Source organism: Streptomyces sp. NPDC002324 (assembly GCF_053593335.1).
On record NZ_JBSFCF010000011.1, the window covers coordinates 113,119 to 170,789 of the forward strand.

Annotated in this window: 45 protein-coding genes, 1 tRNA gene and 1 pseudogene (2 of these 47 only partly in view); 27 read left to right on the plus strand and 20 right to left on the minus strand. The window is 69.3% G+C overall.

All coding sequences use genetic code 11. The features are described 5' to 3' along the window. The 3 genes from ACWCRJ_RS17285 to ACWCRJ_RS17295 form a co-directional block, all read right to left on the minus strand. A protein-coding gene (locus ACWCRJ_RS17285) for a helix-turn-helix domain-containing protein (protein ID WP_450940048.1) crosses the window boundary here: on the minus strand, positions 1-43 show its start. The gene continues 809 nt to the left of window position 1, outside the view; only the first 43 of its 852 coding nucleotides appear in the window; it begins with the start codon at positions 41-43; its stop codon lies beyond the left edge, outside the window. 351 nt (positions 44-394) lie between these two features. Then, positions 395-2,128, minus strand: coding sequence for a caspase family protein (locus tag ACWCRJ_RS17290; protein WP_450940049.1), 1,734 nt, complete (start codon positions 2,126-2,128; stop codon positions 395-397). Then, a complete protein-coding gene (locus tag ACWCRJ_RS17295; RefSeq protein WP_450940050.1) occupies positions 2,125-2,595 on the minus strand; it encodes an effector-associated constant component EACC1 in 471 nt (156 codons plus the stop codon). The genes ACWCRJ_RS17290 and ACWCRJ_RS17295 overlap by 4 nt, the downstream gene beginning before the upstream one ends. 723 nt (positions 2,596-3,318) lie before the next feature. On the opposite strand from ACWCRJ_RS17295, the gene ACWCRJ_RS17300 reads away from it, so the two are divergent. The 3 genes from ACWCRJ_RS17300 (at position 3,319) to ACWCRJ_RS17310 (ending at position 7,091) form a co-directional block, all read left to right on the plus strand. Further along, positions 3,319-3,660 carry a hypothetical protein gene (locus ACWCRJ_RS17300; RefSeq protein ID WP_450940051.1) on the plus strand — a complete coding sequence of 114 codons (342 nt, stop codon included), beginning with the start codon at positions 3,319-3,321 and terminating at the stop codon, positions 3,658-3,660. 201 nt (positions 3,661-3,861) lie between these two features. Next, positions 3,862-6,321, plus strand: coding sequence for a tetratricopeptide repeat protein (locus tag ACWCRJ_RS17305; protein WP_450940052.1), 2,460 nt, complete (start codon positions 3,862-3,864; stop codon positions 6,319-6,321). 296 nt (positions 6,322-6,617) lie between these two features. Continuing rightward, complete coding sequence (locus tag ACWCRJ_RS17310) at positions 6,618-7,091, plus strand: Pycsar system effector family protein (protein WP_450940053.1); 474 nt, start codon at positions 6,618-6,620, stop codon at positions 7,089-7,091. Positions 7,092-7,533: 442 nt separating this feature from the next. On the opposite strand, the gene ACWCRJ_RS17315 is transcribed toward ACWCRJ_RS17310, so the two are convergent. Next, complete coding sequence (locus ACWCRJ_RS17315; protein WP_450940054.1) at positions 7,534-8,679, minus strand: DNA cytosine methyltransferase; 1,146 nt, start codon at positions 8,677-8,679, stop codon at positions 7,534-7,536. Between the two features lie 521 nt (positions 8,680-9,200). Here ACWCRJ_RS17315 and ACWCRJ_RS17320 point away from each other — a divergent pair. From ACWCRJ_RS17320 to ACWCRJ_RS17345, 6 genes are all read left to right on the plus strand, one after another. Further along, positions 9,201-11,033, plus strand: coding sequence for a hypothetical protein (locus ACWCRJ_RS17320; RefSeq protein ID WP_450940055.1), 1,833 nt, complete (start codon positions 9,201-9,203; stop codon positions 11,031-11,033). Next, positions 11,033-12,484 carry a hypothetical protein gene (locus tag ACWCRJ_RS17325; protein WP_450940056.1) on the plus strand — a complete coding sequence of 484 codons (1,452 nt, stop codon included), beginning with the start codon at positions 11,033-11,035 and terminating at the stop codon, positions 12,482-12,484. The genes ACWCRJ_RS17320 and ACWCRJ_RS17325 overlap by 1 nt, the downstream gene beginning before the upstream one ends. Then, complete coding sequence (locus ACWCRJ_RS17330; RefSeq protein WP_450940057.1) at positions 12,481-17,520, plus strand: FtsK/SpoIIIE domain-containing protein; 5,040 nt, start codon at positions 12,481-12,483, stop codon at positions 17,518-17,520. The genes ACWCRJ_RS17325 and ACWCRJ_RS17330 overlap by 4 nt, the downstream gene beginning before the upstream one ends. Positions 17,521-17,723: 203 nt before the next feature. Continuing rightward, entirely contained in the window at positions 17,724-18,011 is a 288-nt protein-coding gene (locus tag ACWCRJ_RS17335) for a hypothetical protein (RefSeq protein WP_450940058.1), read from the plus strand. A gap of 129 nt (positions 18,012-18,140) precedes the next feature. Further along, positions 18,141-18,218: transfer RNA gene (locus tag ACWCRJ_RS17340), tRNA-Arg, on the plus strand. A 230-nt stretch (positions 18,219-18,448) separates the two neighbouring features. Then, the gene (locus ACWCRJ_RS17345) at positions 18,449-19,198 is read left to right on the plus strand and encodes a hypothetical protein (RefSeq protein WP_450940059.1); all 750 of its coding nucleotides are present in this window, start codon (positions 18,449-18,451) and stop codon (positions 19,196-19,198) included. A 32-nt stretch (positions 19,199-19,230) separates the two neighbouring features. Here the strand turns inward: ACWCRJ_RS17345 and ACWCRJ_RS17350 are convergent, their stop codons facing one another. After that, positions 19,231-19,392 (minus strand): hypothetical protein, encoded by a 162-nt coding sequence (locus tag ACWCRJ_RS17350; RefSeq protein WP_450940060.1) that lies wholly within the window; start codon positions 19,390-19,392, stop codon positions 19,231-19,233. Between the two features lie 140 nt (positions 19,393-19,532). Beyond that, entirely contained in the window at positions 19,533-19,724 is a 192-nt protein-coding gene (locus ACWCRJ_RS17355) for a hypothetical protein (protein ID WP_450940061.1), read from the minus strand. A gap of 365 nt (positions 19,725-20,089) precedes the next feature. On the opposite strand from ACWCRJ_RS17355, the pseudogene ACWCRJ_RS17360 reads away from it, so the two are divergent. Together ACWCRJ_RS17360 and ACWCRJ_RS17365 are read left to right on the plus strand one after the other, a co-directional pair. Continuing rightward, a pseudogene (locus ACWCRJ_RS17360) lies at positions 20,090-20,838 on the plus strand (transposase family protein). A 463-nt stretch (positions 20,839-21,301) separates the two neighbouring features. Beyond that, entirely contained in the window at positions 21,302-21,907 is a 606-nt protein-coding gene (locus ACWCRJ_RS17365; protein ID WP_450940062.1) for a hypothetical protein, read from the plus strand. 106 nt (positions 21,908-22,013) lie between these two features. Here ACWCRJ_RS17365 and ACWCRJ_RS17370 read toward each other — a convergent pair whose 3' ends face one another. Together ACWCRJ_RS17370 and ACWCRJ_RS17375 are read right to left on the minus strand one after the other, a co-directional pair. Continuing rightward, entirely contained in the window at positions 22,014-22,439 is a 426-nt protein-coding gene (locus ACWCRJ_RS17370; RefSeq protein WP_450940063.1) for a DUF6959 family protein, read from the minus strand. 42 nt (positions 22,440-22,481) lie between these two features. Continuing rightward, entirely contained in the window at positions 22,482-25,454 is a 2,973-nt protein-coding gene (locus tag ACWCRJ_RS17375; protein WP_450940064.1) for a SpoIIE family protein phosphatase, read from the minus strand. Between the two features lie 408 nt (positions 25,455-25,862). On the opposite strand from ACWCRJ_RS17375, the gene ACWCRJ_RS17380 reads away from it, so the two are divergent. Further along, positions 25,863-27,038 carry a lysylphosphatidylglycerol synthase transmembrane domain-containing protein gene (locus ACWCRJ_RS17380; RefSeq protein ID WP_450940065.1) on the plus strand — a complete coding sequence of 392 codons (1,176 nt, stop codon included), beginning with the start codon at positions 25,863-25,865 and terminating at the stop codon, positions 27,036-27,038. A gap of 241 nt (positions 27,039-27,279) precedes the next feature. Here ACWCRJ_RS17380 and ku read toward each other — a convergent pair whose 3' ends face one another. Beyond that, on the minus strand, positions 27,280-28,377 hold the full coding sequence (gene ku, locus ACWCRJ_RS17385; RefSeq protein ID WP_450940066.1) for a non-homologous end joining protein Ku: 1,098 nt from the start codon (positions 28,375-28,377) through the stop codon (positions 27,280-27,282). A 358-nt stretch (positions 28,378-28,735) separates the two neighbouring features. Here ku and ACWCRJ_RS17390 point away from each other — a divergent pair, with 358 nt between their 5' ends. Both ACWCRJ_RS17390 and ligD read left to right on the plus strand, forming a co-directional pair. Next, positions 28,736-31,144 (plus strand): ATP-binding cassette domain-containing protein, encoded by a 2,409-nt coding sequence (locus tag ACWCRJ_RS17390; RefSeq protein ID WP_450940067.1) that lies wholly within the window; start codon positions 28,736-28,738, stop codon positions 31,142-31,144. A gap of 303 nt (positions 31,145-31,447) precedes the next feature. Continuing rightward, positions 31,448-32,329 (plus strand): non-homologous end-joining DNA ligase, encoded by an 882-nt coding sequence (ligD, locus tag ACWCRJ_RS17395; RefSeq protein WP_450940068.1) that lies wholly within the window; start codon positions 31,448-31,450, stop codon positions 32,327-32,329. Between the two features lie 62 nt (positions 32,330-32,391). Here ligD and ACWCRJ_RS17400 read toward each other — a convergent pair whose 3' ends face one another. Then, positions 32,392-33,195, minus strand: a complete 804-nt coding sequence (locus ACWCRJ_RS17400; protein WP_450940069.1) for a nuclease-related domain-containing protein — start codon at positions 33,193-33,195, stop codon at positions 32,392-32,394. A 104-nt stretch (positions 33,196-33,299) separates the two neighbouring features. Between ACWCRJ_RS17400 and ACWCRJ_RS17405 the strand changes: the two genes are divergently transcribed. The 7 genes from ACWCRJ_RS17405 to ACWCRJ_RS17435 all read left to right on the plus strand — a co-directional run bounded on the left by ACWCRJ_RS17405 (position 33,300) and on the right by ACWCRJ_RS17435 (position 40,094). Continuing rightward, on the plus strand, positions 33,300-33,821 hold the full coding sequence (locus tag ACWCRJ_RS17405) for a protein-tyrosine phosphatase family protein (protein WP_450940070.1): 522 nt from the start codon (positions 33,300-33,302) through the stop codon (positions 33,819-33,821). A 71-nt stretch (positions 33,822-33,892) separates the two neighbouring features. Continuing rightward, positions 33,893-34,645, plus strand: a complete 753-nt coding sequence (locus tag ACWCRJ_RS17410) for a hypothetical protein (protein WP_450940071.1) — start codon at positions 33,893-33,895, stop codon at positions 34,643-34,645. Further along, entirely contained in the window at positions 34,642-35,964 is a 1,323-nt protein-coding gene (locus ACWCRJ_RS17415; protein WP_450940072.1) for an ATP-binding protein, read from the plus strand. The genes ACWCRJ_RS17410 and ACWCRJ_RS17415 overlap by 4 nt, the downstream gene beginning before the upstream one ends. A 245-nt stretch (positions 35,965-36,209) precedes the next feature. After that, positions 36,210-36,566, plus strand: a complete 357-nt coding sequence (locus tag ACWCRJ_RS17420) for an SH3 domain-containing protein (protein WP_450940073.1) — start codon at positions 36,210-36,212, stop codon at positions 36,564-36,566. Positions 36,567-36,609: 43 nt separating this feature from the next. Continuing rightward, positions 36,610-38,025, plus strand: coding sequence for an FtsW/RodA/SpoVE family cell cycle protein (locus ACWCRJ_RS17425; RefSeq protein WP_450940074.1), 1,416 nt, complete (start codon positions 36,610-36,612; stop codon positions 38,023-38,025). Further along, positions 38,022-39,485, plus strand: coding sequence for a penicillin-binding transpeptidase domain-containing protein (locus ACWCRJ_RS17430; RefSeq protein ID WP_450940075.1), 1,464 nt, complete (start codon positions 38,022-38,024; stop codon positions 39,483-39,485). Before ACWCRJ_RS17425 ends, ACWCRJ_RS17430 begins: the two co-directional genes overlap by 4 nt. Positions 39,486-39,569: 84 nt before the next feature. After that, positions 39,570-40,094 carry a DUF3291 domain-containing protein gene (locus tag ACWCRJ_RS17435; protein ID WP_450940076.1) on the plus strand — a complete coding sequence of 175 codons (525 nt, stop codon included), beginning with the start codon at positions 39,570-39,572 and terminating at the stop codon, positions 40,092-40,094. On the opposite strand, the gene ACWCRJ_RS17440 is transcribed toward ACWCRJ_RS17435, so the two are convergent. Then, positions 40,087-40,896: a hypothetical protein gene (locus ACWCRJ_RS17440; RefSeq protein ID WP_450940148.1), complete on the minus strand. Its 810-nt coding sequence runs from the start codon at positions 40,894-40,896 to the stop codon at positions 40,087-40,089. The two genes, ACWCRJ_RS17435 and ACWCRJ_RS17440, sit on opposite strands and share 8 nt — an antisense overlap. A gap of 171 nt (positions 40,897-41,067) precedes the next feature. Between ACWCRJ_RS17440 and ACWCRJ_RS17445 the strand changes: the two genes are divergently transcribed. From ACWCRJ_RS17445 to ACWCRJ_RS17460, 4 genes are all read left to right on the plus strand, one after another. Continuing rightward, positions 41,068-42,024: an AurF N-oxygenase family protein gene (locus ACWCRJ_RS17445; RefSeq protein WP_450940077.1), complete on the plus strand. Its 957-nt coding sequence runs from the start codon at positions 41,068-41,070 to the stop codon at positions 42,022-42,024. A 395-nt stretch (positions 42,025-42,419) separates the two neighbouring features. Continuing rightward, positions 42,420-43,145: a TetR/AcrR family transcriptional regulator gene (locus ACWCRJ_RS17450; protein WP_450940078.1), complete on the plus strand. Its 726-nt coding sequence runs from the start codon at positions 42,420-42,422 to the stop codon at positions 43,143-43,145. Positions 43,146-43,155: 10 nt separating this feature from the next. Continuing rightward, the gene (locus ACWCRJ_RS17455) at positions 43,156-43,473 is read left to right on the plus strand and encodes a hypothetical protein (RefSeq protein WP_450940079.1); all 318 of its coding nucleotides are present in this window, start codon (positions 43,156-43,158) and stop codon (positions 43,471-43,473) included. Between the two features lie 102 nt (positions 43,474-43,575). Beyond that, positions 43,576-44,244: a coiled-coil domain-containing protein gene (locus tag ACWCRJ_RS17460; protein ID WP_450940080.1), complete on the plus strand. Its 669-nt coding sequence runs from the start codon at positions 43,576-43,578 to the stop codon at positions 44,242-44,244. Here ACWCRJ_RS17460 and ACWCRJ_RS17465 read toward each other — a convergent pair. The 5 genes from ACWCRJ_RS17465 to ACWCRJ_RS17485 form a co-directional block, all read right to left on the minus strand. Beyond that, entirely contained in the window at positions 44,217-45,452 is a 1,236-nt protein-coding gene (locus ACWCRJ_RS17465; protein ID WP_450940081.1) for a styrene monooxygenase/indole monooxygenase family protein, read from the minus strand. The genes ACWCRJ_RS17460 and ACWCRJ_RS17465 overlap by 28 nt on opposite strands. 57 nt (positions 45,453-45,509) lie before the next feature. After that, positions 45,510-46,085 carry a GTP-binding protein gene (locus ACWCRJ_RS17470; protein WP_450940149.1) on the minus strand — a complete coding sequence of 192 codons (576 nt, stop codon included), beginning with the start codon at positions 46,083-46,085 and terminating at the stop codon, positions 45,510-45,512. Positions 46,086-46,338: 253 nt separating this feature from the next. After that, positions 46,339-46,881, minus strand: coding sequence for a DUF742 domain-containing protein (locus tag ACWCRJ_RS17475; RefSeq protein WP_005480343.1), 543 nt, complete (start codon positions 46,879-46,881; stop codon positions 46,339-46,341). Beyond that, a complete protein-coding gene (locus tag ACWCRJ_RS17480; RefSeq protein WP_450940082.1) occupies positions 46,878-47,381 on the minus strand; it encodes a roadblock/LC7 domain-containing protein in 504 nt (167 codons plus the stop codon). The genes ACWCRJ_RS17475 and ACWCRJ_RS17480 overlap by 4 nt, the downstream gene beginning before the upstream one ends. Continuing rightward, entirely contained in the window at positions 47,378-50,251 is a 2,874-nt protein-coding gene (locus ACWCRJ_RS17485) for a sensor histidine kinase (protein ID WP_450940083.1), read from the minus strand. The genes ACWCRJ_RS17480 and ACWCRJ_RS17485 overlap by 4 nt, the downstream gene beginning before the upstream one ends. A gap of 377 nt (positions 50,252-50,628) precedes the next feature. Between ACWCRJ_RS17485 and ACWCRJ_RS17490 the strand changes: the two genes are divergently transcribed. Then, entirely contained in the window at positions 50,629-51,414 is a 786-nt protein-coding gene (locus tag ACWCRJ_RS17490) for a protein phosphatase 2C domain-containing protein (protein ID WP_450940084.1), read from the plus strand. 19 nt (positions 51,415-51,433) lie between these two features. Here the strand turns inward: ACWCRJ_RS17490 and ACWCRJ_RS17495 are convergent, their stop codons facing one another. The 4 genes from ACWCRJ_RS17495 to ACWCRJ_RS17510 all read right to left on the minus strand — a co-directional run bounded on the left by ACWCRJ_RS17495 (position 51,434) and on the right by ACWCRJ_RS17510 (position 56,605). Further along, positions 51,434-51,934: a MarR family winged helix-turn-helix transcriptional regulator gene (locus ACWCRJ_RS17495; protein ID WP_450940085.1), complete on the minus strand. Its 501-nt coding sequence runs from the start codon at positions 51,932-51,934 to the stop codon at positions 51,434-51,436. Between the two features lie 242 nt (positions 51,935-52,176). Next, positions 52,177-54,579, minus strand: a complete 2,403-nt coding sequence (gene lon, locus ACWCRJ_RS17500; protein WP_450940086.1) for an endopeptidase La — start codon at positions 54,577-54,579, stop codon at positions 52,177-52,179. A 244-nt stretch (positions 54,580-54,823) separates the two neighbouring features. Beyond that, positions 54,824-55,756, minus strand: coding sequence for a rhomboid-like protein (locus tag ACWCRJ_RS17505; protein WP_450940087.1), 933 nt, complete (start codon positions 55,754-55,756; stop codon positions 54,824-54,826). A gap of 165 nt (positions 55,757-55,921) precedes the next feature. Continuing rightward, positions 55,922-56,605, minus strand: a complete 684-nt coding sequence (locus tag ACWCRJ_RS17510) for a TetR/AcrR family transcriptional regulator (protein ID WP_450940088.1) — start codon at positions 56,603-56,605, stop codon at positions 55,922-55,924. Positions 56,606-56,804: 199 nt separating this feature from the next. On the opposite strand from ACWCRJ_RS17510, the gene ACWCRJ_RS17515 reads away from it, so the two are divergent. Continuing rightward, positions 56,805-57,671, plus strand: the 5' portion of a protein-coding gene (locus ACWCRJ_RS17515) for an MFS transporter (RefSeq protein WP_450940089.1). Its footprint extends 435 nt past the window's final position; the window shows 867 of its 1,302 coding nt (coding positions 1-867); the start codon lies at positions 56,805-56,807; its stop codon lies beyond the right edge, outside the window.

A 57,671-nucleotide genomic window follows, 5' to 3' on the forward strand; every position in this document is an offset into this window, starting at 1 on the left:
GCGCCCCAAGCGCAGCCATCCGCTCTCGCCGCTCACTCCCCATACCCAGGGTTCTACACCACGAGGGCCCAGCATCCAGCGCAGGAGCACAACCAAGATCAACAAGCCACCAGTAGCGCGTGATTCAAACTTTCTCTACTGGTTCAAGGCGGCTCGCTCCGCTCCCCGCGCACGGCCCGGCCCCCGGCCGGGCCTGCGCTCCTGTCTCCGCCCCGCTCCAGCCCGGCCGGGGGCCGGGCCGCGCTCTTAGCCACTTGTCGCCAGACTTACGGGGTCATGATCGGTCGCGCCAAGAAAACGCCCTCCCAAAGCCGCTACGCCTCACAATCATGCCCGCGGCCTATCCATACAGGCATGAACCACTCAGTGCTGTGACAGCGTGGATGCGCGTTAGTCACCAGCGCTGCACTCTACCTCGGTATTCAGTCAACGCCTCAAGGCATTTTTCGGCACGCTTGATATCACGATCAAAGGCGCCGCCCACAATGAGGGGCCACGATGGCGAAATTTCCCTTGAAATGTCTACCGCGACTCCCTTGCCCTCATACCCCCATGCCGAATCGAGAAGGAACTCTCCTGGCCACGGGTTAGCCAAGAATTCATTCTCGGAATCCATTGCGATCATGGAAACAATGAGTTCGAAGCGATGGCAGGCTAGGGCATAAGCGGAATCACTAGGCTCTAGTTGACGGAACGGCTCCCGCAGTTCGTCGCGGAGCCAATGACTCTGCACAAAAATATACTTCCCTCCGCTATTTGGATGGCAGATATCGTGAAGGAGTTCAGTTTCAATGATGCGCAAAGGGTTAAGGTAACTGGCCGGACTCTGGCGCTGGATTTTGCCGAATGGTTGATTCCAGCTTACTTGGACGAAAATGTGCGGCAGGAATTCCTCGCGATTCGCCAGAACTGCCGCCAAACCCATTGCCCAGACCGATAGGAGCGCTGGATAGTGGCGCAACTTCTCCAAGGCGTCATTATAGGACCCCGGAATCGTGTCGCGCACGCGTGAGAGTCGCTCGATTGTGCGCCGCCACAGGGCATCATAAGTGCCGTCGTCATAGTAGACGCCAGCAGCAAGCAGGTGCAGGAGGGTGTCGCAGTCTGCGCGGTAGCCGCGAATACTCTCCTCAAACACCGGTCCAACGAGTGGCTTTTGCTGAGGGTTAGCTGCCTCGATCACGCGATTGGTCGTTCCGGTGATGAGGTCGTTTAGTTCGATCCGGTGAATGGGGTTGGGTAGGTAACGCTTTAGATTCTCTACCAGCTGGTCGGCCGTGCGTGATGGAGCCACCCCGCTTGCTTCACCGGTCAGCTTTGTGGATTTCTCCTCAGTGGCTTCCGGAATCAATTTTTTGGACTTGAAGGCCTCTAGCTCAAGCTCAGCCCCTCGAACCGAGTGAGCTACCACCACGCGATACTCTATCTCTGAATAAAGTTGGGGCCGCTGCTTTGCTCCAGATTTTTGGAGTTGTTCATAAACGTATTCGTAAAGGTCCTGTACAGATACGAGCCCATCGGCATCTTTGTCAGCCTCACCCGATAGAAGACCTTCAATAAGAGCTCCAGTAAACCGGGACGGCTCCGGCTCCAGCTCGCTTAGGTGGTTACCTTCCCAAGCGTACTCGGTGCGGTTTGTCGCCGTAATAACTGCTCGCCCGTGTCCTGCCAGTTCATCACGCACGTGCACCGCAGAATCTCCCTTGGCGCCAGGAAGAAATGCACCGCTGTAACAACAGTCAAGCAGTAGCACGATCGACTTGGCTCGACAGCGTTGCATCTGCGCTTGCAGAAAGGTGGAGGAAATTGCTGTTGACGCCAGTAGCTTCTGATCGGTATTTCTGGCGGCAAAATACAGCTCTCCCCTATCGGACTTGATCCCGTGGCCCGATATGTGAATAAGGAGAAGGTCATCTCTGCGTCGGTCGTTAAAGAAGCGCTCAATCGCGCGGGTAACCTGATGCTGCTGTCGATCAATGACCGTTGTTACTTCAAAGTCCCCAATTCTCCTGTCCTGTAGAACTGCTGCGAGTCCTTCGACGTCCTTAATAGGGGAGCGCAGCTGTTGCAAGCTCTCACTATCATATGAGCCTGTCGCGATTAGCAGGGCGAATCGGTCACCGGTCATGGCTGCGACGAGCCTTGAGGTTCGATTGCATCCGTCCCGTGTTGTGAGACGAACAGTTCAATCAAACGTCTCTGTTCCTTTGATGACACGGCCTGAAGCTCGATACTGTCATCCCCAAGAGTGACGCTGACGGTTCGAACTGGGCGATGCTCAATCCACTTTTCCAATAGGCGAATGATGCTTCGTAGCGCGAAGGGAGCCGCGACTACCAGTAGAGAGCCTAGGGCTATAACTTCGCCAGGCTTAGAACCTGCTGGGGGAGTTTGAGACCTTTCCAGCTCGACCCGGTCCACCTCTAGCTCAAGAAGCCGATCACGCAACTGTTGCGTCAGCGCATCCAACTCTTCATGATCAGTGTCCGAATCTACTGTGAGTGTGACACCCATCCGGCGAGTGCCATCATTTTGCACCATGCGCTTGCCCCCTTGCACCTCGTGACACAACAGGTTACTGGCTGGATCGGACACCGAGGTGCGCTGACCAACACAACAACGCAGGGCACTCGTCTCCTCGCCGTCCGGCTGTGCCGACTACGTGCCAGATCGTGCGGGGAACTGCGGGAGGTAGGGGAGGACCAGGTCGTCAGCGTTCGCTCCGGCCCAGGTCGGCCCAGCAACCACCCGTAGGCAACACGAGCTTCCAAAGGCGTAGAGCTTTGCGGGGCCCTCTGGTGGTTTCTTACGGGCCTGCCGTTGTGACTGGCTCTGGCCGACGGCACTAATACCGTGGCTGAGGCCGGTGGGGGTGCAGCGAGGCACACGCGCGCCTGGTCGGTCGGCTGACGCGCCGTCGTGGCGGGCTTTCGTCGGCTGAGGCTGACGGACCGCGACGACGGTGCCGGCCGTCAGCCGAGCGAGGCCCCGCAGCGGCCAAAGCTGGGCCGTCCCTCGGCCGTCCAAAGCTGCTCACCAGTGGCCAAGGACGACCAACGACGACCACCAGGCGCGCGAACCCACCGCCCCTGACCAGCAAAAACCCAGCCCACCAAGATCCCCGGCAAGACCCAGGGCAAGAAGACAGATCGCGCCTTGCCCATCAGGCTCCGCCGTCTGCGGTGGCGCGGTGCGGCGTGGTGGCTGGTGAGGGATCGCGGGTTTGTGCGGTGGGGGGAATGGGCTGCGTGTCAGGATGGTCGGTCCGGATGTGCCTGACTTGTCTCGGGGTGGGTTGTGCAGGCTTTTCTTCGGTGGATGTTGGCGGTGGGGGGTTCGGCCCTGGCGTTCGCTGTGGTGGCGGTGCCGTGGGCGGTGCTGTCCGAGGGTGATGATCCGTGGGATGTGATCGCTCCGGTGGCGGGTGTGGTGGCGGCGGGTGTGCTGGCCGCGCTGGGCTGGTGGGCCTCGCAGGCCGGCGGGGCGGGGGTGCGGCGGGTGCGGCAGTCGGCACGCGGTGGAGGTCGCATCACGCAGACCGGCGGCAGTACGGGCGCAGGCGCCGCTTCTCCTGGTGCTGCGGTGCGTGAGGACGTACGGCAGAAGGCGCGTTCCGACGGCACGGGGGACATCGATCAGGTCGGCGGGAACCGCGCCTGAGACGACAGGGGGCCAAGGATGGTGGTCGAGGGTTCGGGGCAGCGCCGTGCGCGTCAGCAGGCCAGGGCACTAAGGGATGTGACTCAGGTGGCGGGGGACATGCATGTCCATCCCGCGCCGGTACAGGCGCCGCCGGTCGAATTACCGCTGTGGGTAGGGGATGTGCCCCGTCCGGCGGCAGCTTTCCAACCCCGCACGAGGGTGCGCAAGAAGGCCACGGAAGCGCGCAGTGCGGGCAGTGACGTGGTGCTGTCCGGCGCCGGCGGGGTGGGCAAGAGCCAGCTCGCGGCGTCGTTGGCGCGGGAGCTGCGGGACCAGGAACGCACCGATGAATCCGGGCTGGATGTGCTTGTCTGGGCGCGTGCCACGGGCACCGACCAGATCATCAGCGCCTATGCGGAAGCGGCCGGGCGGTTACAACTTCCCGGAGTGTCCGCGGACGATGAGGACGGGGCGGCGCGGCTGTTTCTGCGGTGGCTTGCAGTAAGCGGGCGGCGATGGCTGGTGGTGCTGGACGATGTGGCAGACCCTGCCGCCGTCCAGGAGTGGTGGCCCGACAGCGGGGCCGGCCGCGGCTGGGTCCTGGCAACCAGCCGACGCGAGGACGCTCAACTCAGCGGCCAGGGACGCACCCTACTCAGGGTCGGCCTCTACACAGATTCCGAGTCCCGCGCCTACCTCCAACGCCGACTCACCGACGCCGGTCACGCCCACCTGCACGACCCCGCCCAAGCCGGAGACATAGCCGCCGAACTGGGCCACCTCCCCCTCGCACTCGGCCACGCCGCCGCCTACCTCATCAACAAGCGGCGCACGATGGGCGGTTACCTCACCTTGCTGAGCGACACCAGCAGCCGCCTGGGCGATCTGCTCCCACCAAGCGGCGACACCGAAGGCTACGGACGCCCCGTAACCGCCTCGCTGCTGCTCTCCCTCGACGCAGCCCAAGAATCCGATCCCAGCGCTCTGGCCCGGCCCCTGCTGCACCTTGTCTCGCTCATGGACCCCCTCGGCCACCCCGCCACGACATGGAACACACCCGCCGTCCTTAGTTACCTGCGTACCGCCCGTCCGCCACAACGCCGCTGGCTGCGCCGACACCATCCGGCCGTAATGGAAACCGAGGTGCGCAGTGCGCTGGACAGCCTGCGCACCTACGCCCTGATCAACCAGGACACCACCACCGCACCCATCCGCATGCACGCCTTGACCGCCCGCGCGGTACGGGAAACCGTCCCTTCTTCCATGCTCCCGGCCATGGCCCGTACCGCAGCCGACGCAATCCTGAGCCTGTGGCCCCGCCACGACCACGAGGAACGAGAACTCGCCGCCGCGCTGCGCGCCAATGCGGTTCATCTCGATGAGCTCACCCGCCCGGCCCTGTGGCAGCCCGAAGCCCACCCCTGCATTTACCAGGTCAGCAGCAGCCTCACGGATGCGGGGCTTTACCAGCAAGCCATCGAGTACGACGAGAGAACCGCTCATCACAGCAACGACATCCACGGCCCCAACCACCCCGACACCCTCTCCGCCCGCAACAACCTCGCTGTCTCCTACAGCCATGCCGGACGACTCCAGGACGCCCTGAACCTCCGCGAGCGGGTCCTGGCCGACCGGGAGCGCATCCTGGGCGACGACCACCCCGCCACCCTCTCCGCCCGCAACAACCTCGCTGTCTCCTACAGCAATGCCGGACGACTCCAGGACGCCCTCGACCTCGCCGAGCGGGTCCTGGCCGACCGGGAGCGCATCCTGGGCGACGACCACCCCGCCACCCTCGAAGCCCGCAACAACCTCGCCAACTCCTACGGCGTTGCCGGACGTGTCCAGGACGCCCTCGACCTCGCCGAGCGGGTCCTGGCCGACCGGGAGCGGATCCTGGGCGAGAACCACCCCGACACCCTCAACGCCCGCAACAACCTCGCTGTCTCCTACAGCGATACCGGACGAGTCCGGGACGCCCTCGACCTCGGCGAGCGGGTCCTGGCCGACTACGAGCGGATCCTGGGCGAGGACCACCCCGACACCCTCTCCGCCCGCAACAACCTCGCTGTCTCCTACAGTTATGCCGGACGAGTCCAGGACGCCCTCGACCTCGGCGAGCGGGTCCTGGCCGACCGGGAGCGGATCCTGGGCGAGGACCACCCCGACACCCTCGACGCCCGCAACAACCTCGCTGTCTCCTACAGCCATGCCGGACGACTCCAGGACGCCCTGAACCTCCGCGAGCGGGTCCTGGCCGACCGGGAGCGGATCCTGGGCGAGAACCACCCCGACACCCTCAACGCCCGCAACAACCTCGCTTTCTCCTACAGCCATGCCGGACGACTCCAGGACGCCCTGAACCTCCGCGAGCGGGTCCTGGCCGACCGGGAGCGCATCCTGGGCGAGAACCACCCCGACACCCTCTCCGCCCGCAACAACCTCGCTGTCTCCTACAGCGATACCGGACGTGTCCAGGACGCCCTCGACCTCGCCGAGCGGGTCCTGGCCGACCGGGAGCGCATCCTGGGCGAGAACCACCCCGACACCTTGCGCGCCCGCAACAACCTCGCCCGCGCCCGTCATGCGACGGCGGCTGTACAGCGACCAGATACAACAAGCTCAGCAACCGCCTCTGATTACCAACCCCCCTCAGACACCCCCGAGCAACCGGTATGACCCTCCCCAACCGATCTCTGTAGTGCTACGGATCAGATGCTGCTCCTCCACATGCACCCCAGGACACATCAGCGGTGAGTGTCTAACTGCGTGACAACGCCAACGAACAGCGGCGGACAACCGCGGACGTCCGCGGACCATCGCAGCAGGTGAGGGATACATCGGCTGAAGGTCAGGCACTCACCGCAGTTGCTTCGGGACGAAGCGGTCTGCGAACCAAGGCACACCGGCCTTGATCGGCGCGGACGAACCAGCAGCCCCTCGTCAACGTCTCAGTGCCAAGGGACGGAGGCCTAATGGCACAGGGATCCAACAGAGGCGCGGACCATTCGTCCGCCAACCTGGATGAGGCGCTCAGGACGCTCACCAGCGAACTCACACGGGCTGACGCCAAAGCGAGCATCGTGCTGGCGATGACCGGCGTGGGCCTCGGTTTCGTGGTGGCACAGAGCTCCAGGCATCAGGGAGCCGCTGTGTTCGCCGTCAGTTCGGCCGGCGCTGCGTGCCTCGTGATTGCCATCGTGGTTCTGCTCCTCACTGTCCGGCCAGTCCACATCGACTCTGTGACCGCTGAGGGGTGGTCCCGTTGGGCGACCCTGGATCCCGACGCGCTGCGCGACCACATGCGCGCGGACCTGCGAGCCGAGCGGGTTTCGTTCCTTTCTCGCACAGTTGAGATCAAGTTCCGTCGGCTCCGTCTTGGAGTCAACTTCATCCTGGCCGGCGTAAGCCTGCTATGTGCTGCGACTGTGCTGAGCTTGGTCCTGTAAAGCCAAAGATCGAGCTCCGTGCCAGACTCGTGCCAGGTCGTGCGGGGAACCACGGGGAATGGCGGGGAGCACTCCTCGACCGGCCCAGCACCGCCAGCAGCTCCGCCGCTGGTCAGCCCGCGAGTCGCCCGTCAAAGCCCCGAGCTTCCCAAGCTGAGGCTCGGAGAGCCGGCCTTGACTCGATCGGTGTGCGCTGATCGGCTTGGCCCATGGTGGCGGACCCCAGCGGCGAGTACGACAAGACAATGCCGATCATGGCAGCCCACCTCGCGAAGATCGAACGGGCGGTCAGCCGGACCCGCGCCTCACATGCGGGGCAGCCGTGCGCAGCGGTCATCAGGCACTGGCCGAAGCACTGCAAAACGAGGGCGCCCAACGCGTCGTGTCTCAGCTCGTCGAGGAGTTGGTACCTCTGATCTCTGGGGGCAGGACCTCAGGAGCTTCAGCAGGCGAGGTCGACAACTGCGTCAGCAAAGTCGTCCTCAAGCAGTTGGGGAGCCTCGCCCTTCGTCTGCAGAACTTCAGCGTCGAAGAGTTTGGAGGTCAGCGCCTCGGTCAGGGGCGGAGGTACGGCGTTGCCGATGATGACCTGAATCTCGGTGCGAGTCAGCTCGTAGCGAGGCTTGACCCTCTCGTCGACGAATTTGAAATAGTCCGGAAAGCCCTGGATGCGCGCAGCCTCGTGTGCGGTCAGACATCGAGGGACACCAGGATGGACAAACCGTCCGCGCCCCATCGTCGCGAAACCGCTGGTAATGGTCTGAGACGGACGGTCCCACCACAAGCGGCCATACATTGAGGTGTAATTGTGCTCGCCCTGGTGACAATCGGGTCGCTCTTCGTTCGGCAGATTATGCTCGTCGTTCTCAAAGAGATATTTCATACGCCGCTGGTTATCCGAGTTGGGTACGGCAGCTTCATCGAAGAATGACTTCGGTCGAATGTTGAGCAGATCGCCGATGGCCCAACGCAGGTCCTGGGGTGCAGCATTGTGGTCTTCGATCTGCAGCAGGTCAGCAGCCGAAAAGCCAAAAGACAGCGCATCTTTGTGGACGGCCAGCAGTATGTGGCGCTTGCGTGTCTGGGCGACCCCGAGCTTGAGTAGGTCGATACGACTCGTGGCGACATCGTATCCGAGCTTCTTGAGGTGAACGATGGCGCGGGAGACCACCTGCTGCTTGTCATTGACAACGGCTAGTACGTTCTCAATGACGACTACACTGGGGCGCAGAACCTCTGCGGCGCGAGCCATACGCAGATACAGCCGGTTCTTGGGATCGTCGCGGCGAGTGTGGTTGTTGAGGTTACTGTGCCCCTGACACGGCGGCCCGCCGATTAGGAGCTCCACCTCACCCACCGTCGAGAGAGTCTCGGACTCCTGAGCGGTCAACGGGGCGCCAAGGTCACCGTCGAAGTAGGATTCGACGGATCCCTGTTGGACGTTGGCCTTGGGAAAGTTGGCTTTGAACACCTTCGTGGGAGCTGCCTCAAAGTCAACCGCGAGACGAACATCGAGCGAGACGTCATGCTTGCGGGCTGCCTGGGCAATACCGAGGGTGAGGCCACCGCAGCCGGCGAAGAGGTCCACGACTCGCAGGGAGCCGACACCTTCCTCAAACTTCGGCCGCCGCTTGGCCCGCAAGGGGTGCCGCTCACCCACGTGTGACCCCCTCTGTGCTTGCTTGTAGTGCCGGCGGACTCTGTGCTTGCTTGTAGTGCCAGCGGAACGAGCGGTCATCGTACTCGATCAAGGGTGAGCCCGTGCGGTAGACCGAAACCTACGCCTGAAGTCCCGATCACGACGGTTCTACGCCTCACCTTCCAGCATTACGGGCACCTCAGGCCAGCTCATCAACTGCGATCAGCTGCGGCGCTGCTGCCACGGCGTCGACCGGGCGACATCCCGCGCTTCCTCAACGCGATCGCAGTCAACGTCGAGCACCGCGGCACCAAGCGCGGTCATCACGGATACCCAAGGTCCGAGGCACAGTCACGCGCTGGCGAGCCAGTCGCACCTAGGCGCCGAGACAGGTCATTTGATCTACCGTCAGGAGCACTGGCAGCTAAAATCTTGCAGCGCCCCAGGCCCGGTCGACGAAGGACAGCAGCATGCCGCTAGAGGTCAACAAACACGTCCAACGGATACGTCGTTACCAGCCGTTCGACGCCGACACCTCTGAGATGATCTACGAGCTGCAGGCAGACTGGACGCAGTCGCTGTTCCCTGTCGTGACGCTGAAATACCTGCTGGACGCCATTGAACGGCCAACAACGAAGACCATCGTCCTCACCGGGGACGCCGGGCATGGCAAGACGAGCCTGTGTGCCAGCCTTCTGGCCGAGCTGCGAGTCGATGCCGAGCCGATCACACCAGATGTCCGGAAGGCAGTTTTCCTCGAGCTGTCCGGGGCCGGAGACGCCCGCCGCTCTATAGGCCGGACCCGTAGCGGACGCCCGCTGTACATCCTCAGCGATCTCAGCGAGCTCAGCCCGCGGGCGGGCGCTCACAAGCTCGTGGAACTTCTTGACCCTTTGGACGAGGGCATCGCGATCATCTGCGCAAACGAGGGCCAACTGCGCAAGTGCGTCGCCGAAGATGACAACCTGGGCAAGGGCGGCACCGGGCGCGCCAAGATTCTGGTGAAGACCCTCACGGAAGGCATAGTCCGGGGGCAGGTCAGCGACCCCGACGGCAGAGTCACTGTTATCAACCTCAACTACCAGTCTGTAGCTGCCGACAGGCCCGACGGCGGGCTCATCCCTTGGGTCCTGAAGCAGTGGACGACGACCCAATGGGGGCGCTGGAAGCCCTGCGAGACCTGTGATGCACGGAAGGTCTGCCCAATCCTGGCCAACCGCAACGAGCTAAGCGATCCCACCCGCGGACCTCAGCGCCGGGACGGGATCCGGGACGTGTTCGCCGCGGCCGAGCGCACTGGGGCCGTAGTCACGACCCGTCAGGCGCTGTCGGTGACAAGCTACATGCTCACCGGCGGCCTGTCCTGCGAGAACGTCCATGCCAAGTACCAGCGGTCGCACTCCAACAGGTTGTGGCAGGCTCCCCACTTGTACCACCAGGCGCTCTTCGGTGACCGGCTGACCCAGCAACAGCGCCACCTGGTTCCTGCCTTCTTCGCGCTACGAAAACTGGACCCGGGCAAGATCTCCCGTCGCCAGGTCGACGACCGACTGGACCCAGACACGGCTGGCGACTTTCCTCCCGCAGACGCCAGTAGCTACCTGCAGAAGGTCCGCACAAATCGGGACGTCCAGAAGCAGGCCGAACAGTTGCGGGGCTTGTACACGTTCCTGCGACGAGCTGACTTCTTCAACAGCGACGACGACACGGATCGGTTCGCCCGCATGGGCCTGCAGGCCGGCGACGACTTCGTCCGTGTCCAGGACAAGAACCGGGACCTGGCAGACACCAGAGTGCGAGACCGCTTCCTCAAGGGCCTGGAAGCCGTCCAGGGCATCCACCGGGCGGGGAGCAACCCTGACTTCTTCATACTCGACCCCGCCTTCTTCACCCACCGTGCCCGCGCGGCCGTAGTCTCCCGGCGAGTGCCCAGCAAGGGCGTCGAGGTCGTCGACCAGGTCACCCAGTGGCAAAGGGAAGCCGGCGCGGGCGCAGACCCCGAGATGCAGAACGCCGTCGAGTGGCTCAACCGAGCCATCTACATTCGTATCCCGGCCGTCGCACCTGACCAGGACGCAGTCTCGGTGGAGGCGGACCTTCTGCGCTTCGAGTTGCTGACGCGGTGGGCCGCGGGCCTGCGTAGCGAGGTCCAGCACGAAGCAGAGATCCGCGGCCTGAGTGGATCCCTGGCAGAGCTGGCTGACTCGTCGAACAAGGAGGACGAGATCCAGGTACTGGTGGGCAACGTCATGAGGAAGCTCATGATCGACGTCGGCGACAAGATCAGGTCGGTGCGTGCGTGATGGCTGATCGTTCCAAGGCCGAGGTTGTCCTTCGCCTCTTCGGGGTGAATCTGGAACACCAGGGCCGCGGTTTCTACGTCCCGCTTGAGATGCTCGCGATCGCCCGTGGCGTCTACCTGGCACATCAGGAAGACCCGGAGATGTTCGCAGGGCTCCTGGACAACGGAGCCGACACGGCTTACAAGAGGACCTCTCACGACCTGGCCCGGCGGATCGCGACCAAGGCCCGCATCGTCGAGGGCGACGAGGAACTCGGCAAGGCCGTCGAGCTGGATTCTCTTGAGACGATGGAAACGCTCCACGCCCTGTTCTCGTCCCTGTTGGTCGAGATCCCCGGACGTCGTAGCCAGCCCAGTTGGTTCAGTGCGCACATCTATCCGTTCGTCGGTGAGCTCATCCACTACGACGCAGTCGAACGACGAATCAAGCAAATCGATGCCTCCCCCAAGAAGAGCGCCAAGAAGCGCAAGCAGGCCAGCAAGGTCGCTGCAGGCATCAATGCTCCGAGTATCGAGCGCTACCTCTTCCGCGATGGTGGGAGCTGGGCCTACAAAGTCCTGCGCACCGACCCTGATCCTGACCGCAAGGAAGCAACTCGACAGGGCCTGCGCGACCTTGTGCAGGACAGCGGCACCCCGCTGGGCAACCTTGCCAAGGCCCTCAGCGCGCACGACTTCGACTACGACGAAGCGCCCGTGGAAGGCTCAGACGCAGGAATCAAGCTGCACGAGGATCTCAGCCCATGGCCTGATCTGCTGAGGGAAGGGACCCACAACATCGTCAATCGGATTGCGACGGTTCCCAGGGCCAAGCGAACCGAGAGCCTCATGCACTGGGTCCCCTACTGCTTGGCACGCCACCAGCTGCACCTCGCACGCACGAAGCTCGGCACTACCGATCGAGAGTCCATCCTGTTGGACTTCGGCAACGAGGCGACCCCGCTACGCAGGGAGTCGCAGAAGAACCTCACCGGCTTCCGCAATGACATCGTCAACGCGATCAACGTCCAGGCTCGGGAAATGATCGACGAAATCGGATCCGAAGGCGACGAGGTCAGGAAGCACCGCTACGAAAGATTCACCAAGGAAGCCGGCAACGCGGTCACCTCGCCCCGGGCGTTCTTCACCGAGACCCTCGCCGCAGTGGGAGCCCTGAACGCGACGGTCGGACGCCGGCACTTCACCATGAAGCCCCCGATGCTTGAGGGGCTGGTATCCGCCACCGTCCCGCAGGGCACGGAGATGGAGTTCGACCAGTTCTGCGCTCTGCTGTACGAAAAGTACGGGGTCGTCGTGGAGAACAAGGTCGCAGCTGCGAGCCCATTGGCCCACGAGGTCGACCCATCCATCCTTGATCACAATGGCAAGGCGTTCCGGGAGAAGCTGGCCGCTATCGGTCTGCTCACTCAATATTCAGATGCAACCAGCATGGTTCGAGGGGAGCCCCGGTGACCGACAGCAGCATCCGAGCGCTCGGTCGGTTCGTCGCCGACGAAGCACTCCGCAAGGTCACTGAGATCAGCGGAGCCCGTGCCGTCCTGCGAGTCAGCGGGTTCGACCGGCCGACCGTGGCCGAGGCTCTCCGTCGCACGGCCCAGAGGCTGTTGGAGTCGCCGGACCGTCAGGTTGTCGTCAAGGTCGGAACCTCAGAGCCCATTGAAGGCGTACCTGCTGACTACCTGCTGGAACCGCAGGACCAGCTGACCAAGTGGCGAAATTCGGGACAGGGAAAGGCGGTGTTGCTCTTCGAGTGGGGGCAGTCTCCGGACGCACAGGGGCTGGCGGCCATGAACGCCCTTGACGATGCCACGATCCTGGGCGACCACCATGACGCCTCCGGCGAGCGCGGGTTCGACAGGTTCATGGCAGAAGCATGGCGGGAGGCGGATGGCACCGGCACCGTTCCGGCCCTGATGGGCGACTTTCTGCCAGAGATCTGGCGTGCCGTCACCGATGAGGAGCCCCGGTCCTTGCACCGCTGGGCGGCCTTCCTGGTCGAGACCGCGCAGAAGGTCGCAGCAACTCAGGTCCACACCCCTGACGTGGTCTACCCCGAAATCTCTGCAGCCCTGCCCGCTCTTGACCTCTTCCCGGACCGAGGGCTCTTCATCAAGCCTGCCGCGCTGCCCGCCCGGATCAAAAAGAACGTCTCGGTCAGTACCTTCAAGCACCCCACAGGCAAAGAGATCACCGAGGACGAGCTGATAGACCGCATCACCACGACCGAGTTCAGCGAGGAGTCTCTGGACCACATCGGTACGGACTCCGAGACTGCCAAGACGCGCATGCGCAGCCTCGTACGTAACCTCAATCGCAGTGGCTCTACCCCGCAGGATTCTCGTCAGCTGCGCCGCGAGCAGGACCTGACCCTCTGGCTTGAAGTCTTCGAGCAGAAGTCCAAGAAGATCGGCCTCGGCCAGCAGGTCCGGCAGGAGATCGAGAGGACCGGCGCAGATCGGGTCGACGAGTTCGACGCGATGATGATCGAAGATGCGCTCGACCGCGGAGACCAGGAAGCCGCACAGCGATTCCTTGACGAGGCTCCCGGTGGTGGGGCCGAGCCGCTTGCCGACCTGCTATCCAAGCGGTCGCGCCGCAAAGTCGAGAAGCTCGCCTTCCCGGACTCTCAGTTCGTCCAGGACCCGCTGCGTGCCCTGCTGCGCGAGCTGACCTACTTCTCCGACGAAGAGGAAGGCTCCGTCGTCGTCGGGCTAGAAGGCAACCAGGAAGCCGGGCGGTGGAGCCGCTGGCTGTTCGCTTTCCTGTACGCACGCACCCTGCGTGATGTCCAGGACTCCACCGGTCTTCGCCTGACCCTGGAGGTCAAAGACTGCCTCCTAAAACTGACCAAGCCGCCCCTGCCGGAGGAGGACGAGCCGTTTGACCCGAACACCGAGTGGGCCCCGCTGCGCATCCTGGTCGAGATGGACGGAGCCGCCCAGCGACGCTTTCGCTGGGACCCCCTGGGCATCCCGGGACAGATCGCACTGGCGGCCCTCATCCACGGCTGGCGAAACCCCCCTGGCTATGCCAGCAATCTGACCTTCGACGCCTTCCTTGAGCAGTTCAATGATCCCCGGCATTGGCAGGTCGACGAGCCTGTACCTGTTCCCACATCACATTTCGCCAGTCAGCTGGAGCGCCTCAAACTGGAACACTTCGAGCGTTTCTGCGACGGGCTCGACGCCGAGGAGATCAACGATTATGTACGTGAGTGGGAAGCCGTACTCCGCGAAGCTCGCACCACTCTGGTTCCCGACAACGCTCCGAACGCAGACCTTGAGGCCGTCGTCCTGACCGATGTCATCGGGCTGGCCGATCACCGCATGATGATGCTGGCCAGCCACCCGCTGAAGCTGCGCTGGCTGGCAAAGAACTACGCGGAGGTCGCCGGCAGCATCGCGACGGCCCTGAACAAGGAGGGAGGTCTGAGTCTCAACCAGGAGAACGAGGACCTCTTCTTCGACGCCATCGACCGTATCTCCCCACATGGGACACCGGCAGTCCTCGTCGGGCCGGGCGGCACGATCGCCATTCCGATGCGAGAATCGGCCGGGCACGAGGAGTACGCACCGGTCCGCTACGGCGGAAACGAGTCCAAGGACTGGCTCTCCAGCGTCGACGAGACCGCGATCGACGAGATGGTCCGCGTCATCACCGACTACCTGACGACCTACCCCCACAAACTCGACGGCCTACGTGTGCTGCTTCTGGACCGCAACGGCGACCCTGTCCTACCGATGCGCGTGGCCAAGCAGATGCGGGCCAAGAACCCTCGTCTGAAGGTTGATCTGGTTGTACTGGCTCCCCAGGCCACCCACCACGAGATCATCCAGGGTTTCGACCTGCATTTCTCCGGTGCGGAGATGTCCGAGGACAGCTTCCTGCCCGATGTCCAACTGATCCTGCAGGCATGGGAGCCCGACCAGGAAGCGGACCTCTCAGGGCTAGAAGACACCATCGACCTCGCACTGGCTCCGGCACTGTTCGGTACCCAGACCAGCATCAAGGAGAGTACCAAGAAGGTGTCCTTGTCGGGCTCCTTCAACCCCTGGAAGCACCCAGCGTCACACAACCTGGCTCAGACCAGCGAGAACGTCGTGAGAGCACTGTTGCCTGAGACCGCCGACGAGACTCTTGAGTCCTGGTCTACCTTGTGCGTGCGCTACGACCGCCGTTCCCCGGTCTCCCGGGAGAGTGTCGACGGCATCGACTACTTCGAGATGCAGGTGCAGTTCGATCAGCACCAGGACTTGTTCGCCACTCTGCACCGCGTGGCTCACTGGGTCGTCACTCTCGACAGCTTCATCGGCCGTGAGCAGATCGATGCCCTGCGCAACCGCCCTGACGTCATCCTCGTCAAGCCCAGTGTTGGCAAGAACGAGTCCTACACCCTCATTGTCAGCTCGCAGACCGGCCGGCAGTTCGTCGTCCAGCGACTGCAGCGCCGCCTGGAGCAGATCGGCGTCGTCACCCCGCAGGACTCCGAAGGCACCGCTAAGCGAATTTACGAGGTCGGCCGCAACGTGGCCCCGGGCGCCGTGCTGCGCTCCCTCGGTATCGGCACCACGGTCAACGAAGTCGTCGGCTTGGTCGCCACGCGGTTTGTCATCGACCAGCAGTTTCCCGTCTCTCGGCAGGGCACGAGCCTGGTCACCTGGATCAGCTTCGACGAGCACCACCGCTGGTTCGGCCGCGGACACAAAACCCGTGCCGATCTGGGCCGGTTCGTGCTCACCGTCCAAGACGACGGCACCGTTCGCCTGGATGTCCTGGTCGCCGAGTCCAAGTTCCGCCAGACCTTCGATGTCGGTTCAGCTGAGGAACAGCTCAACCGCACCACCGACCTGTGTGAGGATGCCTTCCGTTCGGACGGCAAGGCTCGCCACGACCGTCCCTTCTGGCTGGACGAGCTTGCCGCCGCGATCGCTCAGACCAGTGGAAATGCCCTGCAGGCCGCAGACCTTCCAGCTCGCACCTTGATCGGTAATGACGACCACCGTCAGGTCGAGGCGAAGGTCCTTGACGCCCTACGCTCCGAGGATGTGCAGCTCGGTCGAGTCACCGGCGTTGCCGTGGCCATCTCAGCTGAGGACGACCAGCCGGCACCCGCGGTCGGAAGCCTCGGCAAGCACACCCTGGTGAGGCTGAATAAGCCGGAACTGCTGAACCTCATCGGTGCTCTGCGCGCCAATCAGGACCCCACCAATGCCGACTCCCTTGTTGTCTCTGGGCACCTCAGTGGGACCGTTCAGGTCCCCGACGATGTCGTCAAGACCTGCTCAGTAGGTATTCCCGCCGAACTGCCTACTCCGGAAGAATTGACGGCACCTGTCGAGGTTGTCCGGGTGGCGGAGCCAACGTCTATTCCGGGAGCAGTAGTTGGGCGTCCCTCTGTCGCAGAGGTAGGTCCTGTCCCTCTGAAGGTTCACCGCGGTGGGCTCTCCGAGGAGGAGCTGAGGCTTCGATACAACAAGGTCGTTGACGTCTTCGCCCGCCACAAGGTCGCGGTCACCGCCCCGGAAGTCGGCAAGTGGCAGGAAGGACCTGGCTTCTACATCTTCCGGTTCGTCCCCAGTCCTGGGGTCACCGTGGATAAGTTGACCAACCGACGCGACGAGATCTTCCTGGCCCTGGCACTGCCCTCCGGGTTCAGCATTCGCACCCGCAGCGACCGCGGCTCCGTGCTGTTCGAAATCCCCAAGATCGACGACGAGAAATACGGGGTCGACGCCAAGGCGCTGTGGCAGCGGTGCCCGGCCGATCCCGAGAGCCTCATCGCCCCGCTGGGTGCCGACATCGAAGGCAACCCCGTCACCGTTGACCTGTCCTCCGCAGACTCACCGCACCTGCTGGTGGCCGGCACCACCGGATCAGGAAAATCCGTCGCCCTGGACACGATCCTCAAGGGCCTGGTCCGGTACGACAAGAGCACCCTGCGCCTCCGCCTCGTGGATCCCAAGGGCACCGAGCTTGTCGACTTCGAGGACGACCCTCACCTTGACGGCATGATCGGTATGGACGCCACCGACGCCATCGAGATTCTTGAGGAAACCGTCGACGAGATGGCCGTGCGGTACAAGGACATGAAGGCGATCCGCACACGCAAGCTCGTCGAGTACAACGCCAAGGTCGACAAAGCAGACCGAAAGCCCTGGATCGTCATTGTGCTGGACGAGTACGCCGACCTCACCAGCGATCCCGAAGAGAAGAAGCAAATCGAAGCGCTGCTCAAGCGCCTGACGCAGAAGGCCCGCGCTGCGGGCATCCACGTCATCGCAGCCACGCAGCGACCGAGTGCGGACGTCATCTCGACGACTATCCGCTCCAACTTCCCTGCCCAACTCGCCCTGCGGGTCAAGACGGCGACCGACAGCCGCATCATTCTGGACGAGACTGGAGCCGAAGCTCTGGCCGGACAGGGCGACGCCTTTCTGCACACAGCCAAGGGCACCATACGGGTGCAGGTTGCCTATGACGGGGGCTGACCAGGCCCCGCCATGTTTCATGCAACGAATGCGCACTCACCGTGCCAGTCCACGAACGGCAACGCGCTTAATGTCGCAGACCTAAACGACTGAGTCCGGTACCCGGGCCTATCGAAAGCGGCCGACACCGGAGAACACCGCCTCCGGCCAACCCAGCACCCGAACGGAAACCGCAGGACACCGATGCCCCTGCCGCTCCCGTCTTGGCCAGGACCGACCCGGCAGGCAGTGCTACCAACACCGAGGAGTCCGATACCCAAGCACTCGAACGGCTGCGGCGTGAGTTCGAGCGCCACATCCTCATGCTCTCCGACGGAGTCGGGGAGCTCCCCGAGCAGCTGGAAGAGATGTCCGAGCGTGCCAAGGCCGCTGGCCTGGACCACGCAATCGGCGTTCAACCAGCCAACGAGTGGACTCTACCCCTCACTCGGACGCTCGCCGCGCTTCGCAAAATCCCGGAGAGCGTCATGTCCATCAGCAGTCCTGAGTAACAAGTCAATGAGATCGCGAGCCGCTCTATGGCCCCACCCGGCGCTGAGGCACAGAGTACGCCCAAGCCAAACCCGGCTCCTGCTCGTGGACTATTTGTGGACGGGGAACCTTGCTGAGGGCAACCGTAGGCCCCTGACCTGCTGGAAGCATCAGCAGTGAAGGGGCCTCCGGAGCCGTGTGCGCAGGTTCGAATCCTGCCGGGGGCACCTTGTATGAGGTGCCCAAAGACCCCGCCATCAGCGCTTTCGCTGAGAACGGGGTCTTCGCGTATGTGCAGGCGTATGCAGCCCGGAGCGGCCGCATGTCGGCCTCTGTGGACGAGGTGTGGACGGGATCTTGGAGCATCGCCGCAGGTCGCCGACTGCTTCCGACGACAGAGCGACTAGCACGCCCCCAGCCGTGAAGTCTGCGGCGCCCGACTGCTTAGATCGCTGACATGACGGACTGGTCGCAGCTCAACCACGCCTACGGCACGGCAGAAGACGTTCCCGGTCTGCTCGACAGGGTGAGCAAAGCCCCGAACGACTCAGACTGGACCGAGCTCTGGTCCCGCTTGTGCCACCAGGGCACCGTCTACTCGGCAAGCCATGCCGCCTTGCCGGCCCTACGAGACATGGCGCGCCAGTGGTCGCCTGCGGACAGGCAGCAACCACTCTTGCTGGCCGGCGCCATCGCGGCCAGTACTGACCAGCCGTACGGCGAGCAGGATCCCCACGTGGCCTACGCCTCGGAGATGTCCGACCTGCTGCAACTGACTGAGGAAGCTCTTCGGGATCCGAGCCTCAGCGATGCCCCCGGAACTTACGTCTACTTGCTCGCCGCACTCCTCGGCTTCGAAGATGTCCCGGTTTGGGGCGAGCAACTCGACGGCCTGAACGACGACGAGTACGAAGTACCCTGCCCCGCGTGCAGCGCCGAGAACTTCATAGCCTTCGGTGAGTACGGCTTCTTCTCGACTACAGACAGCATGTACATGAACGAGACCGCGGCAAAGAAGATCCCTCTGCAGCCCGCAGACTCCTCAGCGCTGAAGGGGCTTGCCCAAAGACTGCGCAGTCGCGCGCTCGCCGACAACCAGGCTGATGTTGCGGGCAAGTTGACCTATCTTTTCGGTAGAGCGCAGTGCGCCGAATGTGACGCTGTCTTCAGCGTCGCGGATGCCGTTGCGACCCGCTGGGACGGGTGAACCGCTTTCGGCAGGGATGACTGGCCCCTCGCTCAGACGGGCTGGCTCCACGCCTGTTGATGGCGAGCGACGCTGTACACCTGCTCGACCTGCTCGGCCGTCAGCACCCCGGAAAGCGGCGCCAGTGCCGCCACCTGACGCTCCTGGTACACGCGCACGCTGAGCTGAGTGGCAACTGCCTTCAGATCGGTCACGCCGACTAAGAGACGAGCACGGGCTCCACAGGTACGGGAAAGCCGCAATAGTGCTCGAGCACATTGAGCCTTTTCAGCGTGACCACCGATCAGGTGACGGCTTCGACGCCCCTGGCAATAAGCACTCGCCGAGGAGACAGTCAGTTGAAAGCGTCAGTCATGCAGTCCACCCAACAGTCGGCGGCATCAAAGCGCTGGCGGAGGGCGGCAGCTGCCTCTTCGTGCTCCACGAAGTGCCCGTAGTGCTGGCACGCCACCCTGGTCACGTCCCCGACCGTGATGATGGCCGGTTCGCCGCGTGCGGCCCGGCGGCGTGCTTCGGCGATGGCCATGTCCGCAGAATGCAGCAGGCTTCTGGAACGGTCCCGGATCACGGCCGCCTGGGCCCGTTTCGCCGAGAGGGGGCGCAGGACACGTCCCCTCCAGACGTAGCCGGCGGCGACAAGGATGAGACCGAGCGCTACGAACAGGAGTCCGCCGGGGGCGTGAGGTCGCATCTATCCAGTCTTCACCACTCGCGTGGTGATCGTCATGCCCGCGCCGGCGTGACGCTGCCGATTTTCGGGGCGACTTGGTGTCAGTGATCCTTTCAGCACGGCCACTGATCGGGTGGCGCAGTCGGGATGCACAACGCACGAGGCTCCCATGCCGTTGGGGGAGGTGTTCGAAGTCTCAACTCACAGGCACGGGAGCCGCGTTGGTTCCGTCCTCTGCCGCACTCCACCTGCCCCACGCCCTGGTCGAGTGGGTCACCATGCTCATCGTCACCCGCGAGGGTGACCGACGATGCAAACTCCCGCCGCACCAGCGTGCGCTCGTCGCCGTGACGTACTTGCGTAAGCACGACACGCTTGCCCAGATCGCCGTCGGCTTCGGTATCTCGGTGGGCACCGCTCACGCTTGCACCACCTCGGTGATCAGCCCGCTCGCCGACCGTGCACCGGGCCTGCTGAAGGTGGTGCGCGAGACCGATCCCGACTACGTCCGCTCGACGGCACTCTCGCGGAGTGCGACCGCCTGGGCGACGGCCGGGCCGACTACTCTGCCAAGCACCGCCGACATGGTGTGAACGTGCAGTTGGTGACCGATCCGGATGGCCGGCTGCTGTGGATCTCGCCCGCATTGCCCGGCCGCGCGCACGAGGTAACCGCGGCCCGTACCCACCAGATCATCCGGATCTGCGAACGCCAGGGCGTCCGGGTCCTCGCCGACCGCGCCTACATGGGAGCTGGCCCGTGGGTGACAACGCCCCTCAGACGACCTCCGGGCCGTGACCTCACGCCAACCCAGCAAACCGTCAACCGAGCGCTGTCCGCGGCACGGGCACCGGTCGAGCACGGCGTCGCACGGCTCAAGTCGTAGCGGATCTTCCGCAGGGCACGATGCAGCCCAAATCGAATGTCGTCAATCTCCGCCGCTGTCCTCACCCTGGAGCGGCAGCGCTGAAAAGGCTCATTGAGGCTTTGCAGTTCCTACAGTAACTGCGTGACAGCGCCGACGAACACCGGTGGACGACCGCGAACGTCAGCGGGCCACCAGTACACGTGAGAGGCACACCAGCCCAAAGCGGCGCCCCTACCCAAGTTGCGTCGAAACGAAGAAGTCGTGGCGCCAGCTTCCCCACCGCCCGAGGGCAGGGAGCACTCGTGTGTGGCGGTCGCTACGAGGCAGACCCGTAGAAGGCGACTCAGGGAATACCTTCTCCCGGCGCCTGCGCTGCGCGGCGGCCAGTCCGCCCCCGTCCGGGTACCGCATCCTTCCGGGCTACCAGCGTTATTTCTTAATTGGTCATTGCCGGGTCAGCACATTCCCCACGTCGGCTTTTTCACTCGTTCCCGGAGCCTGACCGCAGTAGACCGTCACGGATTGGAAGAAGCCGTAGAGGACGAGACACTGGCTGAGGCGGCGGATGGCTGCGCTCGGTACGGTGATGGGGCTGGGCGTCGCGCTGCCGTTTGCCCTGTCGGCCACGCCCGCCCATGCTCAACCGATCTTGAGCGTCAACAAGAGCCATCAAGGGAACTTCGCACGAGGAGGGCAGGGCGTCTACACCATCACGCTGGTCAACAGCGGCGATGAGACGGCCACGCCGCTCGACCTCACGGACAATCTTCCCACCGGTCTCACGGTCGCGAACGTCCAAGGCGACCTCGCGTTCATCTGTGACGTCACCAACAGCGGTACGACGGTCCACTGCGATGGTGGCTTCGGTCTCGGCGCGGGCGCCTCCACCACATTCGAGGTCACCGTCAACGTCGCCGACGACGCACCATGTTCCGTCACCAACACCGTCACGGTCACCCAAGGGGGAGGGCCCACGGTCTCGGACAGCGACCCGACAACGATCACCGGGGGCGACTGCGACGGCGGCAACGGTGGCGGTGGGGGCTCGATCCTGCCGATCAACCTCAACGGCGTCATCCCGATGTTCAACAACATCTCCATCAACGACAACATCAACAGCCCCGGTGCCAGCAACGACAGCCGCCAGACCTTCCGGCTGGACGCTCCCTGAGCTGTGGCGAGATCTGACATCAACGGCTGGGATCAACAAGGGCACACGGCCAGGGATGTCATCGGTCGCCTGGACCAGTGTGATCAACCGCTGACCTGCAGAAGTGTCAGACTTGAAGAGCCGGACCCAGTCTCACTGGGTCCGGCTCTTTGTCGTGGCTTCTGCATTGATCGCGAACGCCCGCCAAGGGGAGGCCGACAGAGTCCCGTGCTTCGGCCACGTCTCCGCGTTCACGCTTCTCCACCACCGCGGCCAGATCGCTACGAAGGATGGGGAGGGAGTCGCCCTGCATCAGCACCCCCGGGAATCTTCGACCGGGCAGGCGGACCACGGCGTCGTTCCCGCCATCAGTGGACAACGATCTACAGCATTGATCAGCCCTCCGCGGAGCGGCCGGCCATGTTCGCGGAGGAGCTGCGCCGCCTGGCCGTCCCGTACCGCCGCGGACGCGGCCGGGCCGAACTCTCTGTGTGGAAGGGCGAACACGACACCTCCCACCGGAAGGCCGCGTCCGCGTCGAGCACGCCGTCACCTGTATGTACGCAATGTACGCAGGGCCATTTCGCCATGCGGATCATGGGCTCGGCGTGGTGGGCCGGGGCAGCGGCTGTTCTGTCCAGATCGTTTTGCCGTGGAGGGTGTAGCGGGTGCCCCAGCGTTCGGTGAGGCGGGCCACCAGGTAGAGGCCGCGGCCGTTCTCGTCCTCGGTGTGGGCGCGGCGGAGGTGGGGTGAGGTGTTGCTGCCGTCGTGGACCTCGCAGATCAGGGCGCGGTCGCGCAGGAGGCGGAGTCGGACGGGGCCGGTGGCGTGGCGGATGGCGTTGGTGACCAGTTCGCTGGCCACCAGTTCCGTGGTGACGGCCAGGTCGTCCAGGCCCCAGGCGGCCAGTTGGCCGGTGACGGCGCGCCGGGCGAGGGAGACGACGGCCGGGTCGGCGGGCAGGTCCCACTGGGCGACCCGGTCCGGGCCCAGGACGTGGGTACGGGCTACGAGAAGTGCCACGTCGTCGGCCGGCCGGGCCGGGAGCAGGGCGGCGAGGACCGCCTCGCAGGTGGCCTCGGGGGCGCGGTCGGTGCGGGCCAGGACGGTACGGAGCTTGTCGAGGCCGGTGTCGATGTCGCGGTGCCGGTCCTCGACGAGGCCGTCGGTGTAGAGGACCAGCCGGCTGCCCTCGGCCAGTTCGAGTTCGGCGGTCTCGAACGGCATGCCGCCCAGGCCCAGCGGGGGTCCCGGGGGCAGGTCGACGTAGTCCACCGTTCCGTCCGGGGCGACGACCGCCGGCAGCGGGTGTCCGGCGCGGGTGAGGACGCAGCGCCGGGACACCGGGTCGTAGACGGCGTACAGACAGGTCGCGCCGACGATGCCGGAGTCCTGGTGGGTGTTCTCCACCGCCCAGCCCTCGCCCCGGTCGAGGCGGCCGACCAGGTCGTCGAGCTGGGTGAGCAGTTCGTCCGGGGGCAGGTCGAGGGCGCAGAAGTTGTGCACGGCGGTGCGCAGCCGTCCCATGGTCGCGGCGGCGTGCAGGCCGTGGCCGACCACGTCGCCGACGACCAGTGCGACACGGGCGCCGGAGAGCGGGATGACGTCGAACCAGTCGCCGCCGACGCCCGCCTGCGCGGGGAGGTAGCGGTAGGCGACCTCGACCGCGCTCTGTTCGGACCGGCCGCGCGGCAGCAGGCTGCGTTGCAGGGCGAGGGCGGTGTTGTGCTCGCGGGTGTAGCGGCGGGCGTTGTCGATGCAGATCGCCGCGCGGCCGACCAGTTCCTGGGCCAGGGCGAGGTCGTCGTCCTCGAACGGTTCGGGGCGTTCGGCTCGGTAGAAGCTGACGACGCCGAGGGTCGCGCCGCGTGCCCGCAGCGGCACGGTGATCAGGGAGTGGATGCCCGCGGCGAGGGCGCGTCGCAGCCGGGCCGGGTCCTGCGCGAGCCAGCCGCCCGCCTCCGCCAGCACCGGTTCGAGCACCGGACGCCCGCTCTCCCAGCTGCGCGCCTGCGGGGTGGAGGGGACATAGCGCACCGGGTCCCCCACCTCGTACAGATGCGACTGCTCGTGTACGGCGCCCAGTGCGACGCGGCTCAGTGCCATGCCGGGGCCGAGGGGTTCCGGTTCCTCGCCGAGGAGGACGGGGACCGGCAGGTCCACGGCCGCGAAGTCGGCGAAGCGGGGGACGGCCACGTCCGTCAGTTCCTCGGCGGTGCGGGTGACGTCCAGGGTGGTACCGATGCGGGTTCCGGCGTCGTGCAGCAGTTCCAGGCGACGGCGGGCGAGCACGGCGAGCCGGCCGACGCCGGGTTCGCCGACGAGGAGCAGCCACGCGTCGGCGGCGGAGTCGGACGGCTCGTCCGTGGCGAGCGGCCCCTTGCCTTTCGGCTGGGGCGGGGACGCGGGTACGACCGTGCGGAGGACGACGGTCGGGGGTGGTGCGGGTCGCGATGGGGTGCCGGGCGCAGGCGGTACGGTCGTCGGCTGCCGCGTGGTTCGGGGCGTGGGGTGGGTGGTCGGTCGGGTGTGGTGGAGACGGGGGCCGCCGAGGAGGCGGGCCTCGATGACCACCCCGGTCTCGCCGGACTCGCCCATGATCGGGCGACGGAGCAGGGTGGCGACGCGGCCGGCGGAGAGGGTGACCTCGTCGAGGGTGCGGTGGGGCGAGGCGATGAGTTCCTCGGCCTTCTCGCGGAGGACGGCCAGGTCGACGCGGCCGAGGTCGGCGCCGTACCGGCCGTCGTCGCCCTGTGCCCAGGCCTGGCGCTCGGACTGGCGCTCGGACTGTCGTTCGGGCTGCCGGGGCCAGGTGTCGGAGGCTGTGTCGGCGGCTGTGTCGGCGGTGAGGGCGGCTCGGCGGTACGCGGCGAGGAGGGCCCGTTCCCGTTCCGTGGCCTGTTCCAGGAGGCCCGCCTCGATGTCGTGGGCGGCATCGCGGACCAGCCGCAGCATCGTGGGGTCGGCGTCGTCGCGCAGGCAGGTCAGGTCGAGTACGGCCTCGACGCGGCCGCTGAGCGGGTTGCGGACGGGGGCGCCGGCGCAGGCGAACGGGGAGAGGCAGTCGGCGAAGTGTTCGCGGCCGAGGACGTGGACGGGCCGGCGCTCGGCGAGGGCGGTGCCGACGCCGTTGGTGCCCGCGGCGGCCTCGGAGGCGCAGAAGCCGGGGGCGAAGTTGACCTCGTCGAGGCGGGTGAGGAGGTGCCGGTCGCCGCCGTGCCGCTGGACCATGCGGGCCTGTCCGTCGCAGAGCACGATGCTCATGCTCACGTTCGCCAGGGAGGAGGTGAGCCGTGCGAGCACGGGGTCGGCGGCGCGCAGGAAGGGTTCCTCCAGGGCGAGGTCGGGGGCGTAGGGGCTCACCAGCCGGTGGGGTTCGAGTCCGGCGGAACGGCACCGCTTCCAGGAGTCGAGCACCGGGTGCCGGACATCCGAGTCGACCCGCGCGCCGGCGAGAAAGCGCTCGTGGGCATCGACGAGACCGCCGAGGTCGTCCCAGGAGACGGACAACGGGATCACTTCCCTCGCCTGCGGACGGCCCCGCCGCGCACCGCCACCCGGACGCACTGCCGGGGTCTCCTGCCAGGCGATACAACCGTAGACCTGGGGTGACGCACATCACAACAGTGAGGCAGGGGCGCGCACGGGGGCACGCGCGGGGGGCGCGGGAAGAAGCGGGTCAGGGGGCAAGTGGTGAGGGCGACGTGTGATCTTGGTGGAAATCGGGTGCCGGGGGTGGCGGCGAAGTGACTTGTGTCTCACGAGGGGCGGAGGGGTCCACACCGGCGTAGGCGGCAGAGTCGCTGCTGGGAAGCGGTGTCGTCGTTCTGGCGGTGGCAGGAGTTCGGGCGGTGCATACCGGGGAGTCATTTGGGGTGGGAACGGTCCTGGGGTTCCCTTCGTTCTTGACTTGCCCTGCCTCCGTCGGAGCGGTCCCCCGCCGTACCGACGCGACGCGGAAGGACGACGTGCCCTTTGTTCCCGCTCCCGCTCGACGCGCCGCCCCCCTCGCGGCCCACCCCGTCCCCGGTCACCGACCCCCTCCCCCTGATACCGAGCCCGGCCCGGCCCCCGGATCTCACCCACGCTCCGGCCCGCCCCACGGCCACCGGCCCTGACACCGAGCCCGAGCCGCTCGCGGAGCCTTTCTGCGCCGCCGGTCCCGGGGGGTTCCCGCCCGCCAGGCTGCGGGCGCTGCTCCCCGCCCGGTCGGCCGTCAACGCCCGGCGGCTGCGATTCGCGCTGACGCTGCTGCCGCTCGTGCTGCTCGCGGGCTGGGCGGCCTTCGACTGGCGGACGGTCCAAGAAGGGGCCGTCCGACTGGCCTCGGCCAACCCCTGGTGGCTGCTGGCCGGTGCTTTCTTCACGGCCCTGTGCTCGGTGGCCTCCGCCTGCGTACGGCAGGGGGCCGTGCCGGAGCGGCTGCCACCGGGGCAGTTGCTGGCGACGCAGTTCGCCGCCGGTGCCGCCGGGCACGCCCTGCCGGGCAACATCGGCGCCCACGCGGTCGTTCTGCGCTTCCTGCGGCGCCGGGGCATCCCCCTGTCCCGGGCGACCTCCTCGCTCGCCCTGTACTCGGCGGTCAAGCCGGTGGCCAAGACGCTGGTGATCGTCGCCTTCGTCATCGCGTTCCCGGGCACGCTCCGCCTGACCGAACTCCTCCCCGAGGGCGAGACCCTCGCCCTGGCCGGTGCGATCACCGGCGTCAGCCTCGCCGCCGTGGTCACGCTGATCACGACCGTACGGCCGTTGCGGCGCCCCCTGATCGGAGGGTTGCGGTCCGCCCTCACCGACACACGGCGGGTGCACAGCCGTCCCGTCCGCGCGCTCTCCCTGTGGGGCGGGGCCGCCGCCTTCCCCCTGTGCCAGGGGGCCGTGGTCGCCTCGGTCGGCACCTCGCTCGGGCTGCCGGTGTCCTGGACGCAGATGCTCTTCGCGTACCTCGTCGCCAGCACCGCCGCCGGGGCGGTGCCCGCGCCGGGCGGCCTCGGCCCCGTGGACGCGGCGCTCGTCTTCGCCCTCGTCGCCTTCGGGGCGCCGGCGAGCCTCGCCACCACCACCGTCATCGGCTACCGGGTCCTCACCGTCTGGATCCCCCTCCTCCCGGGCACGCTCGTCCTGTCGGCACTGGTGCGCGCGAAGGTGCTCTGAGCGTGGGCCGCCGGCAGCCGTAGGGGCTACGCCCCCGTCGAACCCCGGCCGCCCCCGGCTCCCGGGCGCCCGGCTCCCGGCGGCGGGTCCCGGCCGCCGGTCCGGTGGGGGCTCGTCGCGCGGTTCCCCGCGCCCCTGAAAAGCAGGGGCGCGCCCCAGGCGCACACACCTGGGCGTCTGGCTCGGGGAGCCGTGCCCGTGCTCGAACGGTGTGCGGGGCGGTCAGGCGGAACGGCACCCGTCAGGCGGAGCGTTTGCGGGCCGTCGTCTTCTTCGCCGGGGTCTTCTTCGCGGTGCTCTTCGCCGTCGTGGCCTTGGCCGTCGTGGCCTTGACCGAGGTGGACTTCGCCGCGGTGGACTTCGTCGCCGCCGTCCTGGTCGCCGTCGTCGTCTTCTTGGCCGTCGACTTCTTCGCGGCCGTCTTCTTCGCGGGCTCGGCGGACCTGGTCGTGGACTTCTTCGGCGAGGCGGCCGTCTTGCGGGTCGTCGTGGTGGACTTCTTGCCCGGGGGCTGCTTCGGGGTGGGGCGGGACGCGAGGTGGGTGATGTCGGCGACGTCCTCGCCCCGGGACTCCTTGGCCTCGCGGACGCTCTTCTCCAGCGCGGCCATGAGGTCGAGGACCTTGCCGCCCGGGGCCGGGGCGGGGGCGCTGGGCGGTTCCTCGCCGGAGGCCTTCGCGGCGATGAGTTCCTCCACGGCCTCGCGGTAGTCGTCGTGCAGGGACCCGAAGTCGACCTCGCCGAGGGTGTCCATGAGGGCGTCCGCGAGGTCGAGCTCCTTGTCACGCACGGTGACACTCGCGTCGGGGGCCACCCCGTCCGTCGTACGGATCTCGTCGGGCCAGAGCAGCCCGTGCATGGCGAGGACGTCGTCCACGACCCGCAGCATGCCCAGCCGCTCGCGCCCACGCAGCGCGAACTTGCAGATGGCGACCTTTCCGCTGCGCTTGAGCGCCTCGCGGAGGAGGGTGTACGGCTTGGCGGCGGGGACACCGTTCGCCGCGAGGTAGTACGCGGCGTCCACCTGGAGCGGGTCGACGCTCTCGGCCGGGACGAAGCCCTCGATCTCGATGGTCTTGGCCGTCGGGATGGGCAGCGACGCGAGGTCCTCGTCCGTGATCGGGATCATCGTGCCGTCCGCGTCCTCGTACGCCTTGCCGATCTCCCCCTGCGTCACCTCGCGGTCCTCCAGCTCGCAGACCTTGCGGTAGCGGATCCGGCCGCCGTCCTCCAGGTGGACCTGACGGAAGGAGACGGAGTGGCTCTCGGTCGCGTTCACCAGCTTGATCGGGATGCTGACCAGGCCGAAGGAGATGGCGCCGTTCCAGATGGATCGCACGGGCAGCACGCACCTTTCGGGTCCCTGCTTCCGGTTTGTCCACACCGTAACGCGGACGGATGTGGGCTGCGCGTCGGCTGCCGGGCGCCTTGTCGGTGAGCCCGTGCACGCCCGTCGGCGGGTCGGTCAGGATTCGAGAAGCGCGGGTGGGCGGGGCGCGCCTAGCGTGGGCCCTAGCCCCCTGACACCGGCCGGGTGAGCCGTGGCCCCCGGCCGGGTGAGCGCCCGCTTCGTCATGGCCCCGCGGAAATACATCCGGAACACACAGCACCGCACGTACCCTTCCCAGCGGATCGGACCCGGTCGGGCGACGCCGGCGGAGCCGCGGGCGCGGCTCCGCACGACAGATGGAGGAACGATGACCAAGGCCACGAGGGCGGGGACGCAGGCGCAGTCCCCCGGGCCGCACGCCGCCGACAGCCATGATCTGATCCGGGTGCACGGGGCGCGGGAGAACAATCTCAAAGACGTCAGCATCGAGATTCCGAAGCGCCGGCTGACGGTGTTCACGGGAGTCTCCGGCTCGGGGAAGAGCTCGCTGGTGTTCGACACGATCGCCGCGGAGTCGCAGCGGCTGATCAACGAGACGTACAGCGCCTTCCTGCAGGGCTTCATGGCGAACCTGGCGCGGCCCGAGGTGGACGTGCTCGACGGGCTGACCACCGCGATCACCGTCGACCAGCAGCGGATGGGGTCCGACCCGCGCTCCACCGTCGGTACCGCCACCGACGCCAACGCGATGCTGCGCATCCTCTTCAGCCGGCTGGGCAAGCCGCACATCGGGCCGCCCGGCGCGTTCTCCTTCAACGTCGCCTCTGTCTCGGCGAGCGGCGGGTTCACGGTCGACCGCGGTGCCGACAAGACCAAGACGGAGAAGGTCAGCTTCAGCCGCACCGGCGGTATGTGCACGCACTGCGAGGGCCGGGGAAAGGTCTCCGACATCGACCTCACCCAGTTGTTCGACGACTCCAAGTCGCTCTCCGAGGACCCGTTCACCATCCCCACGTACACCGGGGACGGCTGGGTGGTGCGGGTCATCGCGGAGTCGGGCTTCTTCGACAAGGAGAAGCCGATCCGCCAGTACACCAAGAAGGAGCGGCACGACTTCCTGTACCGCGAGCCGACCAAGGTGAAGATCAACGGTGTCAACCTCACCTACGAGGGGCTGATCCCGAAGCTGCAGAAGTCCTTCCTCGCCAAGGACCGCGAGTCGATGCAGCCGCACATCCGGGCCTTCGTGGACCGGGCGGTCACCTTCACCGAGTGCCCCGACTGCGACGGCACCCGGCTCAGCGAGCCGGCCCGCTCCTCGCGGATCGGCAAGGTCAACATCGCCGACGCCTGTGCGATGGAGATCCGGGACCTGGCGGAATGGGCCCGGGGGATCGAGGACGCGTCGGTGGCGCCGCTGCTCGCGAAGCTCCACTACACCCTCGACTCGTTCGTGGAGATCGGCCTCGGCTATCTCTCCCTCGACCGGGCCTCGGGCACGCTCTCCGGTGGCGAGGCGCAGCGGACCAAGATGATCCGTCACCTCGGCTCCTCGCTCACCGATGTCACGTACGTCTTCGACGAGCCGACCATCGGGCTGCACCCGCATGACATCGAGCGGATGAACAACCTGCTGCTGCGGCTGCGCGACAAGGGCAACACCGTGCTCGTCGTGGAGCACAAGCCGGAGACGATCGCGATCGCCGACCATGTGGTGGACCTCGGCCCCGGCGCCGGTACGGCGGGCGGCACCGTCTGCTTCGAGGGGACGCTGGAGGGGCTGCGGGCGAGCGACACCGTCACCGGCCGTCATCTCGGGGACCGGGCCGCCCTGAAGGAGTCGGTGCGCGAGCCCACCGGTGCGCTGGAGATCCGGGGGGCGAAAGCGAACAACCTCCAGGACGTCGACGTGGACATCCCGCTGGGCGTCCTCACCGTCATCACCGGGGTGGCCGGCTCCGGCAAGAGCTCGCTCGTGCACGGCTCGATGGCCCGCCAGGCAGGCGCCGAGGGTGTGGTCTCGATCGACCAGACCGCGATCCGCGGGTCCCGGCGCAGCAACCCGGCGACGTACACCGGGCTGGCCGACCCGATCCGCAAGGCCTTCGCCAAGGCCAACGGGGTGAAGCCGGCGCTGTTCAGCGCCAACTCCGAAGGGGCCTGCCCGACCTGCAACGGCGCCGGCGTCATCTACACCGACCTGGCGATCATGCAGAGCGTCGCCACCACGTGCGAGGAGTGCGAGGGGAAGCGGTTCGAGGCGTCGGTGCTGGAGTACCGCTTCGGCGGGCGGGACATCAGCGAGGTGCTCGCGATGTCGGTGGCCGAGGCGGAGGAGTTCTTCGGCGCCGGTGAGGCGCGTACACCGGCGGCCCACCGGATCATCGAGCGGATGGCGGACGTGGGGCTCGGCTATCTCACCCTCGGCCAGCCGCTCACCACGCTCTCCGGCGGCGAGCGGCAGCGGCTGAAGCTGGCCACGCACATGGGCGAGAAGGGCGGGGTCTACGTTCTCGACGAGCCGACCACGGGTCTCCACCTCGCCGACGTGGAGCAGCTGCTGGGGCTGCTCGACCGGCTCGTCGACGCGGGCAAGTCGGTGATCGTCATCGAGCACCACCAGGCGGTCATGGCCCACGCCGACTGGATCGTCGACCTCGGCCCGGGCGCAGGCCACGACGGCGGTCGCGTCGTCTTCGAGGGCACCCCGGCGGACCTCGTCGCGGCCCGCTCGACCGTCACCGGCGAACACCTGGCGGCGTACGTGGGGGCCTGAGCGCGCGGACGCGGGGCTGCCTGCGTACGGGGGCCCGGCCGCGCACGCGAGCGCCCGGTGCCGTGTCACGCGGGACCGGGCCCAAGGCGCGCACGGACATCGGCCGTGCGCGCCGATGGCAGACGTACGCGGGGGCTCGCGTACGTCGACGGGGCGTACGCCCCCGTGTACGGGCGCCCCACCGCGTACGCGAACGCCCCGCACACGGGCCCCCTCCCACGCACAGGCGCCCGGCGCGTCCTCATCGCCGACCGCCCAGGCACCGTGACCGCTTTGCCCGCGAATCATGGGATTCTTGCTGCCATGACACCGATCACCGAAGTGGAGGGCCGCAGGGTCGTCCTCTCCAATCTGGAGAAGGTTCTCCACCCGGCGACGGGGTTCACCAAGGGCGAGTTGCTGCACTACTACGCCACGACCGCCGACGTCCTGCTGCCGCATCTGCGTGACCGGCCGGTCTCGTTCCTCCGATACCCGGACGGGCCGGGGGGACAGGTCTTCTTCACCAAGAACGTGCCGCCCGGCACGCCCGACTGGGTCACCACCGCCGAGGTGCGGCGGATGGAGGGCCCGGCCCGGATGGTGCTGGTGCAGGACCTGGCGAGCCTGATGTGGGCGGCGAACCAGGTCGCCGAGTTCCACACACCGCAGTGGACCGTCGACTCCGCCGACGAGGCGGACCGGCTGGTCTTCGACCTGGACCCGGGGGCGCCCGCGACGATCGTCGAGTGCTGCGAGGTCGCCCGCTGGCTGCGGGAGCGGCTCGCGGCGGACGGGATCGAGGCGTACGCGAAGACGTCCGGGTCGAAGGGGCTGCATCTGCTGGCGGCGGTGCGTGGGGCGTCCTCGGAGCGGGTGTCGGAGTACGCGAGGGAACTCGCCGTCGAGGCCGAGACGGCGCTGCCCCGTCAGGTCGTCCACCGGATGAACCGCAGCCTGCGCCCCGGCAAGGTCTTCGTCGACTGGAGCCAGAACGCCGCCCGCAAGACCACGGCCGCGCCCTACACGCTGCGCGCCCGCGCCGAGCCGACCGTCTCCGCCCCGGTGACCTGGGCCGAGGTCGAGGAGTGCGCCTCGCCCGCGCAGCTGGTGTTCCGCGCCCCGGACCTCGCCTCCCGCCTCCGGGACCACGGCGACCTGCTGGCGCCACTCCTCGACCCGGAGGCCGCGCACGCCCTGCCGTGACGGTCCACCCTGGCGGTCCCCACTGTGACGGTCCGCTCCATGACGGTCCGCTCCATGACGGTCTACACGCGGGTCCAGGTCCGCCGGTCCCGGGCCATCGCGTGCAGGCCCTCCACGTCGGCCGGCTTGAGCAGCCCGCCCGTGCGCGCGAGTTCGGCGAGGTCCGTGTCGCACAGGACGCGGACCTCGCGCGGGGGTGTGGTGATGTCGAGACCGGCGGGTTCGACGAGGGCGAGAACGGGACGGACCTCTGCGGTGAGGGCGTAGGAGGCGCGGTCGGCGTCGGCGCGGAGCGCGCGCAGCAGCGCGCGGGGCTCGTGGCGGCCGACGGCGACCATCGGGTCGGTGACGACGACGCGCTGCCTGCGGGCGGGCAGGGACCTGACGCAGAACAGGCCCCCGGGGCCGATCAGGAGATGGTGGATGCGCTCGCCGCCGGGCAGCGGCACGGAGTGCAGGGTGTGCCAGCCCGCACCCTCCAGCCGGTCCAGGGCGTCACCGACCGTCCGCTCGGCGGCCAGGGCGCGGCGGCGCGGGTCCGGGCGCAGCCGACGTGGGGGTCCGGGGGCGCGATCGAGGGCGATCAGCAGCGCCTCGCCGGGGCGGTTGGGGGCGAGGTCGTCGTCCGGGTGGAGGCTCAGCCGGGCCAGTTCGGCGGGGGTGGGGACGGGCGGCGGGCCCACGGCGACCGGGCCGGTGACGAAGGGGGCGAGCACGGCCAGCACGTCCTGCCTCAGCTCCTCGCTGAGGAGGTTCACCCGGCCCGTCTCACGGTCGTACCAGGCGACGTTCCTCCCGTCGGTCCGGCACACGTACAGGCGTCGCTGTCCGTGCCGCCAGGTCGGTACGACGCGCAGTCCGCTCATGCACCATCACCCCACGACCATGGGAACAGGCGGGGTGCTCCATCGGCAAGAACCCGGTTACCTTTGGGGTGACGACCTGTCGTCAGGGGCTTGGGGAGGCGCCGTTGCGGACGCGCAGGAAGCAACCCGACGTACCGGCTCCGGGCGAACCGTGGAGCGAGATCGTGCCCGGTCTGTGGATGGGCGGGCACGAGTTCGCGGGGCGGACCGGCACCGGGGACATCGAGTTCGCGGTCGTACGCGACGAGTTCGATCTGGTACTGACCCTGCTGCGGCTGCCGGGGTACGGGCCGGACGACGGCGTCGAGCACCATGTGTGGCCGATCCCGGACGGGCCGCTGGACGGTACGCAGCTGGCGGGTGTGATGCGGCTGGGGCAGGCGGCGTGCGACGCGCTGGAGGACGGCAAGCGGGTCCTCGTCCGCTGCTACAGCGGGTACAACCGGTCGGGTCTGGTGGTGGCGCACGCGCTGATCCGCGACGGGCACTCCGCCGAGGAGGCGATCCAACTGATCCGCACCCGCCGTTCACCGTGGGCGCTGCACAACGAGCTGTTCGTGGAGTATCTGCGCACGGGGCTGGCGACCGTCCGGTTCCTGGAGGAGCTGGAGGAACTGGCCGAGTAGCGGGGCGGGCGGGTGCGGTACTTCCGCATGAATAGGGTGTACTGGACCGAATCGACGCCCTCAGGAGTCCCGTGTTCCCCAGCCGCCCCGTGCGTGCGGTCGCCGGCGCCTCGCTCGCCCTGGCCGCCGGCCTGCTGCTGGGCGCCTGTGGCGACTCCGGTGGCCTGGTGAGCGCGGGCGCGACGGCCACCGCGAGCGGGCCGACCCGGCTGTGGCCCGGGGAACCGCCCGCATCCTCCCCCGCCTACGACTACGGCGAGGCCGAGACTGAGGTCGTCAAGGGTGTCAGGGTTCCCGGCGGGAACATCCGCGAGGTGGACCCGGTGGCGGTCGTGCGCGCCGAGATCGCCGCGCATCCGGAGATGTACTCCGGGTCCGACGCGGTCTACGCCGGCACGACCGCGCGCATGGCGGACTGCGGCGGGGGCGCGGAGCGCTCCCGGTGTCCGGTGCTCGACGCCTACTACCGGGACCTCACCGGCGACGGGCGCGAGGACATGGTGCTCGGCTTCCGGCTGCTGCCCGGCAACCAGACGGCGGTACGGATGTACACGTTCCGGGCGGACCGGCTGGTACAGGTGCTGGCCAGCGACGACGCGGTGCTCGCGGTGGAGCTGGCGGGCCGGACCGTGATCATCCGCTCGCCCGCGGCGATCGTCGGCTACGAGTACCGCACCCAGTGGACCTGGGACGAGGACCAGCGGGCGATGCTCCTCACCCGCGACGAGATCCTGCGCGTGGGCGGATCGGCGCGCTCGTCCCCCGGCGGCGGGACGACGCCGGCCACCACGCCCCGGCCCTCGCCCTCCGGCGGCCCGCGATGAGCACGGCGAAGCGCGAGAGCGCGGCGAAGACCGCGGCCGAGAGCGCGACGAAGACCGCGCGGAAACGGTTCGGCCTGCGCCGCTGGACGTCCTCGCTCACCTGGAAGGCGCTGGCCTTCATCACCGTCATGTGCTGCGGGCTGGCCGCGCTGCTCGGCGCCCTGGTGCATGTCTCCGTCACCGACCGGACCGTGAGCGACGCCCGCTCCCGGGCGCTCGACCGGCTCGACGAGGCGGTGCGGGCGTACGAGGCCGGGAACCGGCTGCCGCCGGAGGCCGGCATCGACGCGCCGGAGCTGCCGGGGTCGCTGCGCGCGCTGGCGGTGAGCGGGCGGCGCGGCACGATGGTCGGGGTCGCGGGCGGATACCCCGCGATGTGGGCGGCCGCTCCCGCCGACGGCCGCGCCCTCGCCGTGCGGATCGACTACGCGCAGAGCGCGGCCACGATCGAGAACCTCGACCGGGCCATCCTGGGCTCCTCGGCGCTGGCGATCGGGGCGACGCTGATCGTGGGCGCGTTCGGCGTCACCGGGGTGACCCGGCGGCTGCGGACGACCTCGCAGGTGGCCCGGCGGATCAGCGCGGGCGACCTCGACGCACGGGTCGGCGACCCCCGCACGACGGACCCGGCGCGGTACCGCGACGAGGTGGCCGCGGTGGCCGCCGCGCTCGACACGATGGCGTCCACGCTGCAGCGCAAGCTGATCGGCGAGCAGCGGTTCACCGCGGACGTCGCGCACGAGCTGCGGACACCGCTGACCGGGCTGCACGCGGCGGCCGAACTGCTGCCGCCGGGGCGGCCGACGGAACTGGTGCGGGACCGGGTCGCCGCGTTGCGGACGCTGACCGAGGATCTGCTGGAGATCTCACGGCTGGACGCGGGCGGCGAGCGGCTGGACCCCGACGCGATCCGGCTCGGGGTGCTGGCGGAGCGGGTGGCCGCGCACGCGAGCGGCGAGACGGTGGTGCGGGTCGTCGAGGACGCGTGCGTGGAGACGGACCGGCGGCGTTTGGAGCGGGTGCTCGGGAACCTGGTGGCCAACGCGCACAAGCACGGGCGGCCTCCGGTGGTGCTGACCGTGGAGGCGACGGCCGAGGAGGCGGTGGTGACCGTGCGGGACCACGGCGACGGGTTTCCGGAGTACCTGATGGCGGAGGGGCCGCAGCGGTTCCGTACGGAGGGTTCCCGCAAGGGACATGGGCTGGGGCTGACGATCGCGGTGGGGCAGGCGGAGGTGCTGGGGGCACGGCTGGTGTTCGAGAACGCGGAGGACGGGGGCGCGTCGGCCGTTCTGCGCCTGCCGGTCGGCGGGGACTGATCGCGCCCGCGCGACGAAGCCACCCGGGTCCGCACGCAAGGGCGTTCGGTGTCGGCCGCGGGTCGGTGGGAGCTGGTGGGGGCTGGTGGGGGCTGGTCGCACAGTTCCCCCGTGCCCCTGACGGCGGGGCTGCGCCCCCGAAGCCGGGCCTGCCCTGATGGACCATCGCAGAAGGCGCCCCGCCCTCCCTCCTCCTAACGTGGCGAATAGTCAGCTTCGCCCCCTTTTTTCTGGAGGAGCATCAGATGTCCCTGCGGATTCTGCTCATGCGGTTCGGTATAGCGGCTGCCGGTGGCGCCCTCGTGGCGTTCGCGGCCACGACCCCCGCGGCGGGCGCCGGACAGGAGGACCCCCGGAAGAGCAAGCAGATCGTCAACGGCGAGGTCGTCGCCCGTAACGGTCTGATCCTGCGCAGCGCGCCGACCCGCGGCGGCGCGGTCGTCCGGGTCGCGCCCTACGGGGAGATCGTCAAGATCTACTGCCGGGCCGACGGACAGACCGTCAACGGCAACAGGCAGTGGTACCTGCTCGTCGACGGCACCTGGGCCTGGGGTTCGGCCCGCTACATCGACGCCTTCAAAACGCCACGCACGTGCGCCTGAGCGACAAGACCCGCAAGGCATCCCATTTGGGTAAGTTCCGGGCATGACCACCAAGGCCGGAACGACCCTGGCGGCGGGTCCCTCGGACCCGTCCCCGCCCGCCGTACGCCCGCTCCGGCGCCGAGGCGTCGAGTTCACCCTCACCGTCGTGGCCGTCCTGCTCTCCGTGTACGGCTACTGCGCTGTCGGTCTGGCGAAGAACGGCACCCTCCCGCCCGGCGCCACGGACTACGGCGCCGGGCTCGGCGTGCTCGCCCTGCTGGCCCATCTGGTGGTCCGGCTGCGGGCGCCGTACGCCGATCCGCTGCTGTTGCCGATCGCGGTGCTCCTCAACGGCCTGGGCCTGGTGCTGATCCACCGGCTCGACCTGGAGACCCCGGCCGACCACGCGGCGCCCGCGCAGCTGAACTGGTCGACGCTCGGGGTGGCACTGTTCCTCACGGTCGTGACCCTGCTGCGCGACCACCGGGTGCTGCAGCGGTACGCGTACGTCTCGGTGGTGGCCGCGCTGGCGCTGCTGGTGCTGCCGATCCTGTTCCCGCCGGTCAACGGGGCCCGGATCTGGGTGCGGATCGCCGGGTTCTCCCTCCAGCCGGGCGAGTTCGCGAAGGTGCTGCTCGCGCTGTTCTTCGCGAGCTATCTCGCGGCGAACCGCAACGCGCTGGCGTACGCCGGGCGTCAGATCTGGCGGTTCAAGCGCCTCCAACTGCCCACCGGGCGCGTGCTCGGCCCGATCGTCACCATCTGGCTGCTGAGCGTCGGCGTGCTGGTCCTCGAACGGGACCTGGGCACCTCGCTGCTGTTCTTCGGGCTGTTCGTGATCATGCTGTACGTCGCCACGGGCCGCACCGGCTGGATCGCGGTGGGGCTGCTGCTGGCGTGTGTGGGCGCGGTGGCCGTCGGCTGGCTCGAACCGCATGTACACAGCCGCGTCGAGGACTGGCTGCACCCCTTCGCCTCGATCGAGGCGGGCCAGGGCGCCAACCAACTCGCCCAGTCCCTCTTCTCGTTCGCCGCCGGCGGCCTGCTCGGCACCGGCCTCGGACTCGGCCACTCCGTCCTGATCGGCTTCGCCGTCAAGTCGGACTTCATCCTGGCCACGGCGGGCGAGGAGCTGGGCCTGGCCGGCCTCACCGCGATCTTCCTGCTCTACGCCCTGCTGGTGGAGCGCGGCTTCCGCACCGGCCTCGCCCTGCGCGATCCCTTCGGCCGCCTCCTGGCCACCGGCCTCGCCTCGATCATCGCCCTCCAGGTCTTCGTGATCGCGGGCGGTGTCACCGGCCTCATCCCCCTGACCGGTATGCCGATGCCCTTCCTCGCCCAGGGCGGCTCCTCCGTCGTCACCAACTGGATCATCGTGGCCCTGCTGATCCGGCTGAGCGACTCGGCCAGGAGGCAGGACGGCCCCGGGACCCTTCCCCAGAACCCCTGCGCCGGCCCGGAGGTCCGGGGCACATGACCACGTACATCCGCCGCGCCGCCGCCCTCTGCGCCCTGTTGCTGGTCGCGCTCCTCGTCAACGCCACCCGCGTCCAGGTCCTGCAGTCCCGGGCCTACGACGACAGTCCCGCCAACCGCCGCCCGGTGATCGCCCGTTGGGGCCAGCCGCGCGGGGACATCGTGGTCGAGGGGCGCCCGGTCACCGGCTCGACGGACACCGGTGAACAGCTCCGCTTCGAACGGACGTACAGGGACGGCCCGTTGTACGCGCCGGTCACGGGCTTCGCCTCGCAGGTGTACGGCACGACCTTCCTGGAGAACGCGGAGGACTCCCTCCTCGACGGCAGCGACCCGCTGCTGTCCTTCCTCCCCCTGTGGAACGACCTCACCCGCGACCGGAACGCCGGCGGCGAGGTCGTCACCACCCTCCAGGACGGGGCACAGCGGGCGGCGTACCTCGGGCTCGGCGCCCGCCGGGGCGCGGTCGCCGCGCTCGAACCGGCCACCGGGCGCGTCCTGGCGCTGGTCTCACGCCCGTCGTACGACCCCGGGGTGCTCTCCGGCAACGGTCCCGAGGTGACCGAGGCGTGGGCCCGGCTGAACGGGGACGCGAGCAGACCGATGCTCAACCGGGCGGTGCGGCAGACCTATCCGCCGGGTTCGACGTTCAAGGTGGTGACGGCCGCCGCCGCGCTGGACGCCGGGGTGATCGGGGACGTCGACGCCCCCACCCGCTCCCCCGCCCCGTACACCCTGCCGGGCACCACGACGTCCCTGTCCAACGAGGTCGAGGGGTGCGAGAACGCCTCCCTGCGCTATGCCTTCGAGTGGTCCTGCAACACGGTCTTCGCGAAGCTGGGCGTGGACGTCGGCCTCGGCGCCATGACGGACACGGCGCGCGCCTTCGGCTTCGACGGCGCGGGCCTGCGCATCCCGTTCCGGGTGGCGCCCAGCACCTTCGACACCGACATGGACCGGGCGCAGCTCGCGCTCTCCTCCATCGGCCAGTACGACACCCGGGCCACGCCCCTGCAGATGGCGCTCGTCACGGCGGCCGTCGCCAACGGGGGCTCGGTGCGGGCGCCGTACCTCGTCGAGCGCACCACCACCGCCGACGGCCGCACGGTCGCCGGCTCGGGCACGCGCTCCCTCCGCCGGGCCATGGACCCGGCCACCGCGCGGCAGTTGCGCGACCTCATGCGGGGCGTCGTCGAGGACGGCACCGGCGCCAACGCCGCCCTGCGCCACGCCACCGTCGGGGGCAAGACCGGCACCGCCCAGCACGGCATCGGCAACTCCGGCACCCCCTTCGCCTGGTTCATCGGCTGGGCCCAGTCCGACGACGCGCTCGAACCCGAGGTGGCCGTGGCGGTGGTGGTGGAGGACGCGGAGGCGGTACGGGGGGAGATCAGCGGGGGCGGGGACGCGGCGCCGATCGCGCGGGAGGTGATGCGGGCGGTGCTCGGGGCCTCCGGCTGACGAGGGCTCACGGCGGCCTCCCCACACGACCACCAGATGAGATAAGGGGGTGATCCCCGAGCGGCCCCGACCTATCGTGCGGCCATGACGACCGCCCCGTACGAACTCGCCCAGGTCAACATCGCCCGCCTCAAGGCCCCGCTGGACTCACCGCTGTTGAAGGACTTCGTGGACGGGCTCGATCCCGTGAACGCGGTCGCAGACTCCTTTGCCGGCTTCGTCTGGCGCCTGCAGAGCGACTCCGGCAACGCCACGGACGTGCCCGTCCTCGGCGACGAGTGGCTGATCATCAACATGTCGGTGTGGCGGGACACCGACGCCCTGACCGCCTTCATGTACCAGGGGCAGCACCGGGAACTGCTGTCCCGCAGGCGGGAGTTCTTCGAGCGGGTGGCCGAGGCGATGGCCACCCTGTGGTGGGTACCGGCCGGCCACCGCCCCACCGTGGCCGAGGCGGAGGAACGGCTCCTCCACCTGCGCGCCCACGGTCCTACGCCCTACGCCTTCACGCTGCGCACGTCGTTCCCGGCGGGACCGGCGGGACCGGCCGGACCGGCGGTGCCGGACGTGGCGGACGTGGCGGACGTGGCGGACGCCGCCGTCAGCTGATCCGCTGCCGGATCTCGGAGCGGACCTCCAGGGTCCGCTCCGCGAAGGCCTTCACGTCCACCTTCGAGGGGTCCTGCCCCACGCTCGACGCGCCGAGTTCCGCGATGGACGCCCCGGTGTTGCCGTCGGCCCAGGCGCACATCGGGTACGTGATCTCGCTGCCGGCCTGCTTCTGGGTGACGACCTGACAGCTGATGGTGAGGTCACCGTCACCGGGGGTGTAGTCCTTCGGCGGTACGACGACCGTGATCGAGTCGACCTCGGCCGCGCCCTTCAGCATGTTGTCGCGGGCGGCGTCGGTGTTCTTGAACCTGCCGTACATGCCCGAGACGATCAGGGCGCCCTGGGCCCCGTCCGCCGAGGTGTACTGCCCGACGGCGGCCTTGACGTCCCGGGCGTCCCAGGCGCCCTCCGCCTCCTCGGCCACCTGCTGCCCCGAGGTGTCGGAGAGGTCCTGGGCCAGCTTGTACTCGTCGTCCAGCACGGTGTCGGGCAGCGTCAGCCTGTACTCGGCCTCCGGGAATCCGCTCGTGCTCTGCGTCCCGACGACCCACAGCCCCACCGCGGCGACCACCACGAGCGCGACGACCCCGCCGACGATCCCGAGGATCAGACCCACACGGCTCTTGGGCGGCGGCGGGGGCTGCCAGCCGCCGGGGGGCGGCGGGCCGGGCTGCTGCGGCGGGTACGGCTGCTGACCGTACGGCTGCGGCTGGGGCGGGTACGGCTGCTGACCGTACGGGCCCGGCTGCGGCTGCCGGCCGTACGGCTGGGGCTGGGGCTGGGGCTGCGGTGGAGGCATGGACACGCCAGCACGCTACTGCACGGGCCGTCACGGCGGGGAACCGGCCGATCGGTCCGTCGGTCGTCGACAAGTGGCGCGCAAAGGATTGACGGCCTTGCTGACAAGTAGTCTCATAAGCGATGACCGCCGGTAACGGTACGAACTTCCGTACGAGGAGCTGCGACAGCCATGACCACGGTGCCCTCGGTGAACTCGACGAACCCGGTGTCGGAGGCGGAGGTGCTGCGCGACGCGCTCGGGCTCCTCAAGGACCGGGAACAGGTGGCCGAGCGGCTGCTCGTGTCCTCCGCGAAGCACTCCTTCGACCCGGACAAGGAGCTGGACTGGGACGCCCCCTTCGAGGAGGGGAAGTGGTTCTGGCCACCGGAGCTGGTGTCCCTGTACGGGACGCCGATGTGGCGGAAGATGTCGCAGGAGCAGCGGATCGCGCTGTCCCAGCACGAGGCGGCGGCGCTCGCCTCCCTCGGCATCTGGTTCGAGATCATCCTCATGCAGCTGCTCGTGCGGCACATCTACGACAAGGCCGCGACGAGCGCGCACGTCCGCTACGCGCTGACGGAGATCGAGGACGAGTGCCGGCACTCGAAGATGTTCGCCCGGCTCATCAGCAAGGGGGACACCCCGTACTACCCGGTGAGCCGGCTGCACCACAATCTGGGCCGCCTCTTCAAGACGATCTCGACGACCCCCGGGTCCTTCACCTCCACCCTCCTCGGTGAGGAGATCCTCGACTGGATGCAGCGGCTGACCTTCCCGGACGAGCGGGTCCAGCCGCTCGTCCGGGGCGTCACCCGGATCCATGTCGTCGAGGAGGCCCGGCACGTGCGGTACGCCCGCGAGGAGCTGCGGCGCCAGATGGTGACCGCTCCGCGGCTGTCCCGGAGCTTCACGCGGGTCACCTCCGGGGAGTTCGCCCGCGTCTTCGCGGTGGCGTTCATCAATCCCGAGGTCTACACGAACGTCGGCCTCGACCGGCGGGTGGCCGTCGCGCAGGTGCGGGCGAGTGCGCATCGGCGGGACATCATGCAGACCGGGGCGAAGCGGTTGACGGACTTCCTGGACGACATCGGGGTTCTGCAGGGGGTGGGGCGGCGGATGTGGAGGTCGTCGGGACTGCTGGCGTAGCGGTTCGGCTCCGGTCGCGACGGGTGATGGGGTTCGGTACCCGTGCGTGTGCAGGCCCGCTGGGGCTCCTCGCGCAGTTCCCCGCGCCCCTCAAAACGACAGGGGGTAGGAAGCTCGGTGCCAGGGCATGTGCAGGCCCGCTCGGGCTCCTCGCGCAGTTCCCCGCGCCCCTGCAAAGCCGGGGCTGCGCCCCGTGCTTTTCGGCCGAACTCGCTGTCCCGTCGCCTTCGGACCCCCGGGCGCCTCGGCCTCCAGGCGCGCAGGGCCTGATCCTTCAGGGGCGCGGGGAACTGCGCGAGAAGCCCCACCCGGCCCGCACCCGCCGGCGCGGCCGGGGGCCCACCCCCTGACGCGAAGAGGGCGGCGTGCACCGCGGCGCGACTACTCTGCGAGGTATGACGTCCGAGGCCCCCACCCGCGCGTACCGCCGGCTCAGCGTGGAAGAGCGGCGCAGTCAGCTGCTGGACGCCGCACTGGAGCTGTTCGCGCACAACGCGCCGGAGGACGTCTCCCTCGACGACGTGGCGGAGGCGGCCGGCGTCTCCCGCCCCCTCGTCTACCGCTACTTCCCCGGCGGCAAGCAGCAGCTCTACGAGGCGGCCCTGCGCTCGGCCGCCGAGGAGCTGGAGCACTGCTTCGACGAGCCCGCCGAGGGCCCCCTCACCAGCCGCCTGGCCCGCGCCCTCGACCGCTATCTGACCTTCGTGGACGAGCACGGCACCGGTTTCAGCGCCCTCCTCCAGGGCGGCAGCGTCGTGGAGACCTCCCGGGCCACGGCCATCGTGGACGGGGTCCGGCGGGCCGCCGCCGACCACATCCTGCGGCACCTGGACGTGGCCGAACCGGGCCTGCGGCTGCGCATGACCGTCCGGATGTGGATCACCTCCGTGGAGGCCGCCTCCCTCATCTGGCTCGACGAGGGCAAGCAGCCGGACGTCGGCGAACTCCGCGACTGGCTCGTCGAGCAGTTCGTCGCCTGTCTGACCGCCACCGCCGGCCGCGACCCCCAGACCGCCGCCGCCGTACGTCAGGCCCTGACCGTCGAGACCCCCGCCGGCGCCGTCGGAACGCTGGCCCGCCGCGTCCTGCCCGTCGTCGCCGACGCCGGGCACCTGCTGTGACACTGGTCCGGTGAAGAGCCAAGACACCCCCTTCGTGGGCGGCCCCCTCGACGGGCGCGTCCTGCCCGTGCTGCTCGGCATCACCGGGCACCCCCCGAAGACGTACCGGGTCCCGGTGCCCGACGCGGCCGGCGGCCCGCCGACCGTCCTCGTCTACCGCCGGGTCGACGCCGGCCGGGGCGGCTTCATGCACCAGCTGTGGAAGTACGAGTACGCCCCGGACGCGGAGCCGAGCCGCCGCCCGAGGTGGCCCTGGTCCAAGCCGGGCTCCTCGGCTGCGGGGCGATCCGCCACGCCGCCCGCGCGACCGCGCCCCACCGACGAGTGACACCCGCGCGCCGAACGGTCCACCCGGCGCGCGCCCTCCCCCGGCTCCTCCCATCCTGCCGGTGCGAGGTGGAGGGCCCACCTGCGCACCGGAGGTGATGACATGTCAGGAAGGCTGCTGCGCCTGTTCGGTACGGCGACGGTGACGGTGCTCACGGCCGGCGCCCTCCTCACCGCGGCCCCCGCACCACTCGTGGCGGCGGCGGAGCCCCCCGGCGAACGCCCGGTCGCCGACCTCCTCACCGATCTCCGGCGTCTGCACCACGAGACCGTAAGGGCCACCGAGGCGTACACCGCGACCGACCGCGAGCTGACGAAACAGCGGGCCGTGGTGGCGGACCTCGACCGGCGGCTCGTGACGGCCCGCCTCTCCCTGCACGACAGCCGGGGCGCCGCCGGCCGGCTGGCCCGGCAGCAGTACCAGAACAGCAGCACCGCGCTCTCCCCGTACGTACGGCTGCTGATGACCGATGACCCGCACCGGGCCCTGGAGCAGAGCCATGTGATCGGACAGGTCGCCCGAGACCGCGCCGACACGGTCGAGCGGCTGGTCGGCGACGAACAGGACACCGACGCCCTCGCCCGCAGGGCCCGGGTGGCCCTGGACCGCCAGCTCACGCTCGCCGAGCGCCATCGGCGTGAACACGACACCGCCCGCGACCGCCTGTCCGAGATCGAGCGGCTCCTCGCCTCGCTGACCCCGGAACAGCTGGCGGGCATCAGGAAGTCGGAGGGGAACCGCGCCTACGCTCCGGCGACCTCCGCGAGGTAGGCCCGCGTCTTCTCCGCCTCGTAGAAGTACCCCTCGAAGTCCGCCGGATCGTCGAACCCGTTGGCAAAACGATCCGCCACCACCGGCAGCCCCTCGGCCGCGTCCAGCAGCCCCGGCACATGCTCGGCCGGCGGGGCCAGCATCGTGTTGGTCCACTTGGTGACGGGTCCCGCGACCTGCCAGAACCGTGCGAACGTCCGCCGCATCCACGCCTCGTCGAACTCCGCGTCCCCGTGGTCGAGGATCGCCGCGAGGTAGACGGCCGCGCACTTGGTCGCCGAGTTCGCCCCCTGCCCGGTCAACGGATCGTTGGCCACGACGACGTCCCCGGCGCCCAGGACCAGACCGCCGCCGGGGAGTTCCGCGACGGGGTGCCGGACGACGGGGGTGTAGCGGCCGGTCAGCGCCGCTCCCGCGTCGGTGACCTCGGCCTCGGCGGCGCGCGCGTACTCCCAGGGGACGTACCGCTTCATGAGGTCCAGGGTCAGGGCGAGCTGCTCCCCGGCGCCGCGGACGCCGTCGAAGACGTCGAGCGGGCCGCCGGGCAGGCCCAGCCAGAACAGGGCGTCCGCGCGGCCGGAGGTGGTGAGGACCGGCTGGACGATGAGTTCACCGAGGCCGGGCACCAGGTTGCAGCGGGCCGCGTCGAACTCCGGGTGCTCGGGACGGGGCCCGAGGCCGTGCACGTAGACGGCGGCGAGCGCGCGCTGCGGCTCGGTGTAGGGCGAGCGGGCGGCGTCACGGGGGAACATGCGCACCAGTTCGCCCTTGCCCGCGGTGACGAGTACGAGGTCGTAGGCGCGGGAGAACCAGTCGAGGTCGGAGACCGCGGCGCCGTGGACGACCAGCTGACCGCCGCGCCGGGCGAACGTCTCCAGCCAGCCGGCCATCTTGACCCGCTGGTCGACGGCCTGCGCGTATCCGCGCAGCCGGCCGACCCAGTCGACGGCGCGCTCCCCGTCCGGTCCGGCGACGGAGACGCCGACGCCCTCGATCCTCGGGGCCTGGGACTCCCAGAAGTTCAGGTCGAGGTCGCGCTCGTGCCGCAGTGCCGAGTCGAACATGCACTGGGTGGACATGATCCGGCCGGCGCGTATCTCGTCGGGGGTCCGATTGGACATCAGTGTGACCTCGTACCCGTGCGACTGGAGTCCGAGGGCCAGGTGCAGCCCGGACTGGCCGGCTCCGACGACGAGAATCTTCCGCATCCGGACAGGTCTCCTGGTTCGTCCGTGGCGTCCCGTGTGCCTCCCGCGGGGGAGGGACTACTCGGGGCTGAGGGATATCGCGTGCCCGCAGAGCGCCAGCAGGGTCTCCATCGCCGAGGCCCGCTTGCGTGCGTCCATGATCATGACAGGTACGTGCGCGGGTACGGTCAACGCGTCCCGGACGTCCTCGGGTTCGTAGCGCACGCTGCCGTCGAACGCGTTGACCGCGACGACGTACGGCAGTCCGCAGCTCTCGAAGTAGTCGAGCGCGGGGAAGCAGTCGTCGAGGCGGCGGGTGTCGGCGAGGACGACGGCGCCGATCGCGCCGCGCACCATGTCGTCCCACATGAACCAGAACCGCTCCTGGCCGGGCGTGCCGAACAGGTAGAGGACGAGGTCGTCGTCGAGGGTGATGCGGCCGTAGTCCATGGCCACGGTGGTGGTGAGCTTGTCCGGGGTCGCGGAGAGGTCGTCCGTACCGGCGCTGGCCTCGGTCATGAGCGCCTCGGTCCGCAACGGGGTGATCTCGGAGACCGCGCCGACGAAGGTGGTCTTGCCGACGCCGAAGCCTCCCGCCACCACGACCTTCGTGGCGATCGGGGCGCGGCTGAGGTCGGACTGCCAGGCTTTCAGTTCCTCCTCGGGCTCCGCCCCGGGCCCGGCCGCCGCGGTGTCGGCGAGCCGGTCCGGTCCGCGGGAGGCGGCGCGGGCGTAGCCCCCGGGCGGGGACACGTCCACGTCGACGCCGGGTGCGCCGAGCCCGGCGCGCACGGTGTCCGCGTCGAGGCGGGGAGCGTTCGCGTCGACCTCGACGCGGGGGGCGTCGTCGTCGACGCCCGGGGTGACGCCGGCCGGGGCGTCGGGGGTGACGCCGGCCGAGGCGGCGTCAGAGACGGCGGAGTCCACTCAGCACCCTTTCCAGCAGAGCGCGGTCCGGCTGTCCCGGTCCGTGACCTGTTCCGTACACACGGATCTTTCCCTGGTCCGCGAGATCGCTGAGGAGAACGCGGACCACACCGAGCGGCATCTTCAGCAGCGCGGAGATCTCCGCCACCGTCCGCATACGGCGGCAGAGTTCGACGATGGCCCGCATCTCGGGCATCACCTTGGAGTTGAGTGAACCTCCCCCACTACTCAACATGTGGGCGGTGCCCCCGGGCAACTCCCGTCGCTCGGCCGGGGCTTCGAGAACCGCGACGAACGTCTCCACGAGCAGGACGTGCCCGAAGCGGGTACGGCCGCCGGTGAGCGAGTAGGGGCGTACGCGGGCGGGTTTACGGTCACCGCCGCGCACCGGGAGTTTTACGGACTGCCTCGTCGCGCCGGCCTTCGGCAGAACCGGCCGCTTCGCCTGGCCGGGCTCATGGGCGCGTGCCTTGTTCTTCCGCTTCCGCCCGTGCCCCGGGCTCTGGCTCTGGCCGCTGTTCATCGGGGGCTCCCGGCCGCCTCGACCTCCAGGGACTTGCGGAGTTCGCTGCGGAGTTCCGGGGTGAGGACGTGTCCGGCGCGGCCGACGAAGAGCGCCATGTGGTACGCCACCACGCTCATGTCGCAGTCGGGGGCGCCGTGCACGCCGAGCAGCGAGCCGTCGCTGATCGACATCACGAAGAGGCTGCCCGCCTCCATCGCGACCATCGTCTGCTTGACCCCGCCGGACTCCATCAGCTTGGCGGCGCCGATGGTGAGGCTGCCGATGCCGGAGACGATGGTGGCCAGGTCGGCGGCGGAGCCCCGAGGACCCTGGAGTGGCTCCTCCCGGACCTGGCGGGCCTCGGCGTTTCTGCCGGGGTCGGAGGAGAGGAGCAGCAGGCCGTCGGAGGAGACCACCGCGACCGACAGCAGTCCCGGCACCTCCTCGACGAGGTTGGTCAGGAGCCAGTGCAGGTTGCGGGCTTCACTGCTCAGTCCGAAGGTCATGGGCGCGGTCAACTGCTTTCCTCCTCGGAAGTGCCCCCCGTGGTGTCAACTGCCTCTGTCCGGTACTCGTGCGCCACGGGCATCCGCGTCTCGCCCGACTGCTCGGCGATCTCCGCCTCGACGTCGCGGCGCCCCTCCTTGGCCCCCTGGTGGAACCCGCCCAGCCGGCGGCGCAGTTCCTCGGCGTTCACGCCCCCGGCGCGGGGCCGGGGCGCCGTCGGGGTGGGCGCGGTGATCCGGGGCGTGCGCTTGGGCAGCCCCTTGTCGGTGAGGCGCGGGGTCTCCTCGTCCCGTGGCCCCTCCGTCCCGGCCCGTGACACCTCCGCCGTGCGCGCCGTGTTCCCTTCGTCGGCGGCACGCTCGTGGGTGTCGGGTTCGATCGTGTCCGGATCGTCGGTGTCGGTGTCGGTGTCGTCGACGGCGACGGGCGCGTCGCTCTCCTCGCCGGTGCCCTTCCCCGGGGCCACCGGAGCGAAGAGCTCCATCGTCGTCTCGGACACGGACTCGGCCCCGCTCGCGGGGCCGGCCCCGGGTTCGTCGTCTTCCGGTACGACGTTCCCGGTGGCCTCGGCGGCGTCGGCGGCCGTCCCCACGGCCTCCCTCGCCAGCAGTGCCCGCTCGGCCGCCTCGATGAGCGGGTCTCCGTCGCCTTCCGGTTCACGGACGGCGACGGAACGGCCGGGCAGGACGTTGGAGTTGGCCTCGGCGTCGGCGCCCGGCAGGGAGAGCGAGGGCGTGATCGAGACCGGGCTTCCCACGGGCACGGCGGGCGTGGGGGCCAGCAGTGCCTTGGGCAGGACGACGACCGCGGCGGTGCCGCCCGAGCCGTGCGGCTGGAGCCGCACGGGGGTGCCGAGCCGGTGGGCGAGGCGGGCGACGACGTACAGGCCGAGGCCGAGGCCCTGGCCGTCCTCCTGCTCGTAGGGCGCCTCGGGGTCGAAGTCGGTGAGGCGGGCGTTGAGCCGGTCGAGCCGGTCGGGGGCGACGCCGATGCCGCCGTCCTGGACGGAGAGGGCGATCTCGCCACTGTCCAGCAGCCGGCCCGAGACCTCGACGGACATCTCCGGCGGCGAGAACGAGGTGCCGTTCTCCAGGAGTTCGGCGAGGAGGTGGCTGAGGTCGTCGGCGGCGAACCCGGCGACGTGCGCGCCGGGCGGCAGCGCGGCGATGCGGACGCGTTCGTAGCGCTCGATCTCGCTGACCGCGGCCCGGACGACGTCGACGAGCGGGACGGGTCCGGCGTGGTGCTGGATGTGCTCGTGGCCGGCCAGGACGAGGAGGTTCTCGCTGTGGCGGCGCATGACGGTCGCGAAGTGGTCGAGCCGGAACAGTGTGGCGAGCCGGTCGGGGTCCTGCTCGCGCTCCTCCAGCGACTCGATGACGGCCAGCTGCCGCTCGACCAGGCCGAGGGTGCGCAGCGCGAGGTTCACGAAGGTCGCGTGCACGCTGTGCTGGACCTTCGTCAGATACGCGGTGGCGTCGGCGAGTTCGGCGCGCAGCCGGTCGCGGTCGTCGGCCATGGTCTGGCGCTGGCCGATGAGGTGCTTGCGGTCGCCCTCCAGGGGCGCGAGGCGCTCGTGCAGGGCGAGGGCGTGCGCGTGGAGCGCGTTGACGGAGCGTACGACCTGGGCGAACTCGTCGTTGCGGCCCGTGAACTTGACCGGTTCCTCGGTGGCCGGGTCGCCGGCGACGCGGGCGGAGCCGATGCGCAGCACCGCGAGCGGGCGGGTGAGGGAACGGGCCATGCCGGTGGCGACGCCGACGGCGAGGAGCATCAGGGCGCCGAGCACGGCGACCCGGATCTCCAGCGCGGTGACGTCCTCGTCGCGCAGCCGGGCGAGGTCCTTGGTGCGCCGGTCGTACAGGGAGGACTCGGCGCCGCGCATCAGGTCCACGCGGGCGGAGAGCGCCGCGTCGACCTTCTTGGCGCTGGTGCCGGCCTCGCTGTCGGAGAGCGTGGGCTGGTCGGTGAGGTCGGCCAGGTACGTGTCGGCGGTGCCGGCCTCGGGGCCGGTGACCGTGGCGTCGTACGAGGAGCGGCCGGTGGCGGGCGCGGTCTCGCGGAAGTCGGCGAGGGCGGCGTCGGAGCGCACGCGGGCCTGCTGGGCGGCGGCGGTGAGGGCGTCGCGCTTCTTGGCGTCGGCGTCCGAGGTGCCGGTCGTGGTGGTGGGCAGCCCGGTGACGGGGTCGACGACGGTCCGGGTGGTCGTCGGGACGCTGAGCGCGGCGACGAGCAGCCCACGGGCGGCGGCGGCCTGCTGGACGGCGGTGTCGAGTTCGGCGAGCGCGTGGGCGCCGCCGCCGGCGCGGGGCGGCAGCCGCTCGGCCAGCTCCTCGGCGAGGGCGTGGAGTTCGGTGACGACGGCGGTGTACGCCGTGTGCGCTTCGAGAGCGCTGCTCTTCCCGGTGAGCGCCGCCTGCCGTACGCCGGCGATGGACTCGGCGGTCTCGACGGTCCTCCGCATCGCGGCGGAGGTGCCGGAGTCCGCGCTCAGTTCCGCGACCTGGGTGTCGACGCGGTCGCTGCGCTGCTTGCTGGGCGCGGCCGAACCGGGCCGCCCGGCGGCGATGTACGCGGTGACCTCGTCCCGCTCGTCGGCTAGCGCGTGCGCGAGGGTGAGCGTCTCCTGGGTCTGCCCGGCGAGCGTGACCAGGCTCTGGGTGTCGCGCAGTTGCTCCGAGGCGGCGAGGATCGACGGCGCCCCGGCACCCGCTATGGCGGCGGCCACGACTGCCACGGCGACGATGAGCCGGTTGCGTACGTGCGCCTTCCGCCCGGTGCCGACGGCCGGGGCCTGCGCCGTCCCCTGCTGGTCCGGGGAGGCCGCGGAGGCCTTCGAGGCTGCCTGCTTGTCTGCGCGCCGAGGCCGCGTCTTCTGCACCGGTGCTCGCATTCCTGACTCGTGTACCCATGGGCCCGGGTGACGATCCGTCAACTCGTCAAATACGGCCGTCCCCCCGGTACGGCTCCCGACCCTCCCAGTGCCGGTGGGCAGCGGTCCCGCATCATCAGTCCCGCCACCCGAAGGAGTGAACATCCCCGGGGAGTTGGCGGGCAAGTTCCTCCGGCTCGCGGGAAGGCCCCGCACGTCGGGCCGGTTGGACGTCGGCGACGCGCTTTGACAGTATTCGCCGCCGCGCTTCACCGCTCACGATCATTCCATGCCAAACCCGGCGGCCCCGCAGGAGGGTCGGGACCGTACGGCGACCGTTGTCGGCCTTTCGGGGATCTTGTGGCGGGCTCGTGCAGACTGGCCGAATGCGCACCGAACTGGTCTCGGAGCCCGGCGACCCGCTCCGCCCCAACGAGGACTTCGCGTCGGTGGCCCTGCCCGCGGGGGGACAGGGCGGCGCCCTCGTCGTCCTCGACGGCGTGACTCCGCCGCCCGACGGCTACGGCTGTCGACATTCGGTCGCATGGTTCACTTCCCGCCTCGGCGGCATCCTGACCGAACTGTCCGTTTCGGAACGGGATTCGCCCTTGCCCGACGTACTCTCACAGGCCATTTCCCGTACCGCCCGGGCCCACGTCCAAACCTGTGACCTTTCTCACCCACGAACCCCACAGGCCACGGTGGCCCTCGCCCGCTGGTCGCCGACGACCGTGGAGTACCTGGTGCTGTCGGACTCCGCTCTGCTGCTCGAACGGCCGGACGGCACGGCGACGGCCGTCCTGGACGACCGCCTGTCCCGACTGCCCCGGGCCTCCCTGGCCTCGGCCGCGATCGTCGACTCGACCGTGCGCAACAGGGAGGGCGGCTTCTGGACGGCGGCCGCCGACCCGGCCGTGGCGGCACGGGCGGTGACGGGAACCCTGCCGCGCGAGGAGGTCCGTTCGCTCCTGGGTTTGACGGACGGCGCGAGCCGGTGGGTGGAGACGTTCCGCGAGGGCGACTGGACGGCCTGCCTCACCCTCGTCCGCAAGACCGGGGCGCACGGCCTGGTGCGGCGGGTGCGGGAGCTGGAAACCACCGATGTGGAACGCGAGTTCCTGGGCCGGGGCAAGCGGCACGACGACGCGAGCGTGGTGTTCGTGCGGGAGTGAGGGGGCGGCGGCGCGCCGCTCAGCTCTCCACTCCGCGGTTCAACTGGTGCAGCAGATGCGCCAGTTGGGCCACCTCGTCCCGGTCCCAGCCCGCGAGCTGCCGCACGTACGCGACCCGGCGGGCGTCCCGGACCGCGCGGAAGCGGGCCCGGCCCTCCTCCGTGAGGTGGACGAGCCAGGCGCGGCCGTCGGCGGGGTCGGGCTCGCGGGCGATGAGGCCGAGGTGCTCCAGGGCTCGGAGCTGACGGGACATGGTGGCCTTGCCGACGCCGATGTAGGCGGCGAGTTCGGTGGCGCGCAGGCGGCCGGCCTCGTCGAGGCGGGCGAGGAGGCCGTAGGCGGCGGACTCCAGGTCGGGGTGGACGGCACGGGCCATCTCCCCGGACTTGGCGCGGGCGCGCCGCAGCAGGACCGTCAGCTCCCGTTCCAGCGCCAGGAACGCCTGGTCCATACCGCCCGCCGGCAGGTCGGCACCGACACCGCCGTCGCCGCCGTCGCCGTTTCCGCCTTCGTCGTGCACGTGGGTGCTCCTGATTCCGATTCCGGGTACCTGCGAGGGCCGCCTCTGGGCAGCACCGGTCAGTATTTCGCAGGTAGGGAGTGGACACCGTCCAGGTCGCCCGCGGGTCCGGTGGGGGCTGGTCGCGCCCCGGTTCCCCGCGCCCCTGCCTTTCGGCCCGAAGGGGCCGTAGGCCCTTCAGGGGCGCGGGGAACGGCGCGAGAAGTCCCACCGGACCCGCACCCGACGACGCACCCCACCCGTCACGCCGCCAGCGGCACCTCCACCCCCGCCGGGGTGAGCGCCAGCTCCAGCACCTGGCGGACGTCCGTGACCGCGTGGACGTCGAGCTTGTCGAGCACCTCGGCAGGCACGTCGTCGAGGTCGGCCTCGTTCCGCTTCGGGATGATGACGGTCGTCACGCCCGCCCGGTGCGCGGCGAGCAGCTTCTGCTTGACGCCGCCGATGGGCAGCACCCGCCCGGTCAGCGAGACCTCCCCGGTCATCGCCACGTCCGTGCGGACGAGCCGCCCGGACAGGAGCGAGGCGAGGGCCGTCGTCATGGTGATGCCGGCGCTCGGCCCGTCCTTGGGCACCGCCCCCGCCGGGAAGTGGATGTGCACGCCCCGGTCCTTGAGGTCGGCGACGGGCAGCTCCAGCTCCGCGCCGTGCGAGCGCAGGAAGGAGAGCGCGATCTGCGCCGACTCCTTCATCACGTCCCCCAGCTGGCCCGTGAGGGTCAGCCCCGCCGCGCCCGTCTCCGGGTCGGCGAGGGACGCCTCGACGTAGAGCACGTCGCCGCCCGCGCCGGTGACCGCGAGCCCGGTCGCGACACCCGGCACCGCCGTACGCCGCTCCGCCGGGTCCTGGGCCGACTCGGGCACGTGGTGCGGGCGCCCGATGAGCCCGCGCAGATCCTCGTCGGTGACGGTGAAGGGCAGCTCGCGCTGCCCCAGTTCGTGCTGGGCCGCGACCTTGCGCAGCAGCCGCGCCACGGACCGCTCCAGGTTGCGGACGCCCGCCTCGCGCGTGTACTCACCGGCCAGCCTGCGCAGCGCGCTCTCGTCGAGGACGACCTCGTCGGAGCCGAGGCCGGCCCGCTCCAGCTGACGGGGCAGCAGGTGGTCCCGGGCGATGACGACCTTCTCGTCCTCCGTGTACCCGTCCAGCCGGACCAGCTCCATGCGGTCGAGCAGCGCCTCGGGGATCGACTCCAGCACGTTGGCCGTGGCCAGGAAGACGACGTCGCTCAGGTCCAGCTCGACCTCCAGGTAGTGGTCCCGGAAGGTGTGGTTCTGCGCGGGGTCGAGGACTTCGAGCAGGGCCGCGGCCGGGTCGCCCCGGAAGTCGGAGCCCACCTTGTCGATCTCGTCGAGCAGGACGACGGGGTTCATGGACCCGGCTTCCTTGATGGCCCGCACGATCCGTCCGGGCAGCGCCCCGACGTACGTACGCCGGTGCCCGCGGATCTCCGCCTCGTCCCGGACGCCGCCGAGCGCGACGCGGACGAACTTGCGCCCCATCGCGTGGGCCACGGACTCGCCGAGGCTGGTCTTGCCGACACCGGGCGGTCCGACGAGCGCGAGCACTGCACCACCGCGCCGCCCGCCGACGACGCCCAGCCCCCGGTCCGCACGCCGCTTGCGCACGGCGAGGTACTCGGTGATGCGCTCCTTCACGTCCTGCAGACCGGCGTGCTCGGCGTCGAGCACCCGCTGGGCGCCCCGGATGTCGTACGCGTCCTCGGTGCGCTCGTTCCAGGGCAGTTCGAGCACGGTGTCGAGCCAGGTCCGGATCCAGCCGCCCTCGGGCGACTGGTCGCTGGACCGCTCCAGCTTGTCGACCTCCTTGAGCGCGGCCTCCCGTACCGTCTCCGGCAGGTCGGCGGCCTCGACACGCGCGCGGTAGTCGTCGGACTCCTCGCCGTCCTGTTCGCCGTTCAGCTCGCGCAGTTCCTTGCGCACGGCTTCGAGCTGGCGCCGCAGCAGGAACTCGCGCTGCTGCTTCTCGACGCCCTCCTGGACGTCCTTCGCGATGGTCTCGGCGACGTCCTGCTCGGCGAGGTGGTCCCGCAGCTGCTGGGTGGCGAGCTTCAGCCGGGCGACGGGGTCGCCGGTCTCCAGGAGCTGGATCTTCTGCTCGACGGTGAGGAAGGGCGAGTAACCGGAGTTGTCGGCGAGCGCGGAGACGTCGTCGATGGCCTGCACCCGGTCCACGACCTGCCAGGCGCCGCGCTTGCGGAGCCAGCTGGTGGCAAGTGCCTTGTACTCCTTGGCGAGTTCGGCGACCTGGCCGGGCAGCGGCTCCGGCACGCTCTCGTCGATGCTCGTCCCCTCGACCCACAGGGCGGCGCCGGGCCCGGTGGTGCCGGCCCCGATCCGGACCCGGCGGACCGCGCGGATGAGCGCGCCGGGGTCCCCGTCGGCCAGCCGTCCGACCTGCTCGACGGTCCCGAGCACACCGGTGGCCGCGTACGACCCGTCGATCCGCGGCACCAGCAGCACCTTCGGCTTCCCGGGCTCCGCCCGCGCCGCCGCCTGCGCGGCCTCCACCGCGGCCCGTACATCCGTGTCATTGAGGTCCAGCGGCACCACCATTCCCGGCAGCACGACCTCCCCGTCGAGCGGCAACACGGGCAGGGTGAGCGGTGCGGACGTCGAAGCCATGATCTCTCCCTCGGCAGTCAAGTTGAGCTATGCCGACTCAATGCACATGAGCCGAGGAATGTTCCCCGAGAGGCGGGGCGTTCGCTGTGGGCGATCAGCGCGGCGCCGGCGGCGGTCGGACCACGGGAACGCGTCGATGCCGGGCGGGGCCACGCACGACGCGACCGACCCGGGCTACGCGCCGCCGACCGTCGTGACCCCGGACCGCCCCGCACCGGCCTCCGGCAGACCCCGGCGACCCCGGTCAGTCGCCCCGGTCCGCCGCCCGCCTCCACCGCCGCACGACCGGCCACGTCGCCACCCCGATCGCCAGGGCAAGCAGATGTCCCCAGTTCGTCATCGGGTCCGTGAAGGCGACCAGGTCGTTCACCAGCATCCCGCCGAACATCAGCAGCGTCGGCCACCGCAGCCACGGTGACAGCAGCCCCGCCAGCGCGCCCGCGCTCGCCGCCACCCCGAAGCTGATGCCGTAGTCGAGGCGGTGGAGGGAGCTGCCGGGAAGGCGGCCGGCCAGGACGGCGAGGCCCACCGGAACCTCCGTGGCCAGGGTGGCGAGGACGTGGCCCAGCAGGAAGACCCCGGCCGTGCGCCACCCGCCGATCCGGCGTTCCAGCGCGGTCAGCACCAGCAGGAACCCCACGGCGTAGAAGGACGCGACCCCGCCCGCCACCCACAGCGCGCTCGCGAACAGTACGAGCGCCGGGGACCGCACCAGGTGGGCCACATCCGTGCTGGAGCCCTGGTGAAGCGCGTGCACCAGGGCGGGGCCCGCGTACTCGGCGACGATCGAGGTGACCACGAGGACGGAGGCGTAGAAGAAGGTGAAGGGCGTGCCGACGGGGGTGGGGAGCAGACGCCAGGGACGCGGGAGCCGGGAGCGCGGGAGCGGCAGGCGCGGGAGCGGGGCGTGCGGGAGCGGGGCGTGCGCGGGTTCTTCGCGCCCCGTGGACTCCGCGTCCCGTTCCGGCGTCCGGGCACGGTCGGCTGCCGCACCGGGCTGCCGCGGGATGCCGTCGAGAACAGGTTCGTGCACCGACGGGGGCACCTCGGCCCGCGCCACGCCCGCCCCGCTCGCCACGGGCTCCTCAGGCCCCACGGACGGCACGGACTGCACGGACCCCAAGGGCTCCGCGGACTTCAGGAACTCCACGGGCTTCACGGCCTCGGTGGCATCCAAAGCGAGGCGCTCCTTCCGGTTTCACCCCACCCTCGACGTTCCGATACGCCCCTGTCTGTGACCTCCGCCACCCTCGACCCGATTCACAGCGACTCGACAGCGGCGACGCCCCCGCACCCCGGCCCCACGCGCCCACGCGCCCTCGCGCCCTCGCGCCCACCAGCCCTACGACCGCTCCGCGCCGATGCCCCGTGACACCCGCTCCACGTACACCCGGAACCGCCCCGCCATGTCGAACCCCCGCGGATCCAGCACCCACTGGATCTGCAGCCCGTCCATCACGGCGGCCAACTCCTGCGCCACGGCCACGACATCCGTGCCGGCCCGCAGTTCACCGGAGGCCACCCCCCGCCGCAGCACCCCGCCCACGGTGTCCACGACCTCGGCGTACCGCCGGACGAAGTACGCGTGGGCGGGATGTTCGGGGTCACCCGCCTCCGCGGCCAGGACGTTGAACATCCGGGTGCGGCCCAACCGTGTGCCGTTGTACTCGGCGAGCTTCACGAGCGCCGCGAACATCTGGGACGCCGACTCGAACCGTCGGGAGAAGAACCGCTCCCGGTCGCTCTCGTCTATGCGCTCCAGCACCTGGACGAGCAGATCCTCCTTGCTGCGGAAGTGGTGCAGCAGCCCGCCCTGGGTGATCCCGACGTCCTTGGCGATCCGGGCGAGCGAGGCGGCGTGGAAGCCCCGTCGGGCGAAGTTCTCGACGGCGGCGTCCAGGATGCGCAGCCGCCGCTCGTCCCCGACCGCGTACGAGCCCCGCGCGCCGGACCCCTCCGGCCCGCCCCCGCCGGCCTCCGCCGACCCACCCTCGCCGGACCCCGCTGACCTCCGGTTCCGCACCATGGCCGTCACCCTAGCCCCCGCCCGGCCGCCCCCAGATCCCTCGCGGACCGCCGGTTACACGAGTAATCAACCTGTCTGTTCAAGCCATCTGCCGCGTGATGGTGGCCACTTGTCCAAAACCTAGTACCCACTCGGTTTTGCTGCTTCCCTGAACGGGCCTGCGCGGCGGCGCCGCCGCCCTCGTCCCCCAGGAGAGCCCATGGCCGTCACCCCGGACGCCGTCCCGCTCGGCGAGGCGACCACCCCGTCCCCCGGCCCGGCCGACCGGACCGAGAACGCTCCCGCCCGACTCGTGTTCGGCCTGGCCCTGGCCCAGTTCGGCACCTATCTCGCGGTCCTCACCCCTGTCATCGTCACCCTCGCCCTGCGCGTGAACCAGATCGTGCCGGAGGCGGACCGGGGTGCGGCCCTCGGCCGGGTGCTGTCCGTCGGCGCGCTGCTCGCCATGGTCGGCAACCCGGTGTTCGGCGCCCTGTCCGACCGTACGACCAGCCGTTTCGGCCGGCGCCGCCCCTGGCTGCTCGGCGGCATGGCGGCCGGGCTCGCCGGACTGCTGGTGGTCGCCCTCGGCACCGGCCTCACCACCCTGATGCTGGGCTGGGCACTCGCGCAGCTCGGCATCAACGCGACCCTCGCCGCGCTCACCTCGTGCGTGCCGGACCTGATCCCGGACCGGCAGCGGGCCAGGGTGTCCGGGATCGTCGGCATGACCCTGTCGCTGTCCCTGGTCGCCGGCGCGGGCCTCGCCCGGCTGTTCAGCGGCTCGCTCTTCCTGGCGTTCCTGGTGCCGGGGCTGATCGGGCTGGCCTGCGTCGGTCTCCTGGCCGTGGTCATCAAGGACCGCGACCGCCCGGCACGCGCCGGCGCGTTCGAGCCGTACGGCGTCAAGGAGTTCCTCCGCAGCTTCTGGGTGAATCCGCGCCGGCACCCCGACTTCATGTGGAACTTCGCCGGCCGCTTCCTGGTCTTCACCGGCGCCGCCTGCGTGACCAGCTACTCCGTCTACTTTCTGATGGACCGCATGGGTTACGACGGGGTCGAGGTCGCCGACCGGTTCTTCGTCGGC

Excerpts from the sequence above, each read along its gene's own strand:
- ACWCRJ_RS17290 (WP_450940049.1), bottom strand. The coding sequence starts at position 2,128 with ATGACCGGTGACCGATTCGCCCTGCTAATCGCGACAGGCTCATATGAT.
- ACWCRJ_RS17300 (WP_450940051.1), top strand. The coding sequence starts at position 3,319 with ATGTTGGCGGTGGGGGGTTCGGCCCTGGCGTTCGCTGTGGTGGCGGTG.
- ACWCRJ_RS17310 (WP_450940053.1), top strand. The coding sequence starts at position 6,618 with ATGGCACAGGGATCCAACAGAGGCGCGGACCATTCGTCCGCCAACCTG.
- ACWCRJ_RS17320 (WP_450940055.1), top strand. The coding sequence starts at position 9,201 with ATGCCGCTAGAGGTCAACAAACACGTCCAACGGATACGTCGTTACCAG.
- ACWCRJ_RS17325 (WP_450940056.1), top strand. The coding sequence starts at position 11,033 with ATGGCTGATCGTTCCAAGGCCGAGGTTGTCCTTCGCCTCTTCGGGGTG.
- ACWCRJ_RS17345 (WP_450940059.1), top strand. The coding sequence starts at position 18,449 with ATGACGGACTGGTCGCAGCTCAACCACGCCTACGGCACGGCAGAAGAC.
- ACWCRJ_RS17355 (WP_450940061.1), bottom strand. The coding sequence starts at position 19,724 with ATGGCCATCGCCGAAGCACGCCGCCGGGCCGCACGCGGCGAACCGGCC.
- ACWCRJ_RS17365 (WP_450940062.1), top strand. The coding sequence starts at position 21,302 with ATGGCTGCGCTCGGTACGGTGATGGGGCTGGGCGTCGCGCTGCCGTTT.
- ACWCRJ_RS17390 (WP_450940067.1), top strand. The coding sequence starts at position 28,736 with ATGACCAAGGCCACGAGGGCGGGGACGCAGGCGCAGTCCCCCGGGCCG.
- ligD (WP_450940068.1), top strand. The coding sequence starts at position 31,448 with ATGACACCGATCACCGAAGTGGAGGGCCGCAGGGTCGTCCTCTCCAAT.
- ACWCRJ_RS17400 (WP_450940069.1), bottom strand. The coding sequence starts at position 33,195 with ATGAGCGGACTGCGCGTCGTACCGACCTGGCGGCACGGACAGCGACGC.
- ACWCRJ_RS17415 (WP_450940072.1), top strand. The coding sequence starts at position 34,642 with ATGAGCACGGCGAAGCGCGAGAGCGCGGCGAAGACCGCGGCCGAGAGC.
- ACWCRJ_RS17420 (WP_450940073.1), top strand. The coding sequence starts at position 36,210 with ATGTCCCTGCGGATTCTGCTCATGCGGTTCGGTATAGCGGCTGCCGGT.
- ACWCRJ_RS17425 (WP_450940074.1), top strand. The coding sequence starts at position 36,610 with ATGACCACCAAGGCCGGAACGACCCTGGCGGCGGGTCCCTCGGACCCG.
- ACWCRJ_RS17430 (WP_450940075.1), top strand. The coding sequence starts at position 38,022 with ATGACCACGTACATCCGCCGCGCCGCCGCCCTCTGCGCCCTGTTGCTG.
- ACWCRJ_RS17435 (WP_450940076.1), top strand. The coding sequence starts at position 39,570 with ATGACGACCGCCCCGTACGAACTCGCCCAGGTCAACATCGCCCGCCTC.
- ACWCRJ_RS17440 (WP_450940148.1), bottom strand. The coding sequence starts at position 40,896 with ATGCCTCCACCGCAGCCCCAGCCCCAGCCCCAGCCGTACGGCCGGCAG.
- ACWCRJ_RS17445 (WP_450940077.1), top strand. The coding sequence starts at position 41,068 with ATGACCACGGTGCCCTCGGTGAACTCGACGAACCCGGTGTCGGAGGCG.
- ACWCRJ_RS17450 (WP_450940078.1), top strand. The coding sequence starts at position 42,420 with ATGACGTCCGAGGCCCCCACCCGCGCGTACCGCCGGCTCAGCGTGGAA.
- ACWCRJ_RS17460 (WP_450940080.1), top strand. The coding sequence starts at position 43,576 with ATGTCAGGAAGGCTGCTGCGCCTGTTCGGTACGGCGACGGTGACGGTG.
- ACWCRJ_RS17465 (WP_450940081.1), bottom strand. The coding sequence starts at position 45,452 with ATGCGGAAGATTCTCGTCGTCGGAGCCGGCCAGTCCGGGCTGCACCTG.
- ACWCRJ_RS17475 (WP_005480343.1), bottom strand. The coding sequence starts at position 46,881 with ATGAACAGCGGCCAGAGCCAGAGCCCGGGGCACGGGCGGAAGCGGAAG.
- ACWCRJ_RS17490 (WP_450940084.1), top strand. The coding sequence starts at position 50,629 with ATGCGCACCGAACTGGTCTCGGAGCCCGGCGACCCGCTCCGCCCCAAC.
- lon (WP_450940086.1), bottom strand. The coding sequence starts at position 54,579 with ATGGCTTCGACGTCCGCACCGCTCACCCTGCCCGTGTTGCCGCTCGAC.
- ACWCRJ_RS17510 (WP_450940088.1), bottom strand. The coding sequence starts at position 56,605 with ATGGTGCGGAACCGGAGGTCAGCGGGGTCCGGCGAGGGTGGGTCGGCG.